This is a genomic window from Halobacillus shinanisalinarum (genome assembly GCF_022919835.1).
Classification (GTDB): domain Bacteria; phylum Bacillota; class Bacilli; order Bacillales; family Halobacillaceae; genus Halobacillus_A; species Halobacillus_A shinanisalinarum.
This window is the reverse complement of the sequence record NZ_CP095074.1, coordinates 115,343-173,013: the sequence shown is the minus strand read 5'-3', so window position 1 is coordinate 173,013 and position 57,671 is coordinate 115,343. Positions and strand designations below refer to the sequence as shown.

Sequence of the window (57,671 nt, the reverse complement as noted above, 5' to 3'; positions counted from 1 at the left end):
TATGGTAAAATAATGCCTTGTCATGATTCGCATAATGAGCACCGAGTCCTGCTTCCTTCATTTGTTCCGGTGTTGCATCTTTCGTGAGCTTATAAATCATTGCCGCTATCATTTCTAGGTGAGCAAATTCTTCTGTACCGATATCAGTAAGTAAACCGATAACATGATCAGGAATAGTGTATCGTTGATTTAAGTAACGAAGGGCAGCGGAAAGTTCTCCATCCGCCCCTCCATATTGTTCAATCAAAAATTTAGCTAATGTTGGGTTACACTCACTTACTTTTACAGGGTACTGCAATTTTTTCTCATAATACCACATAAATTTCCCCCTCCAAATGAATTAAAGCTGCCATGGCCAAGGACCTTCTCCCCAATTCCAAGGGTAGCCGGAATAACTTTCCCCATATTGTCTTAAAGGTCCGAAGTACTGTTCATATTGATGTTTTAACAGTTTGCTTTCATAAGCTAGATGGTTGAATTGTTGGATCTGATTCATGTCATCAGGATGGGTATCTAAATACAAGGTTAATTCAACAAGGGCGAAATCCACTTTTTGAATTTGCTCCATTAACTGATAGCGATTTGGACTTTCAGGTGCTTTTTCGTTCATTCTTTTTCTCCTTTCTCCTTGCTAGGGTAGGCGTCGAATAGGCACGGCCAAAGGGTGCCGCGATATAATGCTTCATTAAGTGGATATTGCTGAAGCCCTGGTGGTTGATAGTTCAAGTAAAGGTTTGGTGGTGTTTGATAACATTTCTGTTTAGTAGGTGGACAAGGATCATATGGACTATGATACGGTTTGTAACATTTTACAGAGGTGTACATTCTTATCACCTTACTTTCATCAAATGTCAATCTCCACACCATATGTACAAACAAAGCGTATTATTCTACGGGACAAGCAGGAAAATGTCCCTGTTTAGCAGAAACCATATAGAGAGTGATAAAAATAAAAGAGGTGAGGTTATGTTTGTAAAAAGCATTATGAAACCTTTGCATAAATCGTTTGTAACCAAGAAGGATGAAGGGCTCGGGGAAGTCTTAGAGCGCTTGAATGCCAATGACTTACATGCTATGCCTGTACTGGACGGTCAAACATTTATCGGAATGATTTCAAAAGAGATTATATATCGTGCTTTTTTTGAAAGTGATCAGGATAAGAATTTATTCTTAAATGGAAATACAGCAGGTGATGTTGCTCTGTATAAAGATCTTTCTATCAATGATGAAGAGGTCTTTGAACATACTTTGCCATCATTTAAAGGATTTCCGGTGCTAGCTATTGTTGATGATGCTCAACATTTTAAAGGCTTAATTACTCGTTACGATGTAATTGAACAATTTGAAAGTGCCTTCGGTGCGAAGAAAAAAGGCATTCGAATTGCATTTACCTCAGAGGAGTCAGAAGGTCGAATTGAGCGCTTAGGTGACATCATTAAGAGCTACCATGAGAATGTTATTTCTTTGGCTACTTTTGATGAGACAGACAAACTGGCAAGGCGCATTGTTTTGAAGGTTGAAAAGAAAGATAATATTGATCAATTCACCAAAAAGCTGGAAAAAATGGGCTTTCGGATATTAAGTGTTAAAGAAGTCTAACAAAAGCCGCTGTGTGTATGCACATAGCGGCTTTTGTTCTGTGGTATGATTAAGTTTACTTTAGAAAGAGGTGGGGATGAACGTGCGTCTGATTGCAAGTGTTATTTTAGTAGTTGTATGGTTGGTAATAAAAATGTTTCGTACGGCCGTTTCCGATAAAGTGAGCGTACACTCCCTTACAGTGCCCATAGAAAAACGTTATACGATCTTTTTTATTTCGGACATTCACAATCGCTTGATCAATCAACAAATACTTGCTACCATCAATGACGATATCGATGCTGTTATAATAGGCGGAGATTTGGCAGATCGCCGTGTTTCCTTAAGAAAGCTTTCAGCTAATATTAAGCTGTTACAGACTTGGGATGCCCCGATTTATTTTATTCCTGGGAACAATGACCACGAATTTAAATCTAAGCCTATATTATCGTATCTTAAATATGAAGGTGTCGAAGTTCTTTCAAATCAATCGGTAAATTTAAATGGTAAAGGACTCACCCTTAGTGGGATTGACCCTTACTTTAGTGAGCCAACCATACCTGCATGTATTCCTGAAAACAGTATAAACATATTAGTTGTTCATGAACCTTCTCTCTTAAATGAGTTTTCGGTGGATACATACGATCCATATGATTTAATCTTAACCGGGCACACCCATGGCGGCCAAATTAGAATTTTTGGCCAGGGGCCTTATTCTCGTGGTTTTTGGGGGAAGTACCATAAAGCTGCTTTCTTAAATAGTGAAGGATATGGAACGTCTTTAATTCCTATGAGATTAGGGACGACACCAGAAGTTCATTTGATTAGGCTCTTGCCTGGCTAACTTTTGAAAAAGATGTTATCTGTTGCCCTAGAACTAAATCATGGATATAATGCTAAAAAAAGTGCCATAATTAAAGCAGGTATCATAAGATATAGATAAAAGGTATCCATAAACAAGGGGGGCGATCACATGCGTGTAGAAAGAATGTCCAATGAGAAGTTCAAAATATTTTTGACCTTTGATGATCTAACGGACAGAGGTTTAACCCGTGATGAGTTATGGGAAGACCTTCCGAGGGTACATCGAGTGTTTAGTGATATGATGTACGACGCTGGCATCGAGCTAGGTGTTGAGCTCAACGGTGTTCTCCTCGTCCAAGTATATTTACTTCAAGCTCAAGGAATGTTAGTGGTCGTTACAAGAGCAGAGAATGAAGATATTGAAGAAGATGAAGATTATATCGAAATGAAAGTTACATTAGATGAAAGTAACGAAATGATATTTGCATTTGATGATTTCGAGGATATCATACAAGCAGGATTGCATTTGTATCGGCTGGGTGTATTTGGTGGGGATGTCTACTCTTATCATACCAATTATTATATGGTGCTGGATGATGAAGTGATCGTTCATCTTGATCCGGAACAAGTGATTGCATTATTGTCTGAATTTGCCTCAGCTTCGGCAGTAACGTCTCACCGGTTAATTGAGTATGGCAAGGTGATTATGAAAAATGACGCCATGCAAAATATATATACCTATTTTTCTAATTGATCTGGTTTTATACGAACGAATGCTGTTCATAGCTTCGTTCTTTTTATTTGTTTTTTTAAATAGAAGCAAGCAGGTGAACATGTTAAGATATTAGAGGATAGTTGATGATTATAGTCATTTTTCAGAAATGGAGTGTACAGAATGAAGATTGCGGTTCTATATGGTGGTACATCTGGAGAACGTGAAGTATCACTTTCTACGGGGAGAGGAATTATTCAAGCATTAAGAAATAAAGGTCATGAAGTCGTTGATATAGACTTCACACCAGCAAAGCTTGATGAGATCTTGTCATTAAAAGTCGATCTTGTTTTTCTTGGATTACACGGAAAACATGGGGAAGATGGCAAGGTACAAGGGTTATTAGATATGCTAGAGATTCCTTATGTAGGGTCTGGGGTTTTAGCTTCAGCATTAGCTATGGATAAGGCAAAATCTAAACAAATATTTGCAAGCAACGGTATTTTAACAGCTAAAAGTAAAACGTACCATAGAGCACATTACAGTGATCACGAAAAAATTGCATCAGATATACGTTCTTCCTTTACACTTCCTTTTGTCATTAAACCGAACCAAGAAGGATCAACACTTGGTTTGACAATTATAAAAGAGGATAAACAAATAGTGTCAGCGATTAAAACAGCTTTACATTCAGATTCAGTCATTTTGGTTGAAGATTATATTGGCGGGAGAGAGGTAACTGTTCCCGTCGTAGGAAGCCAGGGAAAAGAAAGGGCACTGCCTGTCATTGAAATCATCCCTAAAAATGATTACTACGATTTTGACTCCAAATATCAACCTGGTGGAAGCGAGCATATTGTACCAGCAAAAATCGGGGAGACATTAACAGAGAAATTGAGGACTGAAGCGGTGCAGGCACATCAATTATTAGGGTGTGATGTGTATTCCCGTGTTGATTTTATTATTAACGATAAGCAAGAGACTATTATTCTTGAAGTAAACACTCTCCCAGGCATGACACCTACGAGTTTATTTCCTGATTCAGCCCAAGTAATTGGCTGGAGTTATGATGATCTTATTGAACAATTCGTGATGCTTTCTTCAGAAAATAAAAGAAAATGAATGAAATCGCTTACAGTTGGCGATGAATTCTGCTTAAATTGACCTAATTTTGCTTTGCATAATAGTATCTAACGTGTATACTATTGACTGAAAGAGGAGCGTAAAGCGAATGGCTTTGATATAGGAGGTAAACGCATGGTAGCTGATAATGCTGCAAACGAAATGAACGAACAACTTGATGTACTGAAGTCCACACAGACAGTAGTTAAAAAAGCACTTGATAAATTAGGGTATCCAAATGAGGTTTATGATCTCTTAAAAGAACCAGTTCGTATGATGACGGTGAGAATCCCCGTGCGAATGGATGATGACTCAATAGAAATTTTCACAGGGTATAGAGCGCAGCATAATGATGCTGTAGGACCGACCAAAGGCGGCGTTCGTTTTCATCCGGGCGTTTCTGAGAAGGAAGTTAAAGCCCTGTCGATTTGGATGAGCTTAAAAGCAGGAATTGTCGATTTACCATATGGGGGCGGAAAAGGTGGAATTGTATGTGATCCGCGGGAAATGTCCTTTAGAGAGCTTGAGGGAATTAGTCGAGGCTATGTTCGCGCAATCAGCCAAATAGTAGGTCCTACAAAAGATATTCCCGCTCCAGATGTATTTACGAATTCTCAAATCATGGCTTGGATGATGGATGAATACAGCCGCATTGACGAATTTAATAACCCTGGGTTTATTACAGGGAAGCCGATCGTATTGGGTGGATCACATGGAAGGGAAACAGCTACAGCAAAAGGAGTCACCATTTGCATTGATGAAGCGGCAAAGAAAAAAGGGATCGACATTGAAGGAGCTCGTGTTGTCGTCCAAGGTTTCGGTAATGCTGGCAGCTTTCTCGCTAAGTTCATGCATGATAAAGGGGCGAAGGTAATAGGTATTTCTGATGCTCATGGGGGATTACACGATCCGGATGGACTTGATATTGAATACTTACTTGACCGCCGTGATAGTTTTGGTACCGTGACAAACTTGTTTAAAAACACGATCACAAATGAAGAATTGCTTGAACTTGATTGCGATATACTGGTTCCGGCAGCCATTGAGAATCAAATTACTGAAAAAAATGCAAACAGTATTAAAGCATCGATCGTAGTAGAGGCGGCAAATGGACCAACAACACTAGAAGCGACACGTATCCTTTCTGATAGGGGGATTCTACTCGTTCCCGATGTTCTTGCTTCAGCTGGCGGTGTGACTGTTTCATACTTTGAATGGGTTCAAAATAATCAAGGGTATTATTGGACGGAAGAAGAAGTGGAAGAGAAGCTCCACAAAGTTATTGTTAAGGGCTTTGAAAACGTTTATCGAACAGCTGAGAACCGAAAAGTTGACATGAGACTTGCCGCCTATATGGTGGGCGTCCGTAAAATGGCTGAAGCTTCAAGGTTCCGCGGATGGATATAAGTTGATTCCACTTATTAAATCTCCTATCATTCATATGGTAGGAGATTTTCGTTTGCAAGCGAACAAAGAGGAGTGACAGGAGTGCAACAGGAAAAGGTGATTATCATTGGAGCAGGCCCTTGTGGGATGAGTGCTGCCATTGAACTTAAAAAGCAAGGGATTGAGCCATTACTCATTGAAAAAGGAAGCATTGTAAATTCAATCTATCATTACCCTACACATCAAACATTTTTTAGTTCGAGTGAGAAGCTTGAAATCGGTCAGATTCCTTTTATTACTGAGCGGCAAAAACCAGTACGGAATGAGGCACTTGCCTATTATCGGGCGGTGGCTGGACGAGAGCAATTAAGAATTCAGGCTTTTGAAAAAGTAGATGCTGTAGAGGTGCAAGAAAGCGGATATAGGTTAACCACAACTAGTAATACAGGAGAAGAGCATGAATATATCACAGAATATGTCATTGCAGCCACAGGGTATTACGACCAGCCGAACTACATGAGTGTAAAAGGCGAAGAACTGGACAAAGTTATGCATTACTTTAAAGAAGCACATCCTTATTACGATAAAGAAGTTGCGATTATCGGTGGTAAGAATTCCGCAGCAGATGCTGCTCTTGAATTAGTGAAAGCAGGAGCAAAGGTGACGGTCCTTTATCGAGGAGAAGATTATTCTAAAAGTATTAAACCATGGATCCTCCCGCAGTTTGAAGCGCTCGTTAGAAAAGGAATTGTTCACATGGATTTCTGTGCGAATGTAAGGGAGGTTACCCACCACGAAGTAGTGTATGAGTGTAAAGGAAAAGAGAAACGAATCAAAAATGATTTCGTTTTTGCAATGACCGGCTATCGTCCCGACCACCACTTCTTAACAGAGATGGGTATAACCATGGAGGAAGAAACTGGACGTCCATCATTTAATGAGCAAACAATGGAGACAAACGTTTCAGGTATTTATATTGCCGGCGTAATCGCAGCAGGGTACAATAATAATGAAGTTTTCATCGAAAATGGTCGGTTTCATGGTAAGCAAATTGCGGAGGATATTTCTCAAAAATAAAAGCAGGTTCATGGGAGTTTTGTTCCATGAACCTGCTTTTTACTGCATGTGTTGCCACCCAAGTGACCCTACGGCCCCTGCCTTTTTATTAATAACTGAACATCGGTGAGAGCTCCATCGGATTACTAGTCATTTCAAGAGCGATCATCAACTTGATACGTGCTTTAGGTCCAGTAAGTCCATTGGCGAAAATAACGCCAAGTTCTCTAAGTTGACGCCCCCGCCCTTGTAACTGTAGGTGTCCTGAACAGTGCCCTGATAGCACCTTGAGACTAATACAATTGGAATACCCGCTTGAATGGTTGTTTTAATCGATGCGACTGTTTCTGGAGGCAAGTTCCCTTGCCCTAGTGCCTCAATCACCATGCCGTCCACCCCGCTATTTCGAACGGCATCAATAAGAAGTCCGTCCATACCGGCGTAAGCCTTAATCAACGAGACGCTTTTGCTGATTTGTTGAATGGGATAGGAATCATGACTTGTTGTTTTATGATGGAAAAAGACATCCCTTTTTGTTGTAATTCCTATGGGACCGTATTGCGGACTTTGAAAGGTGGCTACATTACTCGTTGACGTTTTGGTAACGTTGCGAGCTGTATGGATCTCGTCATTCATTACGACCAGCACACCTTTGTCCTGAGCCTCGTCACAACTGGCTACGCGAATGGCACTCAATAAATTATATAATCCATCTGAACCTATTTCGTTACTTGAACGCATTGCTCCCGTTACAATGACTGGTTCTTTAGTTTGCAGAAACAGGTCAAGAAAGAATGCAGTTTCTTCCAGAGTATCCGTTCCGTGTGTAATGACTATTCCATCGAAAGAATCTGTTGCGAGTTTTTCATGGATAAACCGACCTAGCTTTAACATATGGTCGGGACGGATATGTGGGGAGGGAAGGTGAAATAAAAATTCATCTTCAATTACAGTCGTCCCCGACAAAAAGGAGGAGATTTCTTCTAACGGATGGTCTTCGTCCGTATTTACCTCTCCTGTTTGTTTGTTTTCTTTCATAGAAATGGTTCCACCTGTATGTATGATTAAAATGCGTTTCATATGTTAGTCACCGCCTATCGTTACTTATTCCTTTTCTTCCTTCTTCATGATACGATGAATTGAGGTGGAAAGAAAGAGAGAGGGCTGATTAAATATGGCCATTTTAACAGTGGCGATAGCTCCTGCTATTGCAATTATGACATTCATTTATCTTAGTAAAAGAATAGAACTTGAGCCCTTACCTTTAATTTTCCGGATGTTTATTTTAGGAGCTCTTTTAGTTTTTCCGCTGATGTTTATTCAATATGCGTTTGAAAGTGAAGGCTTCTTTCAAAGCTCATTATTGAAATCAATATTTTTAGCTGGATTATTAGAAGAGTTTTTTAAGTGGTTCGTTTTTATGTTTATGATTTTTCGACATACATCTTTTGATCATCATTATGATGGAATTATATACGGCGTCGCCATCAGTCTAGGATTCGCTACCTTAGAAAATATTATTTACCTGTTTGCAAACGGCATCGAATTTGCTTTTTTTCGCGCGATCTTCCCGGTTTCTTCACATGGCCTTTTTGGGATTTTGATGGGTTTCTATATGGGGAAAGCAAAGTTTTCTTCCAATCATCGCAAAACTCATATCTTTCTAGCCTTCCTGATTCCATTTATGCTGCATAGCTTTTACGGCTACTTTGTCGTTACAAATGAATGGCTATACTACGTTATTCCATTTATGATCATTTTGTGGATGGTCGGCGTAAGAAAAATCAGAGTAGCCAACCGGCATCATGAACAACTGATAAAAAAGGTTAGTAATGAATAGGTCTCCTTACTATAAAAGGGAGGCTTTTTTTATTTGTCAGTAGGTAAAGGAACTCTATTATTGAATTGATACAAATATCCTTCCTACATTGACATGTATAATGTAGCAACTTTGATAAAAACTAACGCTACAAATATATGTAATGGTCAGGGTGGAAGTTAAGATGATTTGGAAAAAAACGGCTATATTTTGCCTTGCGTTTGTATTATTCATTCAACCTTTTTCAGTGTTGAATGATACTAAACCAGTTCAAGCTTTCTCAAACCAAGTCATTCAACATGGTGCTGTTGGTGATGATGTAATTGAACTGCAATCCCGTCTCCAATATTTAGGTTTCTATAATGGGGAAATAGATGGCGTTTTTGGATGGGGAACATACTGGGCTTTGCGTAACTTTCAATATGAGTTTGGTATGACAATTGACGGACTGGCTGGCCCCAAGGTGAAAGAAAAGTTGGTTGAAGCCAGTGATTACGATAAAGGATATGTAAAAAAACAGATTAGACAGGGCAATGACTTTACTCATTATGGAGGTACGCCGAATGAGCAACAGACTGAGCAACAACAACCTCAGCAGCAACAACAGCAACAACAGCAGCAGTCTTCTCCTCCACCGGAACCTACAGCAGTCAATGTACCTGGCGGTTATTCACAAAATGATATTCAGCTAATGGCTAATGCTGTTCATGGAGAAGCACGCGGGGAACCGTATATCGGAAAAGTCGCCGTAGCAGCTGTTATTTTAAATCGTGTTGAAAGTGCCACATTTCCGAACTCAATTTCGGGAGTTATATTTGAGCCTCGTGCTTTTACAGCCGTTAGTGATGGGCAAATATGGTTAACCCCGGATGAAACAGCTAAACGTGCTGTAATTGATGCGATTAATGGCTGGGATCCTTCAGGTCAAGCACAGTATTATTTCAATCCTAATACCGCAACATCAGATTGGATTTGGTCACGACCGCAAATTAAGAAAATTGGAAAACATATATTCTGTAAATAGGAGGTGGGCAACATGTTTCGCTGGATTACAATTACGGTATTAGCTCTGGCTATTATTGGTCTTGGAGTGTTTGGTTATAAAGAAAATCAAGAAAAGAATGCTATTCTTTTACAAGCTGAGAACAACTATCAACGTGCGTTTCACGAACTTACCTATGACATGGATTTACTGCATGACAAAATTGGAGCAACTTTAGCTATGAATACGAGACAACAGATATCTCCGCAGTTAGCTGAGATTTGGAGACTTACTTCTGAAGCCAAATCCAACGTCGGACAGCTGCCATTAACATTGCTTCCATTTAATAAGACGGAAGAATTTTTATATAATATTGGAGATTTCTCCTACAACACTGCTGTCAGGGATTTGGAAAATAAACCATTAACAGATCAGGAGATTAAAGGTCTTGAGTCTCTCTATAAACAATCAGGAAAAATTAAAGATGAATTACGCCAAGTCCAAAGTATGGTATTAAGTGAAAACCTGCGCTGGATGGATGTTCAGCTCGCTTTGGCTACCAATGAGGAGAACGGTGATAACACGATTATTAATGGTTTTAAAACCGTTGAAAAATCGATGGAAGATTACAAAGAAACAAATATGGAAACAGGAATTGCTACGTCAGGATCGGAAGAAGAGTTAAGTAAAATTAAAGGGGAAGAGATTAACAAAGCACAAGCAAAAGAGATAGCTGCCAAGTGGTTAAAAGGTGCAAATAAATCTAATTTAACAATTACCACTTCAGGAGAAGGTGCAAACATTGAAACAATCACCGCTTCTTATCAAGAGGGGGATACAAATGGCTATATTGATATGAGTAAAAAAGGTGGTCATCCACTAACAGTTATGGTCAGCAGGGCAGTTAAGGAACCTAAGATTAGTTTGTATGAAGGTTCTAATAAGGCGAAGTCCTATTTAGAAGGCATCGATTTGGCTGACGTCGAACTTGTCGAAAGCAGTCAGTATGAACATGTCGGTGTATATCGATTTGTCTATAAGAAAGATGGAATCCGATACTATCCTGACTCTGTACAAATGAAAATCGCGTTGGATAATGGCGACCTACTAGGAATGACTGCAATTGATTATTTCAGTCATCATGATGGTGAAGCTATTAAAGAGGCGTCCATTTCGGAAGAAGAAGCGCGTGAAAAGGTTAATCCTAATCTGGAGATTCAAGAGCAGCATTTGTCAGTTATTGAAAATGAATCGGAAGAACAAGTTCTGTGCTATGAGTTTTTAACAACCATGGATGATGAAACGTATCGAATATTCATAAATGCATGGGACGGAACAGAAGAAAAAGTAGAAATTCTTCATTCTGTAGAAACTAAATATGAGCCTACACTCTAATTATAAAAAGCCGCTTTTAAAAGAGCGGCTTTTTTTGATTTTTACACCTTGTATGGTTGTTTTTTGTAATTCAAAATACCTAACATCTTCCTTTCTGAAGCAATGTTTGTAATAATATAAGTAATAGTAGAAGAGAGGCGGCGATGGGCTTGATAAAAGTAGGAACTCCCATCATATTAGAATTGTATGAGCATAGTCAAAATGAACCAGAATGTTATAAATGTAAACTTGTTGATGATACAGAAGAATATATTTACATTGATTACCCTGTCAAAATGGATTCGGGGAAAACAGCGTTTTTCTTTGAAGGTACTGAGTTTTACGTAAGCTTTGTTGGAGAAGATGAATCCGTTTACCGATTTAAAACGGAAGTGGTAGCAAGAAAGAAAATGAATATCCCTGTTCTCGTTTTAACATTCCCAGGACGTGACGAACTTGTCCGGATTCAAAGGAGGAAATATGTACGTGTAGAGTCGTCGTTGGATGTGGCTGTGAGTGGAGAAGGCTGTTCAATGACGAGTTTTACAAGCGTAACTAAGGATCTTAGCGGAGGAGGAGCGGCTATCCTTTTTCCGCAAAGTCATGGGTTAACACAGAACCAGGAAATTGAAATCGTCTTAGTTTTACCGATGAATTCTGGAGAAAATCGTTATGTTGAGACAAAAGCAAAAATCATTAGGATTGGTACAGTTGATAATAATCATCGTGTAAATGCGTCTGTCGAATTTATCAATATAACTGAAAAGCATCGCCAGTCTATTGTTCAATATTGTTTTGAACAGCAAATGTATATGAGGAAACGTAAACTGAATTAATAATATAATAATGGAATTAACACGAGAATTTTGTTATTCTTTATAGGAATAATTAAAGTGATTTACGTATGTAATACTCGTATTTAAATACGTATGATACAAGCGCGCTTTCTCTGTAGCAGGTGCGCTTTCGTATGTTGCACTGTGAAACTGGAGGAACTTTAATGAAACGAACAAAAGCATTAGCGATAGCCATTGACGGGCCGGCGGCAGCTGGCAAAAGTACAGTAGCTAAACGTGTAGCACACCAATTGTCTTATATTTACATAGATACAGGAGCCATGTACCGATCTCTAACATTAAAAGCATTAACAGAAGAGACTGACCTTGATAATGAAGATCAATTGGCAGATTTGTTACAAAGAACAGCTATTGTGCTATCACAAAGCGAAGATGGTCAGCATGTGTTCCTCGATGGAGAAGATGTATCCCTTGATATCCGTACGAATGAAGTGACAAGCCATGTCTCTTTTGTTGCTAAGCATCGTAAAGTGCGGGAAGAAATGGTGAAAAGACAGCAAGATCTTGTAAAAGAACGTGGTGTGGTCATGGATGGTAGAGATATTGGTACACATGTCATCCCAGATGCGGAAGTGAAGATTTTTATGATTGCTTCTGTGGAGGAAAGAGCAGAACGTCGTCATAAAGAAAACACCGAAAAAGGTTTTGATTCTGATCTTGAGCAGCTTAAAATGGAAATTAGAAAGCGCGACGAAATTGATTCAAAACGTGAAACAGCCCCTTTAGTGAAAGCGAAGGATGCGATTGAAGTGGATACGACTTCTCTTTCTATAGGAGAGGTCGTCAACAAGATTGTTACAATTGTTCACCAGAAAGAAATGAGGGAGGGATAAGTGTGAAGCTATACAAATTGGGGAAGCTGGTCTGTAGTCTTATTTTCTATCCGCTTTACCGGATCAAGGTGACAGGAAAAGAAAATATACCAAAAGATGGTCCCGTCATTATTTGTGCCAATCATATTTCTAATGTTGACCCTCCTGTTGTTGGGATTACTAATAAACGGGATGTCTATTTCTTAGCAAAAGAAGAACTTTTTAAAAATCGCTTTTTAGAGAAATTAATGAAGAGTATTAACGCTTTTCCGATTAAACGAGGCATGCGCGATCGTAATGCGCTGAGAAAAGGGCTTGATATCCTTAAGGAAAACCATGTATTAGGGTTGTTCCCTGAAGGATCACGTCAAAAAAACGGGGAGATCGGAAAAGGGTTAGCCGGAGCTGGTTTCTTTGCACTAAGGTCGGAAGCAACAATTGTGCCTTGCGCAATTATAGGACCTTATGAAAAGCTTAAACCGCTTAAAGTTGTTTATGGGAAACCGATTGATATGACGGACTATCGAGAACAAAAAGCATCGGCTCAGGTCGTTACAGACCGGATTATGGAAGAAATCAGACAATTGCATGAATTTCACAGTGAAAAAAGCGTAATCACTTGACAAACGACTCCAAATATTAGAAGTTAGACAAAAGGGCATTTCTGTATTTTGGTTGTGTCGGAAATTGAAGGAGGTAGCTTTGTATGGATGAAATGAACCATGAAGTATCAGGTATGAAAGAATTTTCTGCAGGGGATACCGTGACTGGTAAAGTCGTGAAGATTGAAGAAAAACAAGTCCTTGTAGATGTGGGATATAAAGTGGAAGGGATCGTACCCATTAGTGAATTATCCAGTCTGCACGTAGAAAAAGCTTCCGATGTCGTACACGAAGGAGACGAATTAACTCTGCAGGTTAAGAAAGTAGAAGATGATGAAATCGTACTATCGAAACGAGCAGTAGACGCAGACCAAGCGTGGCAGGATCTTGAAGCTAAGTTTGATAGCGCGGAAATTTTCGAGGCAGAGGTAAAAGACGTCGTTAAAGGTGGACTAGTCGTTGATATTGGTCTCCGTGGCTTCATCCCTGCTTCCTTAGTAGAAACGTATTACGTAGAAGATTTTGAAGATTATAAAGGAAGAAGTCTCAGCTTGAAAGTCGTTGAACTTGACCGTGAACAAAACCGAGTGATCCTTTCACACCGGGCTGTTGTGGAAGCGGAAGAGTCCACTCAGAAACAAGAAGTGCTCCAGTCCCTTGAGGAAGGACAAGTTATCGAGGGCACGGTTCAAAGATTGACTGATTTTGGTGCTTTTGTGAATTTAGGAGGTATTGATGGTCTTGTCCATATCTCACAACTTTCTCACGAACACGTAGAGAAATCTTCTGATGTCGTAGAGGAAGGACAAACTGTTAATGTGAAAGTTCTTTCAGTCGACCGCGATAATGAAAGAATTTCACTATCTCTTAAAGCAACACAGCCTGGTCCTTGGCAGGATATTGCTAATCGTGTCAATCAAGGTGAGGTTCTTGAAGGCACAGTGAGAAGGCTTGTAAGTTTTGGTGCTTTTGTTGAGGTGTTTCCAGGGGTAGAAGGACTTGTTCATATTTCTCAGATTTCTAATCGTCACATTGGCACACCAGGCGAGGTCCTTGAAGAAGGACAAACGGTCAGCGTGAAGGTTCTGGATGTCGATGAAGAAGCAAAACGTCTTTCATTAAGCATGAAGGAGCTTGAACGTGACCAAAGTCGTGAAGAGATGAAGCAGTATCAAAAAGAAGAGGATAGTTCTGGTTTTTCTCTTAGCGATATGATTGGGGATCAACTAGATAAATACAAAAAATAGGATGTTGGCAGAGTTTGGCTCATCATCCCAATTTGGAGCGAATGAAGGGAGCTTTTGAATTAAGTTCCCTTCTTTATGTTGATAAGCTTATGACAAAGGTGTCATAAGCTTTTTTATATTAAGTTTAAGCTCTTCTTCAAACAGCCATAATAGAAGCTGAGGAGGAGAGGCGACAATGGCAGTCACCTACTATTGGTATGCATGGGTTATGATGATTCTCGTGTGCTTTTTTATAGAAAAAAGTGTGTATAAAAGAGATATCTTCATTGTGTACATTATTTTTCAAATGGTTATTTTCTCTTATTTAATAAACAGACATGATTTATTTACCTACATAGTACTAGGTTTATTCTCCATGTTTGGGCTGTATTTTTGGTTAGAGCAGAAGCGATTTTGGTTTCATGTCTTACCATTTGCTTTTAGTTTATTAAGTGCTGGAGTACAGTTGTTTCTGATTGTAAATCCTGTGTGGTCTGTATTTCCAGCTATTGAGTGGGCGATCGTTGGCATCATTTTCATTGTGCAGAAAATGGGACTTTCATTCTTTAGTCAAATCGGTCTATGGATTTTAGTTAACACCCTGGGTACAGTGTGGTCTACGGTAGCACTTACGTATTACCAAACATCAGAATATATGAGTCTTGTTGAAATGAACATTTGGATAAGTAAAGGAATCATTCTACTGTTTCTCTTTCAAGGAATTTATCGTGTCAATCGATCCTTGCTAAAAATGAAACGGCAGCAACGCAACAAACGAGGTGTCTACGCATGATCGTATCTGTAAGAAGGCGATTGTATAATCAAAAAGAATTTGCTACTATAGTAAAGTTAGGTGATTTCTGCTGTTCTTATGGATTGAAGCTCAGTGCTCTCCATTAAAGAACAGTATTTTTTTGTAATGAATAAATGATCGTATACTAAAATGAGAATAAAAGAAAGGATGACCTTTTCATGAGAAAATCAGTCATCGCAATTGTCGGACGACCTAATGTAGGAAAGTCAACCATATTTAATCGGTTAGTAGGGGATAGAATCTCGATTGTTGAGGACACTCCTGGCGTAACGCGCGATCGCATCTATGCAGAAGCTGAATGGCTTACAACCCGCTTTAATGTGGTTGATACAGGGGGCATTGAGCTGGGGGATGAACCTCTGCTAGTACAAATGCGCGCCCAAGCTCAAGTAGCGATTGATGAAGCAGATGTCATTATTTTTATGGTTAATGGCCGTGACGGGATTACAGGGGCAGATGAAGAAGTGGCTAAACTTTTATTTAAATCGAATAAACCAGTTGTGCTTGCGGTGAATAAGGTTGACAACCCTGAAATGAGGGAAAATATTTATGAATTCTATTCGTTAGGATTTGGTGAACCTTACCCGATTTCGGGTACACATGGCTTAGGGCTTGGTGATTTATTAGATGCTGCCGTTAACCATTTTCCTGAACTAGTCCAGGAAGAGGAAGATGATGAGACGATTCGCTTTAGTTTGATCGGGCGCCCTAATGTAGGTAAATCCTCCCTTGTTAATGCCCTGTTAGGTCAAGAACGAGTCATTGTTAGTGAAATTGCTGGAACGACTCGTGATGCCACTGACACGCCTTTTACAAAGGATGATCAGGACTTTGTTATTATTGATACGGCAGGAATGCGTAAACGCGGGAAAGTTTATGAGTCTACGGAGAAATACAGCATTATGCGAGCGTTAAAAGCGATTGAGAGATCTGATGTCGTACTATCGCTTATTGATGCGGATGCAGGTATTCAGGAGCAGGATAAGAAAATCGCTGGATACGCTCATGAGGCGGGCAAGGCGGTTGTTGTTGTTGTGAATAAATGGGACACCGTTGAAACGGATGAGAAAACGATGAAAGATTTTGAAGATGATATTCGTTCAAATTTCCGTTTTCTAGATTATGCTCCCATTGTTTTCTTGTCGGCTAAGACTAAGAAGCGGACACACACGTTGCTCCCTAAAGTACTTGAAGCAAGTGAGAACCATGCCAAACGAGTCCAATCAAGTATTTTAAATGAAGTCATTATGGATGCACTAGCTATGAATCCGACTCCTTCAATCAAAGGGCAAAAGCTTAAAATATTCTACGCTACCCAAGTGGCTGTTAAACCGCCTAGTTTTGTTGTATTTGTTAATGAACCAGAATTAATGCATTTCACTTATGAACGTTTTTTAGAAAATCGTATTCGTGAAGCGTTCGGCTTTGAAGGAACTCCTATTAAGATCTTTGCTAGGAAAAGAAGTTAATTCGAGAGGAGAGTTAATCATGCAGAAAGTTGCTGTGTTAGGAGCAGGCAGCTGGGGAACAGCGCTTGCTATTGTCTTAGGAGATAATGGTCACAATGTTCACTTGTGGACACACCGTGCCTCTCATGCAGAAGAAATAAACCGCACACACAAAAACGAAAAATATTTAAAGGATATTCTGATTCCAAATAATGTAACTGCACATTCTGAATTATCGACGGTAGTGGCGAATACAGAACACATTATTCTTGTTGTGCCAACGAAAGCGATTCGTGAAGTGTGTCAAGAGCTTATACCTCATTTGCAGCACAAGGTAACAATTACCCATGCTTCAAAAGGGATTGAGCCTGAGACGTATAAGCGTGTATCTGAAATCATCACAGAGGAAATACCAGAAAAACTATATACAGATATTGTTGTTCTGTCCGGGCCAAGCCATGCAGAAGAAGTTAGTCTGAAACACCCGACAACAGTTACCGTATCAGCTAAGGACTTGAGTGTTGCTTCCACTGTACAAGATTTATTTATCAATGAACAGTTTAGAGTTTACACCTCACCAGATCTAGTAGGTGTGGAGCTTGGTGGGGCGTTAAAAAACATTATCGCTCTCGGTGCAGGGATTTCTGATGGGTTAGGATTTGGTGATAACGCAAAGGCTGCGCTCATCACCAGAGGACTTGCAGAAATCGCAAGGCTTGGAACATCGATGGGCGCGAACCCATTGACATTCTCAGGGCTTACGGGGATTGGTGATTTGATCGTAACATGTACGAGCTCTCACAGCCGAAACTGGCGTGCTGGGCATAAACTTGGACAAGGTGCCAAATTAGATGAGGTCCTTGAGGATATGGGGATGGTTGTGGAAGGTGTACGAACAGCAAAAGCAGCCTACCAGCTTTCAAAGACACAGGAAGTGGATATGCCAATTACGGCTGGCATTTATCAAATCCTATTTGAAGAAGCTAATCCAAGAGATGTTGTAACACAGCTGATGACAAGGATCCGTCGTCACGAAATGGAAGACTTAACGAACATTTTAGATGATCAAATGAATAACTAACACATCACCGACCTCGTGCATATACTACCAAGAAACAATTGCACGAGGAGGTCAATACAATGAGCGGTTTTCAGAAGAATATTTTTGATCATCTACAAAAGAATGCGAACATCAATCCAAATGATGTTTATAAAGTGGCTGATTCCGTACAACATGCTGATTTTACAGATGAAAAAACAGTTCGGCAATTAGTCAAGCAGTTAGCATCGATTGCAGGCAAACCTGTATCGAAGCAAAAAGAAGATAAAATCGTAGAGGCAATTGTTAAGCAAAACATGCCTCTTGATATGAATACGCTAGGTAAATTTTTAAAAGGATAGCAATATGTAGGCGCTTTTAGGAGGCGGTCCCTTGCTAAGACGCATACAATAACCCGTAGTATTTATTATGTAAGAGCTGAAAGGGAATTATTTAGTCAACCGGAGCTTAATAAGCTCCGGATTTTTTATCTCCCGCTAGTTGGACAACCTGTGATATAATACGACCGAGTGCTAACGTGTTTAGGAGGAAGAATCATGTCTTTATCTATGTTAAAGATGTACATATCTTTTGCAGGCATCCTTTCGCTATTTGTTGCAATAGGATTAATTTACTTAAGTAGATATAAATTGAAAGGATTATTTTCTATTGTAGTAGGTGTTTTCGCTTATTTATTTATGATATTTGGCGGTATTGTGATTATGTACATTGTATTTAGCGGTCCGACGTCCTAACAGGTGGAAGGGGAAAAACAACATGAAGTTTCTAAAGCTGCTTACCTTGCCTTTTGTCGCTCTGGTGTTAACAGGCTGTTTATACCCAGAAGCGCAGTTAGAAAAGAATAAAATGCCAAACCAGGCTCAATTAGACGCCATACAAAAGGCTGTTGATCAATATAATAAGCAGGAATCAGGATTATTACCTATAAAAACCAAAGGTCAAGATACACCTATTTTTTTAAAGTATCCGATTGATTTCAGTAAACTTAAGCAAAGGGGGCTTATTGGTGAGCCGCCAGGGACATCGTTTATAAATGGAGGCCATTACGAATATACAATTATAACACCTGAAGATAACCCTACAGTGAAGCTGGTTGACTTACGTACAACAGAGGCACTTCGCTCTTTGCAGCTTAAGGTAGAATTTTATCAACAGGAAAATAAATACCCACCTTTTCATGAAAAAGTTGCCAAAGGGGTCTACAGTATTGACTATGAAGCTGTTGGCTTAGAAGAGGCCCCAACGGTAGACAGCCCCTACTCTCAACAGATGCTGCCCATCTATATTAATGAGCAAGGGAAGTTGCTGATTGATTACAGAAAAGATTTATATGAATATATACGTACAAAAGAACATAATTATCAAACAGGGGATGACATTCGTTATTTACTAACAGACTATACGCCATTTTCTCCGGCTTATTCTGTACCCTATACAATAATGGATGGTGAGCCTATCTTTATGTCTGAGCTTCCTTCTTAACCAAAAAGACCACTGCTAAGATTAGTAGTGGTCTTTTGGTTTCATCACCGGATTGTTTTTTCTAATAAATAAATATAACTTCTAATTATCTGGCATAATCCACTAGGAACCAGTCATAGAATGAGAGTGTCCAGGCTTGTATGATGGTGAAATTTTATCTGGGAGGGATCCTTTGGAGAAAGTAGATATCTTTAGCGATATTTCCAAACGGACGAATGGAGATATTTATTTAGGGGTAGTGGGCGCAGTACGGACAGGAAAATCGACGTTTATTAAGAAATTCATGGAACTTGTCGTCATCCCGAATATGAAGGAGGAGTCGGAAAGAGAGCGTGCTCTTGACGAACTGCCACAGAGTGCGGCAGGGAAAACGATTATGACTACAGAGCCAAAATTTGTACCCAATCAAGCAGCCAGTATAAGTATTGACGAGCATTTAGACATTCGAGTAAGAATGGTAGACTGTGTTGGTTATGCTGTTGATGGGGCAGTTGGGTATGAGGATGAGCATGGCCCGAGAATGGTTCATACACCATGGTATGAAGAGGCGATTCCTTTTCATGAAGCCGCAGAGATCGGTACACATAAAGTTATTCAGGAACATTCAACGATCGGAGTTGTTGTGACAACAGATGGTACGATCGGCGAAATCGCCCGTGAAGATTACGTCGCATCTGAAGAAAAAATCGTCAGTGAACTTCGAGAAGTTGGAAAACCATTTATCATGGTCGTAAACTCAGCACAACCGCACAATGAAAACACGGAGAGGCTCAGACAAGAACTTGCTGAGAAATATGACATTCCTGTTCTCGCTTTATCTGTAGAAAGTATGCGCGAACAGGATGTGCAAAACGTGCTGCGTGAGGCATTGTTCGAGTTCCCAGTATTAGAAGTCAATGTTAATCTTCCTAGCTGGGTAATGGTTCTTGACTCTAGACACTGGCTGCGTAATAATTTGCAAAACGCAATTGAAGAAACGGTGCAGGACATTAAACGATTGCGGGATGTAGATGAAGTGATTGGAAATTTTGATCAATATGAACATATTACCGGGGCACACATTTCAGGGATGGATCTTGGTGAAGGGGTCGCCGAGATTGATCTGCAAGCGCCAGAATATCTATATGACCACGTGTTAAAGGAAATTGTGGGTGAAGAAATTAGAGGAAAAGATCATCTCCTTGAAATCATGCAAGACTTTTCCCATGCAAAAAGGGAGTATGATCAAGTCGCTGATGCCCTGCAAATGGTAAAACAAACCGGTTATGGCATTGCGGCCCCTACTTTAGAGGACATGCAACTTGATGAGCCAGAAATCATTAGACAAGGCTCAAGGTTTGGTGTGAGACTGAGAGCAGTAGCTCCATCGATTCATATGGTGAAAGTCGATGTTCAATCAGAGTTTTCCCCAATTATTGGGACAGAGAAGCAAAGTGAAGAGCTTGTACGCTATTTAATGCAGGATTTTGAAGAGGATCCACTTTCCATTTGGAATTCAGATATCTTTGGAAGATCGTTAAGCTCAATTGTGAGAGAAGGCATTCAAGCTAAACTATCTCTAATGCCAGAGAATGCTAGGTATAAATTAAAAGATACGCTGGAGAGAATCATCAATGAAGGCTCTGGCGGAATGATTGCAATTATCTTATAACGGCTCCTAACAGGGCCGTTTTAATTTTTTTGCTAAAAAAATATCTAGTATGATGTATTTATGACGAAAAACTTTTATAAATAGAGGATAAACTAAGTATAAACCTTCTAAAACCTTGATATAATAGGGGTTAGAAGGTTTTTGTTGTTACGAGGGGTTTATTGAAAATGTCTATAAAATCTTGGTAAAGAATTAGGAAAATCGCTTCGCTAAGCGATTTATCGACGATTCTCTATTGAATTATACGGCAAACTCGTTTATTATAAGGCTTGTCATCAAATGATGACTGTTAAATAAGCATTTTGAGTGAAAGTAGTTTCACTTGAAAGAGACCAACCTTCTTGGGAGGAGGTGAATGTCATGAACAAAACTGATCTAATTAATGCTGTATCAGAAAAAGCAGAGCTTTCTAAAAAAGATGCAACTCAGGCAGTTGACTCTGTATTCGAATCTATCATGGGATCACTACAAGATGGTGAGAAAGTACAGCTTATCGGATTCGGTAACTTCGAAGTACGTGAACGTGCGGCACGTAAAGGCCGTAACCCACAGACTGGTGAGGAGATCGAAATCTCTGCAAGTAAAGTTCCAGCTTTCAAACCAGGTAAAGCCCTAAAAGATGCTGTTAAATAAATAGCTACATAGGGCCAAAAAGGGGGTGCTAATTTTAGCACCCTTTTTTAATAGCAAAAAGCTTCTAATTTTGACATAATACGAGTAGTAAGAGATAGTGAGACTAGAAAGGGGAGAGACTGATGGCAGTATCCGAAAATGACTTTTTTGTAATTAAAGCACAAGAAGACGGTGTGAACGTGATAGGTTTGACTAGAGGTACAGACACGCGTTTTCACCATTCTGAAAAGCTCGATCGTGGAGAAGTGATGATTGCCCAGTTCACTGAGCATACATCTGCAGTTAAAGTTCGTGGTAAAGCTGTCATTCAAACACGTCACGGAGAAATGACGACAGAAGCAGAGTAATTTGCTCTGCTCCCGACTTTATAATACATAAAAAAGGCTTCGATCATCGATATATGCTATAATGAATGTGACTTTAATCGTGTTTATGAAAGGGACTAGGTGATAAAAGGTGAACACATCAGAAATGAATATAGAACAACTCAAACAGAAGATAGCCTCCCATGTTCGCCACCCTTTTTTGGCGAAGTTCATTCCAGAGCCAATCATTGATGAAGACAAGCTTGTTATCTTGTCTTCAATAATGGATCACACCACACTATCTCCTGTTAAAAGAGAGCAGTATGTGATTACAACGATGCTCGTTCAAATAGCCCTTGATACTCACGATCTGGTCACGTTGACTGATGAAGACGATGAGAAGGAAACCATTCGCACTCGGCAACTTACTGTGCTCGCCGGAGACTATTACAGTGGTCTGTATTATTATTTACTTTCAAAGCTCGACGATATTCCTATGATACGGACTCTTGCCGGAGCGATTAAGGAAATAAACGAATTGAAAATGGAACTATATTACAAAGATGTGGATTCCTTTCAAGAATTTTTAATTTCGCTCAAAAAAATTGAGTCATTGCTCATTCAACGTGTAGCTACTTACGTTCAGAAGACGACGATCAATGATATGGCTGGAGAATGGCTGCTGGCGAAAAGACTTATTGATGAAAAAACAAGTTATCAAGAAGGTAAATCTTCCCCTGTTATTGATCTTCTGGTGAGACAACCGGGATCGCTTGAAACTAGTACCCAGGTCATGTTGAGCTTAGAGCAAATGTTGCAAAAACATATTACCCGTTTAGAGGCTACTGTTTCTCAGTTGCCAATTCATTTCAAATGGCTGAAGTCTTATATCCATACAGCTATCCATGACAAGTTTTATGAGAAACCTATCGTAGAGGAAGGATAAACGATGCAGCAACAATCGAAAGAGGAACGTGTCCATCACGTGTTTGAGAATATATATAACCGTTATGACCGGATGAATTCTATTATTTCATTTCAACAGCATAGGTTATGGCGGAAAGATGTTATGAAGCGTATGAACGTTTCAAAAGGTGATCACACTCTCGATGTGTGCTGCGGCACGGGAGATTGGACAATGGCTTTGGCAGAGGAAGTCGGGCCTACTGGTAAGGCAGTCGGGCTGGATTTTAGTGACAATATGCTTTCAGTCGGAATAAAAAAGAAAATAGCTGCACGTAAAACGCAAGTGGAATTTGAGCATGGGAATGCAATGGAACTTCCATTTGAAGATAATCAGTTCGATTATGTAACGATTGGGTTTGGTTTAAGAAATGTTCCGGATTACCTACAAGTACTTAAAGAAATGCAGCGGGTAGTTAAGCCGGGAGGGAAAGTTGTTTGTTTAGAAACTTCTCAGCCTACAAACCCAATCTTTAAGCGCCTTTACTATTTTTATTTTAGAAACATTATGCCGTTGTTTGGAAAACTGTTTGCTAAAAGTTATCAAGAGTATAGCTGGCTTCATGAATCGGCAAAGGATTTCCCGGGTAAAAATGAATTAGCAGCGATGTTTTATCGAGCAGGATTAAAAAATGTTGAAGTGAAACCCTACACTGGTGGCGTGGCAGCCATGCATATCGGGAGGAAGCAATTGTAATGACCGGGGATGATGATTAATGAAATTAGCGATGATTTATTCATTTTTAAAGCAGGATCTAGCTAAAATTGAAGATGCAGTAAACGAAACGATTCAGTCAGGAAACCCTGTTCTTCGTGAAGCCTCAGGGCAACTACTGCATGCGGGCGGAAAACGGATCCGTCCAGTTTTTGTTTTGCTTGCAGGGAAATTTGGCGACTACAACCTAGAGCGGATGAAAGCTGTCGCTGTGTCTCTTGAACTAATACATACAGCTTCACTCGTTCATGATGATGTGATTGACGAAGCTGAACTCCGAAGAGGCCAACCTACGATTAAATCAAAATGGGACAACCGAATTGCGATGTACACAGGCGATTACATTTTTGCCCGTTCATTAGAAAATTTATCAACACTTGATAATCCAAGAGCACATCAAATTTTGGCGAGGACTATGGTCGAACTCTGTTTAGGCGAAATTGATCAAATACAAGATAAATATACTGTGGAGCAGAACTTCAGGAACTACTTGCGTCGAATCAAAAGAAAGACGGCTATTCTTATTGCTGCAAGCTGCCGCTTAGGCGCCATTGCTGCAAACGCTCCTAAAGAAAAAGAGCTTGCTTTATATCGCTATGGCTACTACGTAGGGATGTCCTATCAAATCATCGATGACGTATTAGATTTTACAGCATCTGAGAAAGATCTAGGCAAACCAGCAGGAAGTGATTTGCTTCAAGGGAACATTACTTTACCTGTTCTGTTTTCTATGGAGGATAAAGAATTCAAACAACAACTGAAAGACATATTTAAGGGTGAGAAGGAGCTTACATCTGCTGACATTGCTCCATTGCTCGAAAAGATCCAATCCAATGGTTCGATTGAACGCTCTCTAGAGGTGAGTGACCAATATTTAAGCAAAGCCTACCAATCATTAAATGAGCTGCCTAATTTACGAGCAAAGCAAACACTCAAAGGGATTGCTAAATATATTGGAAAAAGAAGAGCGTAAGAGTTTGCCACAATCCGTATTCTTTGGTAGAATCTTTAATGGCACTTGTTAAAAGCGCTTTCAGACTATACATAAAGCTTGAGGTGAGTATTCATGGAAAAGACATTTTTAATGGTTAAACCTGATGGTGTACAAAGAAATCTGATTGGAGATATTACTTCGAGGTTCGAAAAGAAAGGCTACAAACTGGTTGGTGCAAAATTGATGACGATTAAACAAGCGCTTGCTGAAGAACATTACGGAGAGCATAGTGATAAGCCTTTCTTCGGAGAGCTTGTAGGATTCATTACTTCTGGACCTGTATTTGCAATGGTATGGGAAGGGGAAAATGTCATTGCTACAGCACGTCAAATGATGGGAGCTACGAACCCTAAAGATGCTACAACGGGTACAATTCGTGGGGATTACGGTGTCACAGTTGGCAAAAATGTTATTCACGGATCAGACTCTAGTGAAAGCGCTGAACGTGAAATCAATCTATTTTTTGATGAATCGGAGCTAATTCCATATCAAAAAGATAACCTGACATGGGTCTATTAAATAAACGTAACAACCGCCTTTTTATGGAAGGCGGTTTTTTTATTGTCTATAAATATTTACACATCAAGCTCCTTGGAGTAGTCTTAAAAGATAATGGGACGTTAGGAGCATTATTATGAGCCATGATTATGACGAGTTTGTCACAAAAATTAAACAGAAATCTGGCATCGATTTATATCTTTATAAAGAAGCGCAAATGAAGCGTAGATTGACAACCTTACGTGATCGAAGGGGATTTGGTAATTTCCGTGACTATTACCAATCATTACATGGCAATGGAGAATTATTTAATGAACTGCTAGATAGGATGACAATCAACGTATCTGAATTTTATCGTAACCGACAAAGATGGGATGTGCTTGAAAAGAAAGTTCTTCCCCACTTATTGAAGGAAAACAGGAAAATTAAAGTATGGAGTGCAGCTTGTTCAACAGGAGAAGAACCCTACACGTTAGCAATCATTCTTAGTCAATATATCCCACTCGAAAAAATTAAAGTGATTGCAACAGATATCGATGAAAAAGCAATACAACGGGCAGAGCTTGGAGTCTATCCTGAGCGTTCATTAAGAGAAATGCCTAATGAAGTGAAGAAACAGTATTTTACACAGCAAAAGAATTTGTATAAAATAAACAACAATATAAAACAATGTGTCATATTTAAAAAGCAGAATTTACTAGCTGACCGCTATGAAAGCTATTGTGATTTAATCGTATGCAGAAATGTGCTTATCTACTTTACAGAAGAGGCCAAATCAAGAATCTATACCAAATTTAGTGAAGCATTAAACAAAGGTGGAATCTTTTTTGTAGGAAGTACGGAACAAATTTTCACACCCAACCAGTACAGTTTCCGTTCATTTGATACATTTTTTTATAAAAAAGAGTGAGAATCATTACTTGAGAGAACACGAGGCTTCCAAATGCTAGTGATATAAACGCAAATTTATTGATTTTTTAAAACTTTGCAACGTTAAAGCACACAAATATCGATGTGTATGATATAGTAATATTTAAAATTTACTACAGGGGGTCGTCATCTATGCGTTATTTAACAGCTGGAGAATCACATGGGAAGCAATTGACAACAATTATCGAAGGGGTACCATCACATCTTCCTATTGTTGCAGATCAAATTAATGAATCATTGATTCGTCGACAAGGAGGACATGGACGTGGCCGGAGAATGCAAATTGAAAAAGATTTAGTAGAGATCACGAGCGGTGTCCGACACGGGTACACACTTGGCTCACCAATCTCGCTAGTTGTACATAATGATGACTTTAAGCACTGGCGCAATATAATGGGGGATGAGCCACTCGCTGACGATGCTGAGGTGAGAAGGACAATTTCGAGGCCAAGACCTGGTCACGCAGATTTAAATGGTGGTTTGAAATATGGTCACAGGGATATGCGAAATGTGTTAGAACGTTCGTCAGCCCGTGAAACGGCAGCTAGAGTAGGGGCAGGTGCTGTTGCGAAAATTTTGCTGCGTGAACTTGGAATAGAAGTAGCTGGCTATGTTCGTGAGATCGCTGGCATTGTCAGTGATGTTGATGAAAGTCTATCGCTCAAAGAACGTGCAGCTATATCAGAAGCATCTCCAGTCCGTACGTTTGATGAAAAAGCAGCCAATAAAATGATGGAAGCGATTGACCAAGCTAAAAAAGAAGGAGATTCGATTGGTGGGGTTGCAGAAGTATATGTTGAAGGGATGCCGCCGGGATTAGGATCCTATGTCCAGTATGATCGTAAATTAGATGGGAGAATTGCTGGAAGTGTGATGAGTATCAATGCTTTTAAGGGGGTAGAGTTCGGTATTGGCTTCGAAGCGGCTAGAAAGAATGGCAGTGAAGTCCATGATGAAATTTTATGGAGTGAGGAACGTGGCTATTACCGTGGCACAAACCGCCTAGGAGGTTTTGAAGGTGGAATGACGACAGGGATGCCTATTATTGTAAAAGGTGTCATGAAGCCGATCCCTACGTTATATAAACCTTTGCAAAGTGTTGATATCGAAACAAAAGAACCTTTCCAAGCGAGTATAGAACGTTCTGACTCTTGTGCGGTCCCGGCAGCTTCTGTTGTTATGGAACACATCGTTGCATTTGAGCTTGCTAAAGCAATTACGGAAGAATTTCCTTCTGACTATTTTCCGCGTCTTAAGCGTGCAGTAGATGATTATCGCAAGGAGGTTCGCAGCTTCTAAATGACTACATTAACGATTCGATCGTCCTCAAATGACTATCAGGTTAATATAGGGGCTGGATTACGGCATCAACTATCTGATTTATTAAAAAATAACTATTCCAAAGTGTTGGTTATTACAGATTCTAGTGTCGCTCCGTTATATTTGAAAGATGTTGTTGCTGCTTTTGGAAGTGATACAGTGGTTTCTTCGGAGATTGTTCCAGCAGGGGAACAATCGAAAAGTGTCATCTGCTACAGTGGATTACTCGATCGCTGTCTGGAAGATCAACTTGATCGCAGTTCACTGATCATAGCTCTTGGCGGAGGGGTCATCGGTGATTTAGCAGGATTCGTGGCTGCCACCTATCTAAGAGGAATCGACTTTTTGCAAATGCCAACAACGATCTTAGCCCATGACAGCAGTGTAGGTGGCAAAGTAGCAATAAATCATGACAAAGGGAAGAATTTGATCGGAAGTTTTTATAGTCCCGTACAAGTCATCTACGATACAGAAACAATCACTACCTTATCAATACAGGAAGTCAGATCCGGGTATGGCGAGGTTGTTAAGCATGCATTACTAAGTGATTCAAAATGGTTTCAACACTTAATGGATACCTCTCTTGAATCGATAGAAGAGGATGATTTAATTGATCACCTCACATCAGGTATTCGTGTAAAAGCTCAAATTGTCGAATCCGACGAACGAGAGACAGGTGTGCGTAAGCATTTAAATTTGGGCCATACTTTAGCCCACGCCCTTGAGGCGGAATTTGGTTATGGCGAGGTAACACATGGAGAGGCGGTGGCCATCGGAATGTTATTTGCAATGAAGATAAGTCAGGTAAAATTAGCTGCCAAATTACCATACTCCCAATATCAGAAATGGCTTGACGACAACAATTATCCACTACACTTGCTTGCCCGTATTGATGTAGAAGCCACCTTAAAAAGAATGAAATTGGATAAAAAGACGCTTGAAAATTCAATCCACTACGTCTTATTAAATGAAGTAGGATCACCAACTGTCATCAAACTGACTGATCAAGAATTAATCCAGTCACTTAATGATTTTGTTCAAAAAGAAGGGGGACGTATCGTTGATCAGAGGAGTTAGGGGAGCTACAACCGTAGATAAAAATGATGGGGAAGCGATTATTGAAAAAGCGCATGAGTTAATGCTGGCTGTTATAAAGCAAAATGATATAAAGGCGGAAAATGTGACGTCTGTTTTTTTTACTGTCACAGCTGATTTAGATGGAGCATTCCCAGCAAAATCGTTACGAAAGCTTGAAGGTTGGACACATGTACCAGTAATGTGTATGCAGGAAATCCCTGTTCCTAATAGTTTAGCCCGCTGTATTCGTGTGATGGTGACAGTTGAAACCTCTCGAGTACAAGAGCAAATTCAACATGTTTATCATTACAATGCCAAACAGTTGAGACCAGATTTAAGAAGCTAAGGAGGAGTGTTTTTTATGAAGTCAAAAGAAATTCTAAAACAAATGACCCCATATAAACCGGGCAAACAAATTGAAGAAGTCAAGCGTGAGCATAATCTTGACCGGATCGTTAAGCTAGCTTCCAATGAAAATCCTTTTGGCTTTTCCTCAGAAGTAAAGAAGCAGCTACCGGATTTAATTACCCAGCTTGAGAAATATCCTGACGGGTATGCAGCGACATTACGCAAAAAGATGGCCGGCTTTTTAAATGTGGATGAGGAACAACTCATTTTTGGTAATGGCTCTGACGAGATCGTACAAGTCATCTGTCGTACCTTCTTAGAGCCTGGAGCGAATACGGTTATGGCCGCACCTACTTTCCCTCAGTATCGGCACAACGCGTTAATTGAAGGGGCTGAAGTGAGAGAGGTTCCATTGAACAATGGCCATCATGATCTTGACGAAATGCTTCAGCAGGTGGATGCACATACGCGCGTTCTTTGGCTATGTACACCGAATAACCCTACAGGCGCACATATTAATGACAACGTTCTTAGTGAATTTATGAAAAATTGCCCATCTCATGTGTTGGTTGTTATTGATGAAGCGTACTATGAATACATGAAAACGGAAGATTACTTTGATTCCATCGCAGCTTTACAGAACTATGAGAATTTAATCGTGCTCCGCACATTTTCAAAAGCATATGGCTTAGCAGGTCTTAGAATTGGTTATGGTGTTGCAGCAAAACCTTTAATTCACATACTTGAACCATCAAGAGAACCCTTTAACACTTCGACGATTGCACAAGCGGCAGCGATCATCGCCCTCGATGATCAGTCGTTTATAGAAGAAACAACAACCGAAAACGCCAAAAACAAACAATCGCTTATGTCATTCTTAGATGAAAACCAGATTAGTTACTACGAATCAGAAGCCAACTTTGTTCTTATTCATTTACCTATTAGTGGCGATGAGATGTTTGAACACTTGTTAAGTAAAGGATTTATTGTTCGTGCTGGGGAAGCACTTGGTATTCCTCAGTCCATCAGGCTGACAATTGGTGATAAAGAGGATATGGCGATTGTTCAACAGGAAATACAACAAAAGCTTGCAGGCATTCTTAAATGAGCCAAACGATATTTTTTGTCGGGTTGGGGTTAATTGGCGGATCACTGGCAATGAATGTAGCCAAACAAAAAAATGTAAAGATCACCGGGATGGACCCTGATCCCCAAACACTTGCCATCGCCAAGAAACAAGGTGTCATTCATGAGCAGGTGGAAGAGTTCTCAAAGGGTGTTGAAGAAGCTGACGTGTTAGTTCTCGCTACGCCGATATCAACAACGATCGAGTATGTAAAACAGCTGAATGATTTAAGACTAGATAAACCTTTACTCGTCACAGATGTGTCCTCTGTTAAGAGTCAAGTTTTGCAGGCTGCCCAGGAGCTTACAAATCCATTGGTTTCATTCGTAGGCGGCCATCCCATGGCGGGCTCCCATAAACAAGGATATACTGCTGCAAAGCCGCATTTATTCGAAAATGCAATTTTTGTGTTAACGCCGGCTAAGGGGGCGAATTCCGCCGATGCTTCCGTTCTTCAAGAGCTTTTCTCAAAAACAGGAGCCAGATTCTTAACGCTCTCGACAAAAGAGCATGATGAAATGACGGCAGTGATTTCCCACTTCCCACACCTGATCGCGTCATCACTCGTCCATCAGGCTAAAAAATGGCAGAAAACTCATCCGACGCTTGAGCACTTGGCTGCGGGAGGATTTCGAGATATTACTAGAATTTCTTCAAGCAACCCAAAACTATGGCAGGATATCTTTTTTCAAAACAAAAAGCTGTTAATTCATATGCTTGAGGATTGGATCGAAGAAATGAAACATATGAAGCGGTTGCTTGAAAATGGTGAAGCTCAGTCCACCTATCAGTATTTAGTTGAAGCAAAAAATTATCGTGATGGCTTACCTATTCGTGAAAAGGGGGCTATTCCTGCCTTTTACGATGTCTATGTAGATATTCATGACCAACCAGGCGCGATTCATAAGGTTATTAAATTACTAGCTGAAAAAGAGATTAGTATCAAAAATATTCGTATACTTGAAATAAGAGAGGGAATAACAGGTGTGCTTAGAATTAGTTTTCAGACGGGGAAGGAACAACAAGCCAGCTATCAATCACTGCTTAATAAAGGATATGAAGTGATGATTCAGGATTAAGGAGGCCGCTGTATGACGACAATTGAATTACAACCAGCTACCAAGGGTTTACATGGCGCATTGCAAGTACCAGGCGATAAATCTATCTCACACCGTGCTGTTATTTTTTCATCGTTGGCAGAAGGAACATCATATGTGTATAACTTCCTAACTGGAGAAGACTGTCTACGCACTGTAGAGGCTTTTAGAAAACTAGGAGTCCGAATTGATCAAGAGGCGGATAAGTTAACGATCTATGGGCGGGGAATTAAACATTTAACAGAACCCGCAGCACCTATATATTTTGGTAATTCAGGAACTACTGCTCGTTTAATGAGTGGTGTATTAGCGGGTTTACCACTGTTCACTGTTGCTTATGGGGATGAGTCGTTAGCTAAACGTCCAATGGACCGCGTCGTTGTTCCTCTTGAGAAGATGGGCGCACATATATACGGCCGAACGGAAGCCACACAGTTGCCGCTCGCCTTTAAAGGTAGGAAGTTATCAGGTGTAACAATAGAAATGAATGTGAAGAGCGCTCAAGTTAAGTCGGCTTTATTGCTAGCTGGGATGCTGGCAGAAGGGGAAACAAAGGTTTATGAAAGAGGAATCACTCGAAATCATACAGAAATGCTTATGCCACAGTACGGAATTACAATAAACAAAAATGAAAATGTGATCACTGTTCCTGGTAATCAGCAGCCGATGGCCTCAGATTTACATATACCTGGCGACATATCTTCAGCAGCTTTCTTTTTCGTTGCTGGATTACTAACCCAAGATAGTGAGTTGACCATAAAGAACGTAGGTTTAAATCCCACAAGAGATGGAATTATTACTACCTTACAAAGGATGGGGGCCAACCTTGCCATTTCCAACCAAACTTATGTCGGTCATGAACCTGTCGGTGACGTTACAGTAAAATCAGGCCCACTGGAAGCGCTGACAGTTGAAGGCGATATCATTGCTAACTTAATCGATGAAATTCCTATTCTAGCATTAGCAGCGACACAAGCAGAAGGGACAACGGTCATTAAAGATGCTAAGGAACTACGTGTGAAAGAGACAGATCGAATTGCGGCCGTTGCCCAAAATTTAATAGCACTGGGAGCTAACATTGAATCGACGGATGATGGTTTAATCATTCACGGGCCTACACCTTTAACAGGGGCAGTCGTTCATTCTTACGGTGATCATCGTATTGGAATGATGAATGCAATCGCATCACTAATAACAGATTCTAACGTGACTATTGAAGATAAGGATTGTATTAATATCTCTTATCCCAACTTTTTTGAACATTTATCTCGTATTATGAAATAATTTTCATAGAACAGTGATTGCTCTCATACGATATAAAAAGCCTTTTTGGAGGTTATCGTATGGGAGCTTATTGGTTTAATGTTCATACTCTCAAGGGCAATCAAGCCCTTACTCGGCAAATTTCTGTTTATCAGCAACGCTTCTCGAAACGAACATTATGGATCAACGATTTTAAGCAAATGGATGTCACAGGCTTCATTGCAACCCCAGGACATGTTATGCTTGACTTAGACAAGCCGTTAAGCCGCTCGCCTTCACCCATCCTAGACTGTCAACAGTATATTCAAAAGGGATGTACCCTTCTCCTTATTCAATTTCCCATTAAAACAAGTTTTCATTTTAAATCGATGTACCAACAATTTATAGAACAGTTCAGGTATCTGCCCATTGATTATATGATTGTTCCTACCATTTCACCTCTAGCAATAACACAAGAGATGGTTCGCTATTTTTCCCGCCAATCTTGCCCATTTATTCTCATTGATGTAGAGGATGAGCAGGGATTAGATGAGCCAGCATGGGATTGGGTCGTACAAGCCCAAGCTCTTAAAAGAATCCCGCTTGCACTTCTTGTCAGAAATCGCAGAATTAGAAAGATGATTCACGATAAGTTATGGGTAAAAATAAGTGATCGGTATGGTATCATAAGGTTAACAGACCCTCTTACAGAAGCCCCATTATCAAGATCGAATTTAAAGGATAGTGGAATCTTCCCGTATAAAGGTGGATTTATGAATCGCAGCTTTGCGGATTATAACCTTTACTACGACGAAGAAGGCTTGATGGTTGATGATCACGCTGAATTCAGATATCATGATGCTGTTCCGAATATCACAGTTATGCGTGGCAGAGTCGTACAAGTAGACCAGAAAATACAAGATCTTGAACCGGGGATCCACTATAAAGGTTCAATTTATCAACATTTTGTATAAATGCTAGAGAGGGAGTCGTTATGGAAGAGATTCACAAAGCTATTCATCAAATGGAAGCCAAGAAGCCGGAAGAAGCATTGAATACACTACAATCCTATTTACCAGAAGCTGATGAAGAAGAACGCTTCACCATTGCCGAGCTCTATATTCAATGGGGGATGCTTGGAGAAGCGAAATCAATCTTACAGGAACTGATGCAGCGATACCCCAAAGAACAAGAACTTAAAGTAATGATGGCTGAAATTCATATTGATTTAGAAGAAGACGATGAAGCTATTGAGATTCTCAATCAATTTGGTCCAGAAGATGAGGACTATTTGCAATCTCTTATCCAGCTAGCCGACCTCTATCAATCACAAGGGCTGTTTGAAGTAGCTGAACAGAAACTGCTCACGGCTAAACAAGTAGAACCAAACGAAGCGGTCATTGATTTTGCGTTAGGTGAACTCTCTTTTTCAAATGGGGAATATAACAAGAGTATCCCTTTCTATGAAAATGCAATGCATCATCAGCCAGTAATTGGTGATATTGAGGTAGCCGCCAGATTGGCTGAAGCCTATGCAGCAACAGGTGAATTTGAGCAATCCCTTGATTACTTCCAAAAGGTAGAAGAAGATAATCCAGATGTGATGTTCCGTTATGGATTTGTTGCATTCCAAGCTCTAAGAAATGATATTGCGATTAATATATGGGAGCGTCTGATTGAAGAAGATCCTTACTTTCAATCTGTCTATCCTTTATTAGCACAAGCTTATGATGCAGAAGGAATGGCGAAAGAAGCACTTGAAATGGTCAATAAAGGACTGGCGAAGGATGAGTTCAACAAAGAACTGTATCACTTGGCGGGAACACTGTATCACAAAACGGGGGAAAAAGAGGAAGGCTATCGACTAATGAGAGAGGCAGTAGCTTTAGATCCAGGTTATAAAGAAGCTGTACTTTTCTTAATTGAAAATTATAAAAGTGATAAGGATTATGATGCGATCATAGACTTAATTAATCAATTAATAACCCTTGGTGAAGAAGATCCTTATTACCTGTTTGAATTGGCCAAAGCTTATGAGGAAGTCGAGGATTATAAGCAAGCATACATTCATTATGAGAATGCTTATCCTTCTCTTAAAGAAGACGATGTATTTCTTAAGGCATATGGATATTTCTTAGTAGAAGAAGGAAAAATGAATGAAGGACGTAAAGTGTTAGAAGAATATTTAGCCGTCGATCCTACTGATACTGAAATAGAAGACTTTGTCAGCCGATTGAAAGAAGAATAATGTGATCAATTAGCGCAGGAGGGGCGCCGATGCAAACACCTATTTCCGTCAATGAAAAAAAGGACTTTGTTCGCTGGTTTTTAAACCATTACCAATTGAAAAAAAGAGAAAGTGTATGGATTCTTAACTACCTAATTAATCACGAATCACTGCTTTCCGACGTCCATTTTGTTCAAGAGGTTAAACTGTGTCCGAGGGGAATGGAGATTAGTGCCCAGGGGGTGCAAGACCCACCTTTTCGCTTTTATAAAGGTCAGGTGATGACAAATGATGCAGAGAAGTCATTTCATGACCTTAGAATGAATCAAGATGAGCCTGTTTATATACAAATGAACTTCGAAGACGCACATAAAAGTTCAATGTATGCCCTCGTGTTAGAAGATAATCCTTATTTACCTAAAGATTATTATGTAAACGATCGTGATAAAGTTGAAGCGGATGAATTGCTAACTTCCAGCATTCTAACTTTTAGAAAGAAAGAACTTGAAAAGCAAATCGATCTCGCACTGATCAACGGGGATCAATCAGAATTCATTACCTTGAGTAACGAATTGATCAAAGTAAAGAAACAAATTCAAAAGAAAAGCTAAGGGGAAGAATTTCCCCTTAGCTTTTCTTTTTTACACTTTTTTTAGTAAAATAGGGACAAGTAAGAAAGGATAGTGATATAACGTGCAATGGACAAAGCAGGATACAAAGCAATATCTCCCGGAAAAAGAGTATGTGGATACAGTCTTGATACCGATCATTTCTTTTGATCCAGCATCGGATAACAGAATGACGAAAGAAGCATTCCAAAGGGAACTCAATCAGATTTTTACAAATTTAATTGAAAAAGAATACAAAGGCCGTATGTTCTTAGCCCCTGAATATTATTACTTAACAAACTATCATGAAAGTGAAATCTCCCGAATGAACCAATGGGTGGAACATTTTCAACAACAGCCTTTTGAACATGTTTTTTTATTTACCTTTGATGCAAAATGGAAGAAGTATGAATCGGATTTAAATGGGCATTTACTATGGATACCGGGTATAGCTGATGGTGACTTACAATCTACCGAAACGAAGTCCTTTGTGAAAGAGCAAGTGAAACAAGTCAATGAATTAATTCAAGCGTATTGGTAACTAGTAAAAGTTGAGATAACACTAGAGATTTTATTGACCCCGCTTTAAGATTACGCTATCATAGTAATGTCCTAGTAAACTGTATGTAAACGATCCATGTCGCATGGATTACAGCATAGAGGGGGGAAAAGAATGAGCGATAAACAACGAGTATCCCGTCGTCAATTTTTAAACTACACACTGACTGGTGTAGGTGGCTTTATGGCTGCTGGAATGCTTGCGCCAATGGTTCGTTTTGCCATTGATCCTGTATTAACACCGTCAGCTGCCGGTGAATTCCATTCCGTGGCATCAGTTGAAGAAATTACAAATGAACCACAGCGTATTGAATGGCAAGTTGAACAAGTGGATGCATGGTATGAATCCAAAGTACAAAAAACTGCATGGGTGTACAGAAGTGAAAATGACGAGATTGTAGCACTCTCACCAATCTGTACACACTTAGGATGTACAGTAGCATGGGCTTCCAATGAAGAGTTCCCGAATCAATTCTATTGCCCATGTCACGGCGGTCGGTACACAAAAGATGGTGTCAATGTTCCGGGAACACCACCTACAGCACCGCTACCGGTGTATAAGACCAAAGTAGAAGAAAACATGCTTTATCTCGGAGAAACTCAATCAAGATAGGGGGCGTAATTCATGCTACAAAAGATTTATGACTGGGTCGATGAGCGTGTAGACGTCACTCCGCTTTGGCGCGATATCGCCGACCACGAAGTTCCTGAGCATGTCAACCCAGCCCATCATTTTTCAGCATTTGTTTATTGTTTTGGCGGTTTGACATTCTTTATCACGGTTATTCAAATTTTGTCGGGTATGTTTTTAACGATGTATTATGTGCCTGATATCGAAAATGCCTGGAAGTCCGTTTATTATTTACAAAAAGAAGTAGCTTACGGACAAATCGTACGCGGAATGCACCACTGGGGTGCAAGCCTTGTTATTGTAATGTTATTTCTACATACATTACGGGTATTCTTCCAGGGAGCTTATAAGAAGCCCCGTGAACTTAACTGGATTGTTGGTGTGCTATTATTCTTTGTTATGCTTGGACTAGGGTTTACTGGCTACTTGCTTCCATGGGATAACAAAGCTTATTTTGCAACACAGGTAGGTCTAGAAATTGCCGCAGCTACACCGTTTATCGGAGATCAAATTAGAACATTACTTGCGGGAGATCCATCCATTGTAGGTGCACAAACGTTAACACGTTTCTTTGCCATTCACGTGTTTTTCCTGCCTGCAGCACTATTTGGATTAATGGCTGTTCACTTTGTTTTAATCCGTAAACAAGGTATTTCCGGTCCACTATAAAATGTAAGTGACATAAAGGAGGGAACGCTGTGCATAGGGGAAAAGGGATGAAGTTCGTCGGAGATTCACGTATTCCTGCTGAACAAAAAGCCAATTTACCAAAAGATTACTCAGAATACCCTGGACGTACGGAAGCGTTTTGGCCTAACTTTCTTCTTAAAGAATGGCTGGTTGGAGCAGTTTTCTTAATTGGATTTCTAATTTTGACTGCGGCTCATCCGTCACCGCTTGAGCAACAAGCAGATCCAACCAACGCTGGTTACATTCCGTTGCCTGACTGGTATTTCTTATTTTTATATGAATTCTTAAAGTATCAATACGCAGGCGGAGAATTTATTGTCGTCGGTGCGATTATTATACCTACACTCGCTTTTGGTGCACTTCTGTTAGCACCATTTCTTGATCGCGGGCCAGGAAGACGTCCATCGAAGCGTCCAATTGCCGTTAGTCTCATGATGCTTGGTTTCATTGCTACGTTCTGGTTAACCTATGAGGCTGTTGAACATGCCGACTACGCTTCACGTTCAGAAAAATATGCGGTGAACGTGGAAGCGGTTGAAGCAGAAGTAGATACAGAAGCTCCGGGATACGCTATATATGAACAAAACTGTATGAGCTGTCATGGAGATCAGCTACAAGGACAGGGCAACTATCCATCATTACTTGATACGCCTATGTCAGTTGAACAAATAAAAGATATAGCTCAAAATGGTATTGGAGAAATGCCTGCTGGAGTTTTTAAAGGAACGGATGAGGAACTTCAGCAATTAGCTGAATTCATTAAAGCTCAAGGTACCGGCGGAGAAGGTTCAGGTGGAGAAGCTTCTGGGTCTGGTGAATAGTAAAATAATGAAGGTAAAGTGAACCGTGCTCATACGAAAGAGCGCGGTTCATTTATTATAGGAGTGCGTAGATACATGAGAGCGATGATTTCATACATATTAACGAATCGAATTTTTCTTGTATTATTATTCCTTGTTAACTTGTTTGGTACAATATATGGATATATTTGGTACGAAAATCAATTAGCTGTCACTGAACCGATCTTTCTTATCTTTGTTCCAGATAGTCCGACGGCAAGTTTGTTTTTCACCATATTTTTGGGCTTTTTCCTATTAAATAAAAAAGTGCCCTATATCGAAGCGCTAGCTGTCATTACCTTATTGAAATATGGTGTGTGGGCTGTTGTGATGAATGGGCTTACCTTCTTAGAATATGGAGCGCTTCCATGGACAAGTTATATGCTCATCATTTCCCACGGCGCTATGGCTATCCAAGGGATACTTTACAGCCCGTATTATAGAATTCGTATGCGTCATATTGTTGTGGCTGCGATTTGGACGCTTCATAACGATGTAATTGACTATGTGTTTGGGCAAATGCCAGTTTATCCAGCAATAATGGAACATCTCAATGCGGTTGGTTATTTTACATTTTGGTTAAGTATTTTCTCCATAGCTGTTTGTTACGCTCTTACTCAGACAAATCGACGGATCAAATCGGTCTAAATATTGAATCTCTCTCATATACATTTAGTAAGATAGAATTTGAGGGGGACGAGTGTGATGGGACGGGCTATTCTCATATGTTTCGTTGTCAGTTTGAGCCTGTGGATTCCAAACAATGGTCATCATAAGTATATTCATGCTGAGCACAATACATGGAGTTCATTCACTGAACAATACCGTCACTTATATCATGACGAAAAATATGAGTTGGCGAATAGGATGTTGAATAATCGACAAAAGGAAATGGAACAATATATTAGTACTTTATCTAACCAACACCAGGAGATGTTTAATAAACTTATCGATCCGATCATAAGCGTTCAGTCACAGGAACAGAAGGTGGAAGTAGAGAAGTTTTTATCCTTTATAAATGCTATGGGTAGTGACCACCCTCAGAAATATGCTCGTCAAGAACTTCAGACCTTACGTAATCAAATAAATCAAATAGATCAAATAGATCAAGACAGAGCGTCCTTTGTTAATAATTGGAAGGCTTTGCTTCCTACTTTGCAGTTATATTTTGATCAAAAAGAATTATCAGTCGTTACTCAATCTGTGGCTGTATTTGGAAACAGCGAAATGTTAGCTACACAACAGGATGTAGTTAGACGACTGGACAAGCTGCTTGAAGATGAAACACCCGTAATAAACTATGATGCGTTCATTTGGACTGCAGTGATTATAGGGTGTACTATACTTATTACACTCATTTACGTGGGTGCAAGAAAATATGTAGCAGAGAAAAAAGAAAAGAAAACGCACGACAAGCTTAATAGTTGATTTTTTAATGAATTTTGACTAAAATTGGTCTTATAATACAGTACACATCTAAGATGGAGGAGCGAAACATGATCAGTTTTTTACTATATTTTGCGATATTATTAATCGTTCCAATTTGGGCTTCATCACGTGTTAAAAAGACATATAAGAAATATTCAAAGGTACCGACATCTTCATCAATGACTGGTGCAGAAGTTGCTCGTAAAATCCTTGATGATAATGGATTGTTCAATGTTCGTATTGAAGAAGTAAGAGGAATGTTATCCGATCACTATGATCCGCGTTCTAAGGTGATCCGACTCTCGTCAGACAATTATCACGGTCGCTCTATGGCCTCATCTGCCGTTTCCGCCCATGAGGTGGGCCATGCGATTCAGGATGCAGAGGAATATGCGTTTCTTAAATTCCGCAGTGCATTAGTACCTGTTGCAAGCTTTGGATCAAACATCTCTATCTTCTTAATTATTGGTGGATTCCTACTTGGCTTCACAGGTTTAGCGTTAGCTGGAATAATTTTCTTCGCTGCAGCTGTGTTGTTCCAGTTCATCACTTTGCCGGTGGAATTCGATGCTTCGAATAGGGCGATGGGACAGCTAGTATCTACTGGAACCATAAGAAATGATGAGGAACGCAAAACGAAAAAGGTTCTTAATGCAGCCGCTATGACCTATGTAGCAGGTGCTCTTGTTGCCCTGGCTGAATTACTAAGATTTGTGTTTATGTTTGTGGGAATGAATCAAGAGTAATTTGAAATATACAAAACAATAAAACCCCCATTGTTCTTAACCATAGAACAATGGGGGTTTTTGCGTGAAGGTCTATTAGTTCGCCACATTTCTCCTAGTCTTGTAATGGATTTTTGTTCTCGTCTAATGTGAATCCTTCGCCTAATACATCATGAACGTGACTCACAGCAACGAAGGCGTGTGGATCAATTTTGTTAATAATTGTTTTAAGCCGAACGATTTCATTTTTCCCGATTACACAGTAAAGAATATCCCTTTTTGAGCCGGTAAATGAACCTTTTCCCTCTAGTACCGTGACTCCTCGATCCATTTCCTGATTGATTACTATAGAAATTTGATCACTGTGTTCAGAGATGATCGTTGCCCCCCTTGCAGCATAAGCACCCTCTTGAATAAAATCAATCACTTTGGCTCCGATGAACACTGCGACCAAGGTGTACATCCCTTTTATAGGATTTAAATAAGTAACAATTGATGTAAAAATAACGATGGCATCAAATAAAAACATAGCCCGGCCCATACTCCAGCCCAAATATTTATGGATAAGTCTTGCGATGATGTCAACTCCGCCTGTTGTCCCTCCATATCTAAAGATAATCCCTAAGCCCACTCCGGCGAATACACCAGCAAATAAAGAAGCTAACGTTAAGTCTGAGGCAAGGTCAATCTCAATAAGAAATAGTTGTGATAAATAAATGAATACAGACACAGCGACAATCCCTATTAAAGAATAGAAAAAAGTATTGCGTCCAAGTATTCTCCATCCGATAATAAGAACAGGGATGTTAAGTATAATATTCATTAATGATGGATCCCAATTAAATAAATAGAGAAACAGTAGGGTGATCCCTGTAAATCCACCTTCTCCTAATTCATTTTGAATGTTAAAGTGGACAAGCCCAAATGAAAAGATGGCTGCGCCTACTAATATGAACAAAATATTTTTTACCTTTAAACCGAAAAAATTCATATGCCAACCCCCAAATTAAGTTACACACGAATTACATTATAAAGAAATGATTTCCATGCTACAATGGGTTGAAGCTTAATAATTTGTCAAATGCCGCCCTTTTGGCTACCATTTAGTAAGGAAGGTTGGAACATGTAAAGGAGCGTTTTGCTATGACTTATACGACAGAAGACATTCAAAAGCGTGTGGATAATTACATATCACAATTTAAAGAAGGTTATTTTTCTCCACTTGCTTTGCAAGCTCGATTAACAGAGGAAGTCGGAGAGATGGCTAGGGAAATTAATCATCAATATGGTGAGAAGAAAAAGAAGTCTTCAGAGCAGGAGAAGGCTTTAGAAGAAGAACTTGGTGATGTAATATTCGTGCTTACCTGTTTTGCTAATTCTTTAGATATGGATTTATCTAAAGCATTTGAAAGGTCTATGAGTAAAATCGAAACACGTGATAAAGACCGTTGGACACGTAAAGAAGGAGCGACACACAACTATGAATCAAATTAAAATGATCGTTGCTGGACCAAGGGGAAAAATGGGACAGGAAGCCCTTAGGATGATTGAAAAGGAAGATAATTTTAAGCTTGTTGGCTGCATTGACCGGAAATATGATGGTAGCAAGGTTAAAGATGTTGCAGGATTGCCTGCGTTAGATGCTGTGATCTATACAGATGCGGAGCAATGTCTTAGTGAGATAGATGCTGATGTACTTGTTGATTTAACGACCCCTGAATTTGGCTATAAACATACGAAGCTTGCACTTGAAAATGGTGTGCGCCCCGTTGTTGGAACGACAGGTTTTACTGAAGAACAAATGGAGGAACTGACAAATCTTTCTGAAACGAAAAAACTAGGGACTGTCATTGCACCAAACTTTGCAGTAGGTGCTGTCTTAATGATGCAATTTTCTAAATGGGCTGCCAAGCATTTTCAAGATGTAGAAATTATTGAGAAGCATCATGATCAAAAGCTTGATGCTCCTTCAGGTACCGCTGTTAAAACAGCTGAATTAATAAAAGAGGAACGTGAATCGCACCATCAGGGCCACACAGATGAAAAGGAAACATTAGAAGGAGCAAGAGGTGCGGACGTTGATGGAATGAAAATTCATAGTGTCAGACTCCCGGGTCTTGTTGCCCACCAGGAAGTAATATTCGGCGGCCTTGGTCAAACGCTGACAATCAAACATGATTCCCATCATCGTGAATCATTTATGTCTGGCGTAAAACTTGCTGCTACAGAAGTTATGAAGATAGATGTGCTAGTCTATGGGCTTGAACATTTGCTCGACTAATAAGTAGGAGGGGACACCGAATGAATATTGCTTTAATTGCACATGATGAGAAGAAACAAGAGATCATCCATTTTGCCATGGCGTATAAACATATCTTAAAAAAACACCAATTATTTGCTACAGGAACAACCGGGAAAAAGATTTCTGAAGCCTCTGGTTTAGACGTTTTTAGGTTTCAGTCTGGTCCTGTTGGCGGTGATCAGCAAATTGGTGCAAAAATTGCCCAGAATGAAATGGACATGGTCATTTTCTTTCGCGACCCCTTAACGGCTCAACCCCATGAGCCGGATGTAAGTGCGTTGCTCCGTATTTGTGATGTACATCGAATTCCGCTGGCTACAAATTTAGCTAGTGCAGAGATATTTATTCGTGGTTTAGAAAGAGGAGATTTCGAATGGCGTGAGATTATCAAGGAAAAGTTAGCAAAGAAAGATTAGGTGTAATGATATGTCGAAAATTGGAATTACATGTTATCCCACAGTGGGAGGATCAGGTGTTATAGCGACAGAACTCGGAAAAATCTTAGCTGAAAAGGGACATGAAATCCACTTTATTACATCACAAGTCCCTTTTCGATTAAATCGCATTTATCCAAATATTTATTATCATGAAGTAGAAGTAAGTAATTATCCGGTATTTCAACACCCTCCTTATGATCTAGCTCTTGCCAATAAAATGGCTGAGGTAATTAATAGGGAGGAGCTCGACATCCTGCACGTCCATTATGCTATGCCTCATGCTGTCTTAGCGATATTAGCAAAGCAAATGTCTGAACGGAATGTGAAAATTGTCACTACACTTCATGGAACAGATATAACCGTGCTTGCCATAGACTCAAGCTTAAAACAAATGATTAAATTTGGCATCGAAAAATCAGATCGGGTTACAGCTGTTTCCCATAGTTTAGTGAAGCAAACACAAAAAATGTTGGATACACAAAAGGACATGGACGTCATTTACAATTTTGTTGATGAACGGGAGTATTTTCATAGGCCCAATAACGAGTTGAAAGGCCAGTACAATATCCGGGATAGTGAAAAAGTATTGATTCATATTTCGAATTTTAGACAAGTGAAGCGGGTTCCGGATGTCATTCATGCTTTTGCAAATATTCATCGTAGTGTACCTTCCAAACTACTCCTGGTTGGTGACGGACCTGAATATTCGGCTTGTTATCAACTTGTAGAAGATTTAGGGATTGGTGATCACGTCCGTTTTCTTGGAAAGCAAGAAAATGTCAGCGAGCTGCTCTCCATTTCTGACTTGAAACTTTTGCTATCTGAAAAGGAAAGCTTTGGACTCGTGTTACTTGAAGCAATGGCGTGCGGTGTCCCATGTATTGGCACCAATATTGGCGGGATACCAGAAGTCATTGACCATGGTGAAACAGGATTTATTACAGAACTTGGCAACATAGAACAAGTGGTTTATTTCGCAAAACAGCTGTTGACAGATTCCATAATGCACGAAAGTTTTTCCGAACGAGCACAACATTTTGTAAATCAAAAATTTTCTTCTTCTGAGATCGTTAAACAATATGAGGAACTTTATAGTCAGGTGTTAGATGATGAATAAACATAAACCGTCTCTTCATTCTGCCTTCAATCTCTTATCATGTCTTGAAGAAGCTGGTTATGAATCTCACATTGTAGGTGGTGCTGTACGAGATATTGTTTTAGGCCGTCCAATGGGAGACATAGACATTGCCACTTCAGCAACTCCTCAACAGGTAATGAGCGTTTTTAGCCACGTCATTCCTATTGGCATAGACCATGGTACTGTAATGGTCCGTTATCAATCTCATTCCTTTGAGGTGACCACTTATAGGACTGAGGAAGGTTATACCGATTTTCGACACCCCGATGAGGTGGCATTTGTTAACTCTATACGAAAAGACCTATCGAGACGGGACTTTACGATTAATGCGATGGCTATGAATCAGAATGGCGATGTTATCGATCCTTTCCATGGAAAAAAGGATCTTTCCAAACGGGTTATTCGGGCAGTAGGTGATGCCCATACACGCTTCAATGAGGACCCATTGCGAATGATGCGTGCGATACGATTTGCCAGTCAGCTTCAATTTGAGGTTACGGAAGAAGTGAAACAAGCCATCTATAATCAAGCAAGTTTGCTTAACCATATTGCTGTTGAACGCATTGCCGTTGAATTTGAAAAGTTAGTCGCAGGGAAAGGTTATCAAAACGGAATACATCTCTGTGATACATTAGGTGTATTTTCGTACCTCCCGATTTTTTCTGCGCATAGATCCTTACAGGTAGCCGTACCTAGACAAAAATTATTTGGGTTTGCCCAATTAATAACTTATTATCGCGAGCAAACTCCCACCATCAGTCTACAAAAATGGGTGAAAGACTGGAAGCTATCAAATCGAGTGAAAAGAGAAGCACTCTCTCTTCATTCTGCACTTACAGAATACAAACAGCATGATGAAATGACTTTATGGCTTGCTTATCAGCTGCCAGAGCATCTTGCTGCCTCTTTCATACAAGTCTTAAAAGCGTTAGGGTACCCTGTTAAAAAGGAAGCGTTTACTGAAGTATCAACTCTCTTACCTATACATTCAATTGATGAGCTAGCTTTTCAGGCGAGAGACTTGATTAAAGCTTTCCCCAATTTAGAAAAGGGTTCTTGGATTAGTTCAGGGATAGAAAGTATTGAATACGCAGTCGTAACCAAACAATTAAATAACAAATATGAACATATAAAGGAGTGGGTCGATCAATGGAATCCACCCGCAAGCAATTAATTGAACTGCTAGATAGTCAACAAGGATATATTTCTGGGCAAGATTTATCTAAACGTCTCAATATTTCAAGAACTGCTGTGTGGAAACATATGAAGGAACTTGAAAAAGATGGATATGAGATTGAAGCTGTTCAACGAAAAGGGTACAGAATTGTTTCTTCACCAAATAAAGTGAGTGAAAACACACTGCAATGGGGATTGAATACTGATTGGCTAGGGCACAATCTTCAGCACTTTAAGGAAGTAACATCTACACAGGAAGTGGTTCATCAGCTGGCTAAACAAGGTAAGCCTCATGGTACGGTTGTAATTGCTGACAAGCAGGTACAAGGGAAAGGCCGGATGTCTCGAAACTGGGATTCTCCTAAAGGGAAAGGGATTTGGATGAGTATCTTATTACGCCCTGAACTACTGCCTTATCAAGCCCCACAACTTACTTTGCTGGCGGCTACTGTTTTAGCAGAAGTCATTGCTGAACAATCATCGATTATGCCACAGATTAAGTGGCCAAATGATTTATTGATAAACCACAAGAAGGTGTCGGGGATTCTAACTGAAATGCAGGCCGAACAAGATCAAATTCAATATGTTGTTCTTGGTATAGGGATTAATGTGAATCAAACCGAATCAGACATTCCAGAAGAGTTGCAGCATAAAGCTTCTTCCCTTCAGGTTGAGTCACAACAACATTGGTCAATTCAAGATACCATACAGCGGATACTGCAACAATTTGAGCGTACATATGACCAATTTATGACTGACGGCTTTAAAGCTGTAAAGTTAAAGTGGGAACAATTCGGCTATAGAATTGGCGAGGAAGTAACGATTTCTACAATGAAAAAGTCGTGGCAGGCAAGGTTAGTGGGCATTGAGCCAGATGGCGCCCTTTTAGCCCGTGATGAAAAGGGAAAAGAAGAAAAGTTGTATTCAGCTGAAATCCATTGGGGAGAGGATGGTTATCATGCTAAACAAAAATAGTATGATCAAGATGAAGCAAACGAATGATAAAATGACGATGATCACAGCGTATGATTACCCATCATCTAAATTGGCTGAACAAGCAGAAACAGATATGATTTTAGTAGGGGACAGCCTGGGTATGGTTGTGTTGGGGTATGATTCAACAATTCCTGTAACGTTACACGATATGATGCATCATGCCAAGGCAGTTAGAAGGGGCGCAGAAAATACGTTTGTAGTGGTTGATATGCCGTTCATGTCTTATCATATCTCTTTAGAAGACACTCTGAAAAATGCCACAAAGCTGTTTCAGGAAACGAAGGCACAAGCACTGAAGCTTGAAGGAGCTGGAGGAGTGCTTGAAGCCATTCGGCGTTTAACAGAAGGGGGGATCCCTGTAGTCGGCCATTTAGGGTTAACCCCTCAATCAGTCCATGTACTAGGGGGCTATAAAGTCCAAGGCAAAGACAAGAAGGCTGCTAAAAAATTGTTAGATGAAGCAAAAGAAGTAGAGGAAGCTGGTGCAATGGCATTAGTTTTAGAGTGTGTCCCAAGGCAGCTGGCTAAATTGATTTCAGAACAGCTCACTATTCCTACGATCGGGATCGGAGCGGGTGCCGACTGCGATGGTCAGGTTCTCGTTTATCATGATCTCTTAAAATATGGAGTTGAACGCTTGCCAAAGTTTGTTAAACCATATCTAAATAGCAGCGAACAAATGGCAGGAGCAGTTCGTCAATACGTAGCAGAAGTAAAGGATGGGGTGTTTCCAGAAGAACAGCACACATTCACAATGGATCCGGAGTTGCTTCCAAAAGAATAAGGAGATTGTTATGGAAATCATCACTAGCATAAAACAATTGCAGCATAAATCAATAAGCTGGATTCGGCAGGGGAAAAGTATTGGTTTTGTACCTACCATGGGATACTTACATGAAGGGCATGAAGCCCTTATGAAAAAGGCCCGTCAAGAAAACGATATCGTTATTTTAAGTATTTTTGTGAATCCGTTGCAATTTGGTGAAAATGAAGATCTGGACTCTTACCCTCGTGATGAAGAACATGATCGAAAAGTAGCGGAGGAAAATGAAGTGGATGTCATTTTCTTTCCTTCCGTGGATTCGATGTATCCAAAACGTCTTTCTTTAGAATTATCTGTTGTTAGAAGAGCTGACGTGTTGTGCGGGAAGAGCCGGCCGGGCCACTTTGATGGAGTCGTAACCGTTCTTGCGAAATTATTCAATATTATCCATCCAACGAGAGTTTACTTCGGTATGAAAGATGCCCAGCAAATTGCTGTGGTAGATGCTTTAATAGAGGATTTTAATTACCCTATTGATCTGGTTGCGGTACCTACAGTACGTGAGGAGGACGGATTAGCAAAAAGCAGTCGAAACGTGAACCTATTTGATCAGGAGCGAGTTGGAGCTCCTTCTATTCATCAGGCATTGCAATATGGCAGGCAGCTTGTAGAAAATGGTGAGAAGAGCAAAAGTGAATTGATCAAAAAAGTTCGACAGTTTCTTGAAAATAAATCTCATGGTAATATAGATTATATCGAATTATTAGCTTATCCTAAACTAGAATTAATTGAGTTCATAGATCAACAAGTTATTCTTGCTGTAGCGGTGTATTATCAAAAAGCGAGATTAATTGATAATGTTGTTTTTAATGAAAAAGGGGATAAGACGTTAGGGTAAGGAACAAGGAGGGCACATCATGTTTCGTACAATGATGAAGGCAAAAATCCATCGCGTACGGGTTACAGAAGCCAATTTGAATTACGTGGGCAGTATCACGATTGATCAAAACTTATTGGACAGTGTTGGGATCCTGCCACACGAGAAAGTTCAAATCGTTAATAACAATAACGGCGCACGATTAGAGACATATGTGATTGCTGGGGAAAGAGGAAGCGGTGTTATTTGCTTAAATGGAGCTGCAGCCAGACTAGTCCAGCCAGATGATATCGTCATTATCGTTTCTTATGCCATGCTGAGCGAGGAAGAATTAGCCGATTTCAAACCTAAAATTGCGATTATGGGTGAAAGAAACAAGGTGGTCGAAATCTTAGAGGAGGAGCCGCCATTAACTGCTCTTCCCCTTTAATGTGGAAACAAGAGTTAAACTATGGAAAGGATCTTGGCCACGTATAATAGGACAGGATCCTTACTTTTATGGCCACACTGGAGGGATTTCATGTCGACCTTTGCTATAGTAGATTTAGAAACAACAGGTAACTCATCATCAAAACAGGACCGTATTCTTGAAATTGGTATTGTGATTATCAAGCAAGGCCAAGTGATTGAGGAGTTTTCAAGCCTTGTTTATCCAGAACGAGAAATTCCTCCGTTCATTACCGCTTTGACTGGGATACAAGAAGAGGATATTATTCATGCCCCGCTATTTTCAGAAATAGCCGAGGACGTGTACCAATTAGTAGAGGATTGTTATATAGTCGCACATAATATCGAATTCGATCTCGGTTTTCTTAATGAAGAATTTATTCGGTGCGGCTACGAAGCTCTGCATAACCCTATCATTGATACAGTGGAGCTTGCCCGAATTTTTCTGCCTGGTTCACCAAGCTTTAAATTAGGACAGTTGGCTGATCATTTAAACATTGGACACGCCCATCCGCACAGGGCTCTTTCCGATGCTCAAGTGACTGCAGATTTATTAACCTTACTGTTAGAAGAGATACATACATTACCTGAACGTACCTTAACACACATCCTAAAAATTGTGGGTAAACTTAAAAGTGATGTAAGACCTTTTATTGAAACTGCCGTTGAAAAGGCACGGTATAACCAATCAAGTCATGACCAATATGAGGTTCATTATGGATTACCGATAAAGAAGCAGCCAGAGGAACTTTATGAAACGAAAGATGTTGAGCTGCCGTTTAATCAATGGATAATGGAAGCATATGAAGGTAAAGAAAGCTTAAAAAAGATAGTGGATCATTATGAGGAAAGATCAGGACAGAGACAAATGTCAGAGGCTGTGTATCAATCCTTAGACGAGGGAAGACATGCCTTACTTGAAGCTGGCGCAGGCACGGGAAAGTCACTAGCCTACTTACTTTCTACTTTATATTATTCGGTCACACATAATGAAAGACTGGTTATTGCAACGCATACAACCGCATTGCAAAATCAGTTGTTAGAAGAGGAAATCCCCAGAATGGAAGAGTTGTTTGGCCGCCCCATAAAAGTAGCTTTGTATAAGGGGAAGAGGCATTATATCAGTCTCCTTCATTTTAGTTATGAGTTGGACAGATCGTATTATGATAATTATGATATCGTTTTAACCAAGGCAATGATTTTAGTTTGGCTGACAAAAACAAGTACAGGCGACATTGATGAAATTCAACTGCCATCAAGCGGACAGCAGTTTTGGCATAAAATTTCCGCCGAACAATCAGGTGGGGCGATGTCATTTAATAACAAACATGCCTCCTATTTTCAATGGGCTGAAGAAAGGGCTGAGCGTGCAGATCTTCTTATTACGAATCATTCGCTTCTATGTTTAGATTTGATTAGTAATGAGCAGCGTCTCCCTGCCTATGATAGGGTGCTTATAGATGAAGCTCATCATTTAGAAGCCATAGCCAGCCGCTACTTTGGTATTCGTTTGAATTATAAAGAATTACAGCGGCAATTAACCCAATTCAATGATCTGTTTCACCCTGCTGTGTTCAAACAGATCGATGCCGATGTGAAAAAACAAATTCAGCAGGGAAGCCGCAAGGTCGAACAAGCTAAAGAGGAACTTAATCAATTGTCCAGATACTTATTTCAGAAGGTTAAGGCGACTCGCAAAAGATCTCAATCAAGAAGCGATATTGGACGAGCGCAATATTTATTGAAAGAAACAGACAGTGTGTTCGCTAATACCAGTGATGAAATGACACAAAGATTTTTATCTAATATTCAGGCTGTTAAAAGGGAAGCAATAGCGCTAATGGAGCTTATTGGACCGCTATTATCCATTGAGCAAAATGGGGATGTCCGGGTACTATACTCAAGACTAGAAACCAATGCAAGCGTCTGTGAGACAATTATCGACCAACTCGTCCATTATTTTGTTCTGGATGATAATGTTGTGAAGTGGATTGAAATTGATGTAGATGGTGCCTCCAATTCAGTTTATTTATATAGTGAGCCTTTAAATGTAGCTGGCCTTCTGCAGGAAAGGTTATTTCTGACGAAGAAAAGTGTTGTATTGACGAGTGCGACACTTACTACAAATGGCTCTTTTGACTATATGAAGCGTCTAATAGGTGTAGCCAAATGGAAGGATCTTTATGAACTGTCCATTCCATCCCCTTATGATTATAAGCAGCGGGTCAGGCTGATGGTTCCAAATGATTTTCCCAATATCAAAGAGGATCCTGAGGAGTTTATTTATTCGATTAGTGAAGCGATTTACTCGATTGCTCATGCCACTAAAGGTCGAATGCTCGTTTTGTTTACCTCATATGATATGCTTAGAAAAACGTATTATTTGCTGAAGGATGTCATTAATCCTGAGGAATTCATGGTTTTTGCGCAAGGGATCTCAACCGGAAGCAGGGATCGTCTGAGGAAGAATTTCCAAACTTTTGATCAATCTATTTTGCTAGGAACAAGTTCTTTCTGGGAAGGAGTAGATATTCCTGGAGATGATCTTTCATGCCTTGTAATTGTTCGCCTTCCTTTCCAACCACCAGATCAACCTTTACAGGTCATGCGAGATTACAGACTTAAACAACAAGGCCAAAGCCCATTTATGAACCACTCGCTTCCTCAGGCTATTATTCGTTTTAAACAAGGATTCGGACGTTTGATTCGGTCTACGACTGACCGGGGTGTGGTGTTTGTTTGTGACCACCGTCTAATAGAAGCGAAGTATGGAAGGCACTTTCTCGCATCTATTCCAGATGTACCGCTTATGTATAAATCAACTTCAACACTTGTACAAGAGATGGAAAAATGGTTGTAAAAGTCTTTGAATTGTATCTAATTAAGTTCATAACCTGTTATACTATTTTACGTATAAACCGATGAAGAAGGAATAAGACGGATGGGGGACAGAAATAATGGAAAATAAGGTAGAAACAATGTCAACCGTACGGATTCAAAAATCAAATGATCTTTATAAGGTTGTTGACACACTTAATCGTACGTTGAAGGATCAAAATTTAATGTTTGGACTTGCTTTAGATGAAGATGATAATGAAACAGCAGTCTTCACGATTTACCGTACCTAGCTGGCTGCGGTGGGTTCTCCTCATCATCGGAATTGTAATTATTATTTCAGGAAGCACCCTGACCTGGATGTATGTGCAAATAGAGGATAAACAGACAGAGGGATTTACAACTGCCAAAAATTTGGCGGTTTCAGAAACGAAAATGACAAAGGTAACAGATGTTTTAAGCTACAATGGTGAAAATCCCATTCATATTGTTCGCGGTCAAAATGCTAATGATGAAGAATTAGTTACCTTTTTAAATCTTGGGAAGAAAGAAGTGCTGACGACGATCAAAGCTAGTTCAATGATTCCTACAGGCGATTTAAAGGCGGGGCTGCAAGCTGACTGTTCAGCCTGTTCATTTATTGATGTACAGCTTGCGTATGAAGAAAATAGTCCAGCATGGGAACTTACCTATATAGATGAAAATCAACGATATGTATTAGAATATGTAAGAGTTACAAATGGCGATCCTATTCAAAGGTTTGCCTTTCGTCAACCATAATCTTAAGTGAAGGATGAGTGAAATGGAATTAGCTAAACGAGTACAAACACTTACACCGTCATCAACATTAGCAATTACGGCTAAAGCTAAAGCTTTAAAAGCAGAAGGGCACGATGTCATCGGTCTTGGAGCTGGTGAGCCTGATTTTAACACACCTTCGTATATTATAGAGGCGGCTATGAAGGCCATGCAGGAAGGACATACGAAATATACACCTTCCGGAGGCATCCCTGATTTAAAAGATGCGATTCTGTCAAAAATGAATAGAGATCAAAATTTGACCTATTTACCTAGCGAGGTTATTGTTACGACTGGGGCAAAGCATGCTTTATTTACGTTATTTCAAGTTTTACTAAACAAAGGGGATGAAGTCATCGTTCCGGCCCCTTATTGGGTCAGTTACCCTGAGCAAATTAAATTGGCTGAAGGTACTCCTGTTATAGTTAAAGCAAAAGAAGAACACCAATTTAAAATGACACCCGAGCAACTCGAGGAGACAATAACAGAGAAGACAAAGGCTGTTATCATAAACTCACCAAGTAATCCTACAGGGATGATGTATTCTGAAGATGAGCTTCGCGCAATTGGTGAAGTTTGCTTAAAGCATGACATTCTTATCGTCTCAGATGAGATATATGAAAAACTGATTTATTCCAATGACCAGCATGTGTCAATGGCTCAGCTGTCTGACGAACTTTATAAACAAACCATCATTATCAATGGTGTTTCTAAGTCCCATTCTATGACAGGCTGGAGAATTGGCTATGCTCTAGGCCGTACAGAGATCATCCAAGCGATGACAAATATGGCTTCACATTCTACATCAAACCCGACTTCAGTAGCTCAATATGCCGCGTTAGCCGCTTATAAGGGGTCAGATGAGGAGATAAATGAAATGCGTAAAGCATTCCACAAAAGGTTAGATGCTCTACATAGCTGGCTGCTTGCGATCCCTGGCGTATCGTGTGAGAAGCCAATGGGGGCTTTTTACCTTTTTCCTAATGTGATTCGTACGGCGAATAGTTGTGGCTTTAAAACAGTAGATGAGTGGGTAACTGCACTCTTAGAAGAAGAGAAGGTTGCTCTCGTGCCGGGGTCTGGTTTTGGTTCACCTGATAATGTAAGACTTTCTTATGCAACATCCATTGAGCAATTAGAAGAAGCGGCGAAGCGTATTCAACGTTTTGTAGATAAACACCAATCATAAAGTGAAGCATGGAGGTAGACTCATGAAAACAACAATTGCAGAAGTTTCAAAGTATGTAGGAGAAGAAGTTACCATCGGTGTATGGTTGCAAAATAAGCGATCAAGCGGAAAAATAGCTTTTCTCCAGCTTCGTGACGGAACAGGATTTATGCAAGGGATCGTTGTGAAGGCGGATATTGGCGAAGATAAGTTTCAACAGGCAAAAGCACTGACGCAGGAAACATCCCTTTACGTTTCAGGTGTGGTTGTGGAAGACACACGCTCTTCCTTCGGGTACGAGCTGCAAGTGAACAACTTCGAAATTATTCACGAAGCTGTTGATTATCCGATAACACCGAAAGAACACGGAACAGAGTTCTTGATGGATCATCGTCATCTCTGGCTGCGTTCTAAAAAGCAGCATGCAGTTATGAAAATTAGAAATGAAATTATTCGAGCTACGTATGAATTTTTTAATACTAATGGATACACGAAAATTGATTCGCCAATCTTAACAGGATCTTCAGCAGAAGGTACAACCGAATTATTCCATACAAAATATTTTGATGAAGAAGCCTACTTATCCCAGAGTGGACAGCTTTACTTAGAAGCGGCAGCAATGGCTTTTGGTAAAGTATTCAGTTTCGGGCCTACTTTCCGTGCTGAAAAGTCAAAAACCCGTCGTCATCTCATTGAATTCTGGATGATTGAACCTGAAATGGCCTTTATGGATCATAACGACAGCCTTGAAGTTCAAGAGCAGTATGTCACACATGTTGTTGAAGCCGTGCTTCAAAATTGTACACTTGAGCTTGAAGCTCTTGGTCGTGATAAAGCTGTTCTTGAAAAGATAAAAGCCCCTTTCCCGAGAATCAGCTATGATGAGGCGATTGATTTATTGAAGGAAAAAGGTTTTGATGACATTGAGTGGGGAGAAGATTTCGGTGCGCCACATGAAACTGCGATTGCTGAAAGCTACGATAAACCAGTATTCATTGTAAACTATCCTGCTGAAATTAAAGCTTTTTACATGAAGCCGGACCCAGAACGACCTGAAGTGGTTTTATGTGCAGATTTAATCGCCCCAGAAGGCTATGGTGAGATTATTGGCGGTTCACAGCGGATTGACGACCTTGAACTGATGCAAAAACGTTATAAAGAACATGATCTTACAGGGGATGCCTACCAGTGGTACTTGCAGCTTCGTGAATATGGAAGTGTCCCGCATTCAGGTTTCGGTTTAGGACTTGAACGCACAGTAGCCTGGATTTCCGGCGTCGAACACGTTCGTGAAACGATTCCATTTCCACGTTTATTGAATCGTTTATATCCTTAATATATAGGTAATCACACCGATAGAAGAACGCTTATACTATCGGTGTTTTTTCCTTTTTAATCATCATAGATTGAGGTGGACATCTTGTCGAAGTATCAAAGCTTTCAGGAGATCATGAATCATCAACTAATGATCCCAAAGCAACTATTAACAGAATATCGCCGATTAGGATTGGATGAGAAGGAACTCGCTGTACTGCTACAGATTCACCGTTTTTATTTAGATGGGAATCCTTTTCCCACACCAGAAGAACTGGCCGGCTATCTTTCCTTCTCAAGCCAGGACTGTTCAAAAGTCTTGAGAAGTCTTATTCAAAAACAGCTGATAACCATTGAACAGAAGCATAGTGAACAACTAGTTAGAAATGAATCATATTCTCTCGAACCGCTTTGGGAGAAATTATTTGCCCAACACAAGCACTCGTACACTACTGAAGAGGAGCAAGCAGGGAGTTTGTTTTCTTTATTCGAGCAGGAGTTTGGCCGGCCGCTATCCCCATTTGAGATCGAGAATATCAATATATGGCTAGATCAGGAGGAGCAGGAACCTTCCCTTATAAAAGCTGCATTAAGGGAAGCAGTGTTAATGGGTAAGCTCAACTTTAAATATATCGACCGTATTTTACGTGAGTGGAAAAGAAAAGGTATCCAAACAGTGGATCAAGCCCGGCAGCATGGCAAGCAATTTAGACAAGGGCAGGCCAAAAATTCTTCCTCTCAAGCAAAACCAAAACGTGATGTCTCGCTGTATTATAACTGGTTAGAAGAGGACTCATAGGAGAAACGTTATTATGCTAAATAAAAAACAAATCAGAGAATGTTTAGACGTATTTGAGGATATGTTTCCTGATGCAGAATGTGAGCTCACTCATAAGAATCCATTTGAACTTCTAGTTGCGGTTGTCCTATCGGCACAAGCTACTGATGCATTAGTAAATAAAGTGACCCCTCAATTATTTAAAAAATATAAGAGCCCGGAAGATTATCTTGCTGTGCCGCTTGAGGAACTACAACATGATATTAAATCGATTGGGTTATATAGAAACAAAGCAAAAAACATCCAAAAGCTCTCCCATACGTTAATTGATAAATTTAATGGGAAAGTTCCTTCAACGAAGCAAGAGCTTGAAAGCTTAGCGGGAGTTGGAAGGAAAACGGCGAATGTCGTGGCCTCCGTGGCCTTTGACGAGCCAGCAATCGCCGTAGACACTCATGTTGAGCGTGTCTCTAAACGATTAGCTATATGTCGCTATAAAGACTCCGTGCTTGAAGTTGAAAAAACGCTGATGCGTCAACTCCCTAAAGAAGAATGGAGTGATACACATCATCGTATGATTTTTTTTGGACGTTATCACTGTAAAGCACAGCGTCCGAACTGCGAGGAATGTCAATTGCTTCATTTGTGCAGAGAAGGGCAGAAGCGGATGAGAAAAAAAGAGAGAAAATAAACCAGATGTTTATCTTCTAATAAATAAAGCACACTGTCCTAGACAGTGTGCTTTATTGTGGGGTTTAGGCTGCATTTTCCTGTGGTTGATCTGGCTGTTCATTCTCAGGATTAGGTGGCTCGGCACCATCAGAGCCGCCTCCGTCACCAGAGCCACTTCCGTCACCAGAGCCACTTCCGTCACCAGAGCTGCCTCCGTCACCAGAGCTGCCTCCGTCACCAGAGCTGCCTCCGTCACCAGAGCTGCCTCCGTCACCAGAGCCGCCTCCGTCACCAGAGCCGCTTCCGTCACCAGAGCCACCTCCGTCGCCAGAGCCACCTCCACCTTCTGAAGGCGGGGTAGCACCGTCCCCGTTGTTACTACCTGCTCCGCCGTCACCATTTTCACCGGCACCATCACCGGCTCCTCCTTCAGTGTTGTCGGAGCCTTCATTTCCATTATTCCCATTATTGTTTTCATCCTGGTTCCCGTTGTTGCTATTTTCATTATTTTGCTCATCTTCAGGGTTGTTTTCTTGAGGGTTCTCCTCATCAGGATTTTCCTCGGATTCTTCTGCTGGCACTTCTACACTGGCAGATGAAGAATCACTATCCTCTGCATCCTCATTATCACTTACCGCTGTTACTGTAAATTCGTAGGATGATCCTGGCTGAGCATTAGTAATTTCAACGGTTGTATCTTTCGTTCTTGTAAGCTGCCTTGCTTCACCGCCATCAATAGCGACGGTCACCTCATAGGAAACACCTTCTGGTTCGTCATATCCCCATTCAAGATTAATGGCTTGCGCCTCTTGATCGTAGGAAGCTGATAGATCTTGAACTGGATCTAGCTTCTGGAATACTTGAGACACTTGGGATGGTGTATTATCTACATGGAACAATTCAGTTACGATTCGGCTTTCCGGTGTATATGGACTCGGTAATTTAGCTGGGCGTGATCCTTTTTCGACCTCTACCTGTTCCACAGAGCCGGGTTTTTGAAAGTCGCTTGTTTCTTTGCCTTCTGATACATGGCCCATGATTGACTTAAACAACTGTTTAGGAATATCTTGTGCTGATTCTGATAAACCTTGGTTCCCTTTGGAATACCCAGTCCATATTGATATGGAGTAGTTTGTTGTGTATCCGCTAAACCAAGAATCGGGTACAATATCAGTCCCATCTGCTTCACGGTTTGTAGTACCTGTCTTACCGGCTTCTGGAAGACCAGGAATATTTGCTGATGTACCCGTACCTTCAGACATGACAGTCTGCAGCATCGACGTAATCATATAAGCCGTATAACTGTTCATGGCTGATTTAGGTTCTGGCTTCATGTCAATGGTTCCTTCCCCAGGAACTTCAACTTTTCGAACAGTGTACGGTTCATTATAGACTCCTTCATTACCAAACGCTGCGTAAGCACCGCTTAGCTGGAGAGGATTGACAAGTGCATTACCGCCACCAATGGCATCACTTAAATACATCTGGTCATTTTTAAAATCAATACCCAAGCCTGTTGCAAACTCCTGGGCCTTTTCAATCCCTGTATCATTCAACGTTTTAACAGCAGGAATATTTAAGGATCGGCTTAATGCATAACGCGTGCTCACCCAGCCACGAAATCTGTCATCAAAGTTGTTTGGCGAATATCCGTCTATGTCGATTGGTTCGTCATTAATTTGATGATAGGTGGACATTTTATTGTATTGAATAGCTGGACCATAAGCTGTGATCGGTTTTAGAGTTGAACCTGGCTGCCTTTGGGTATCGGTAGCATAGTTATAATTGCCTTCTTTATAATTCCGTCCGCCTCCGATAGCTCGAATGGCCCCTGTTTGGGTCTCAGTGACGGCAACACCTGATTGAAGTTGCTCATCTGGCCAAGCAATCGGGCTGTCTTCACTAAGCATTTGCTCGACATATTGTTGTGCTTTAGGGTCAAGAGTCGTGTAGATTTTTAAACCGTCCTTATAAATATCGGCTCCGTCCATTTTAGCTTCTACTTCTTCACGAACGTGGTCGACAAAAGCTTTATAGGGAGAGTCTTTCTCTTTTTGTTCTGCAAGTAAATCTTCAACATTCGTATCTCTAGCTTCCTCAGCCTCTTCTTTAGTGATCTTGCCATGCTGTACCATTAAGCTGAGGACGACATTCATCCGCTGCTGGGCAAGCTCCGGATTCTCATGGGGATTGTAACCGGACGGACGCTGCGGCAAGCCTGCTAGCATGGC

At 40.2% G+C, this 57,671-nt stretch carries 64 protein-coding genes and 1 pseudogene (2 of these 65 running past the window's edge); 59 read left to right on the top strand and 6 right to left on the bottom strand.

Translation table 11 applies throughout. From position 1 onward, the window contains the following. The 3 genes in view from MUO14_RS00950 to MUO14_RS00940 are tightly spaced (at most 21 nt apart) and all read right to left on the bottom strand, a layout consistent with a single transcriptional unit that may run on beyond the window. Window positions 1-319, bottom strand: partial view of a manganese catalase family protein gene (locus MUO14_RS00950; protein ID WP_244753224.1) — the 5' portion only. The gene continues 251 nt to the left of window position 1, outside the view; the window shows 319 of its 570 coding nt (coding positions 1-319); its start codon is at window positions 317-319; its stop codon lies off the left edge, out of view. 21 nt (window positions 320-340) lie between these two features. Beyond that, window positions 341-610, bottom strand: coding sequence for a spore coat protein CotJB (locus MUO14_RS00945; RefSeq protein WP_244753223.1), 270 nt, complete (start codon window positions 608-610; stop codon window positions 341-343). After that, on the bottom strand, window positions 607-825 hold the full coding sequence (locus MUO14_RS00940; protein WP_244753222.1) for a spore coat associated protein CotJA: 219 nt from the start codon (window positions 823-825) through the stop codon (window positions 607-609). Before MUO14_RS00940 ends, MUO14_RS00945 begins: the two co-directional genes overlap by 4 nt. Before the next feature lie 141 nt (window positions 826-966). Here MUO14_RS00940 and MUO14_RS00935 point away from each other — a divergent pair, with 141 nt between their 5' ends. The 6 genes from MUO14_RS00935 to MUO14_RS00910 all read left to right on the top strand — a co-directional run bounded on the left by MUO14_RS00935 (window position 967) and on the right by MUO14_RS00910 (window position 6,679). Further along, window positions 967-1,599: a CBS domain-containing protein gene (locus MUO14_RS00935; protein WP_244753221.1), complete on the top strand. Its 633-nt coding sequence runs from the start codon at window positions 967-969 to the stop codon at window positions 1,597-1,599. Window positions 1,600-1,681: 82 nt separating this feature from the next. Further along, the gene (locus MUO14_RS00930; protein ID WP_244753220.1) at window positions 1,682-2,422 is read left to right on the top strand and encodes a metallophosphoesterase; all 741 of its coding nucleotides are present in this window, start codon (window positions 1,682-1,684) and stop codon (window positions 2,420-2,422) included. A 129-nt stretch (window positions 2,423-2,551) separates the two neighbouring features. Then, on the top strand, window positions 2,552-3,136 hold the full coding sequence (locus tag MUO14_RS00925) for a genetic competence negative regulator (protein ID WP_244753219.1): 585 nt from the start codon (window positions 2,552-2,554) through the stop codon (window positions 3,134-3,136). A 141-nt stretch (window positions 3,137-3,277) separates the two neighbouring features. Next, a complete protein-coding gene (locus MUO14_RS00920; RefSeq protein ID WP_244753218.1) occupies window positions 3,278-4,216 on the top strand; it encodes a D-alanine--D-alanine ligase in 939 nt (312 codons plus the stop codon). 135 nt (window positions 4,217-4,351) lie between these two features. Next, on the top strand, window positions 4,352-5,623 hold the full coding sequence (locus MUO14_RS00915) for a Glu/Leu/Phe/Val family dehydrogenase (protein ID WP_244753217.1): 1,272 nt from the start codon (window positions 4,352-4,354) through the stop codon (window positions 5,621-5,623). A gap of 81 nt (window positions 5,624-5,704) precedes the next feature. Then, entirely contained in the window at window positions 5,705-6,679 is a 975-nt protein-coding gene (locus tag MUO14_RS00910; RefSeq protein ID WP_244753216.1) for a YpdA family putative bacillithiol disulfide reductase, read from the top strand. 88 nt (window positions 6,680-6,767) lie between these two features. On the opposite strand, the pseudogene MUO14_RS00905 reads toward MUO14_RS00910, so the two are convergent. Continuing rightward, window positions 6,768-7,738 (bottom strand): annotated as a pseudogene (locus tag MUO14_RS00905) (asparaginase). A gap of 94 nt (window positions 7,739-7,832) precedes the next feature. Here MUO14_RS00905 and prsW point away from each other — a divergent pair. The 37 genes from prsW to MUO14_RS00720 all read left to right on the top strand — a co-directional run bounded on the left by prsW (window position 7,833) and on the right by MUO14_RS00720 (window position 39,760). Further along, window positions 7,833-8,498, top strand: a complete 666-nt coding sequence (gene prsW / locus MUO14_RS00900; RefSeq protein ID WP_244753215.1) for a glutamic-type intramembrane protease PrsW — start codon at window positions 7,833-7,835, stop codon at window positions 8,496-8,498. Between the two features lie 163 nt (window positions 8,499-8,661). Further along, entirely contained in the window at window positions 8,662-9,501 is an 840-nt protein-coding gene (gene sleB / locus MUO14_RS00895; RefSeq protein WP_244753214.1) for a spore cortex-lytic enzyme, read from the top strand. Between the two features lie 12 nt (window positions 9,502-9,513). Next, entirely contained in the window at window positions 9,514-10,854 is a 1,341-nt protein-coding gene (ypeB, locus tag MUO14_RS00890; RefSeq protein WP_244753213.1) for a germination protein YpeB, read from the top strand. Window positions 10,855-10,997: 143 nt separating this feature from the next. Beyond that, the gene (locus MUO14_RS00885; RefSeq protein WP_244753212.1) at window positions 10,998-11,669 is read left to right on the top strand and encodes a flagellar brake protein; all 672 of its coding nucleotides are present in this window, start codon (window positions 10,998-11,000) and stop codon (window positions 11,667-11,669) included. A gap of 164 nt (window positions 11,670-11,833) precedes the next feature. After that, window positions 11,834-12,523 (top strand): (d)CMP kinase, encoded by a 690-nt coding sequence (gene cmk, locus MUO14_RS00880; protein ID WP_244753211.1) that lies wholly within the window; start codon window positions 11,834-11,836, stop codon window positions 12,521-12,523. 2 nt (window positions 12,524-12,525) lie between these two features. Further along, window positions 12,526-13,125: a lysophospholipid acyltransferase family protein gene (locus MUO14_RS00875; protein WP_244753210.1), complete on the top strand. Its 600-nt coding sequence runs from the start codon at window positions 12,526-12,528 to the stop codon at window positions 13,123-13,125. 83 nt (window positions 13,126-13,208) lie between these two features. Then, a complete protein-coding gene (gene rpsA / locus MUO14_RS00870; RefSeq protein WP_244753209.1) occupies window positions 13,209-14,351 on the top strand; it encodes a 30S ribosomal protein S1 in 1,143 nt (380 codons plus the stop codon). Between the two features lie 175 nt (window positions 14,352-14,526). After that, entirely contained in the window at window positions 14,527-15,123 is a 597-nt protein-coding gene (locus MUO14_RS00865; protein WP_244753208.1) for a YphA family membrane protein, read from the top strand. Between the two features lie 179 nt (window positions 15,124-15,302). Beyond that, window positions 15,303-16,613 carry a ribosome biogenesis GTPase Der gene (gene der, locus MUO14_RS00860; protein WP_244753207.1) on the top strand — a complete coding sequence of 437 codons (1,311 nt, stop codon included), beginning with the start codon at window positions 15,303-15,305 and terminating at the stop codon, window positions 16,611-16,613. 19 nt (window positions 16,614-16,632) lie between these two features. Further along, a complete protein-coding gene (locus MUO14_RS00855; protein WP_244753206.1) occupies window positions 16,633-17,673 on the top strand; it encodes an NAD(P)H-dependent glycerol-3-phosphate dehydrogenase in 1,041 nt (346 codons plus the stop codon). 59 nt (window positions 17,674-17,732) lie between these two features. Next, window positions 17,733-17,993 carry a stage VI sporulation protein F gene (locus tag MUO14_RS00850; RefSeq protein ID WP_244753205.1) on the top strand — a complete coding sequence of 87 codons (261 nt, stop codon included), beginning with the start codon at window positions 17,733-17,735 and terminating at the stop codon, window positions 17,991-17,993. 195 nt (window positions 17,994-18,188) lie between these two features. After that, window positions 18,189-18,386 carry a DUF2768 domain-containing protein gene (locus tag MUO14_RS00845; RefSeq protein WP_244753204.1) on the top strand — a complete coding sequence of 66 codons (198 nt, stop codon included), beginning with the start codon at window positions 18,189-18,191 and terminating at the stop codon, window positions 18,384-18,386. 22 nt (window positions 18,387-18,408) lie between these two features. After that, window positions 18,409-19,134, top strand: coding sequence for a hypothetical protein (locus MUO14_RS00840; RefSeq protein ID WP_244753203.1), 726 nt, complete (start codon window positions 18,409-18,411; stop codon window positions 19,132-19,134). A gap of 172 nt (window positions 19,135-19,306) precedes the next feature. After that, window positions 19,307-20,785, top strand: coding sequence for a stage IV sporulation protein A (spoIVA, locus tag MUO14_RS00835; RefSeq protein ID WP_244753202.1), 1,479 nt, complete (start codon window positions 19,307-19,309; stop codon window positions 20,783-20,785). 360 nt (window positions 20,786-21,145) lie between these two features. Continuing rightward, complete coding sequence (locus tag MUO14_RS00830; protein ID WP_244753201.1) at window positions 21,146-21,418, top strand: HU family DNA-binding protein; 273 nt, start codon at window positions 21,146-21,148, stop codon at window positions 21,416-21,418. Window positions 21,419-21,540: 122 nt separating this feature from the next. Beyond that, window positions 21,541-21,765: a trp RNA-binding attenuation protein MtrB gene (mtrB, locus tag MUO14_RS00825; protein WP_244753200.1), complete on the top strand. Its 225-nt coding sequence runs from the start codon at window positions 21,541-21,543 to the stop codon at window positions 21,763-21,765. Window positions 21,766-21,874: 109 nt separating this feature from the next. Further along, window positions 21,875-22,669 (top strand): heptaprenyl diphosphate synthase component 1, encoded by a 795-nt coding sequence (locus MUO14_RS00820; protein ID WP_244753199.1) that lies wholly within the window; start codon window positions 21,875-21,877, stop codon window positions 22,667-22,669. Window positions 22,670-22,672: 3 nt separating this feature from the next. Continuing rightward, complete coding sequence (locus MUO14_RS00815) at window positions 22,673-23,383, top strand: demethylmenaquinone methyltransferase (protein WP_244753198.1); 711 nt, start codon at window positions 22,673-22,675, stop codon at window positions 23,381-23,383. A gap of 19 nt (window positions 23,384-23,402) precedes the next feature. Beyond that, window positions 23,403-24,374 (top strand): heptaprenyl diphosphate synthase component II, encoded by a 972-nt coding sequence (gene hepT, locus MUO14_RS00810; RefSeq protein ID WP_244753197.1) that lies wholly within the window; start codon window positions 23,403-23,405, stop codon window positions 24,372-24,374. A gap of 93 nt (window positions 24,375-24,467) precedes the next feature. After that, window positions 24,468-24,914 (top strand): nucleoside-diphosphate kinase, encoded by a 447-nt coding sequence (gene ndk, locus MUO14_RS00805; RefSeq protein WP_244753196.1) that lies wholly within the window; start codon window positions 24,468-24,470, stop codon window positions 24,912-24,914. A gap of 115 nt (window positions 24,915-25,029) precedes the next feature. Further along, window positions 25,030-25,803, top strand: a complete 774-nt coding sequence (locus MUO14_RS00800; protein WP_244753195.1) for a CheR family methyltransferase — start codon at window positions 25,030-25,032, stop codon at window positions 25,801-25,803. Between the two features lie 152 nt (window positions 25,804-25,955). Continuing rightward, window positions 25,956-27,122, top strand: coding sequence for a chorismate synthase (gene aroC, locus MUO14_RS00795; protein WP_244753194.1), 1,167 nt, complete (start codon window positions 25,956-25,958; stop codon window positions 27,120-27,122). Then, the gene (gene aroB / locus MUO14_RS00790) at window positions 27,123-28,220 is read left to right on the top strand and encodes a 3-dehydroquinate synthase (RefSeq protein WP_244753193.1); all 1,098 of its coding nucleotides are present in this window, start codon (window positions 27,123-27,125) and stop codon (window positions 28,218-28,220) included. After that, window positions 28,204-28,566: a chorismate mutase gene (gene aroH / locus MUO14_RS00785; RefSeq protein WP_244753192.1), complete on the top strand. Its 363-nt coding sequence runs from the start codon at window positions 28,204-28,206 to the stop codon at window positions 28,564-28,566. Before aroB ends, aroH begins: the two co-directional genes overlap by 17 nt. A 15-nt stretch (window positions 28,567-28,581) precedes the next feature. Then, a complete protein-coding gene (gene hisC, locus MUO14_RS00780) occupies window positions 28,582-29,676 on the top strand; it encodes a histidinol-phosphate transaminase (RefSeq protein ID WP_244753191.1) in 1,095 nt (364 codons plus the stop codon). Further along, the gene (locus MUO14_RS00775; protein ID WP_244753190.1) at window positions 29,673-30,773 is read left to right on the top strand and encodes a prephenate dehydrogenase; all 1,101 of its coding nucleotides are present in this window, start codon (window positions 29,673-29,675) and stop codon (window positions 30,771-30,773) included. Before hisC ends, MUO14_RS00775 begins: the two co-directional genes overlap by 4 nt. Window positions 30,774-30,785: 12 nt before the next feature. Continuing rightward, on the top strand, window positions 30,786-32,075 hold the full coding sequence (gene aroA / locus MUO14_RS00770; protein WP_244753189.1) for a 3-phosphoshikimate 1-carboxyvinyltransferase: 1,290 nt from the start codon (window positions 30,786-30,788) through the stop codon (window positions 32,073-32,075). A gap of 59 nt (window positions 32,076-32,134) precedes the next feature. Next, window positions 32,135-33,007, top strand: a complete 873-nt coding sequence (locus MUO14_RS00765; RefSeq protein ID WP_244753188.1) for a hypothetical protein — start codon at window positions 32,135-32,137, stop codon at window positions 33,005-33,007. Window positions 33,008-33,027: 20 nt separating this feature from the next. Then, entirely contained in the window at window positions 33,028-34,281 is a 1,254-nt protein-coding gene (locus MUO14_RS00760; RefSeq protein ID WP_244753187.1) for a tetratricopeptide repeat protein, read from the top strand. A 29-nt stretch (window positions 34,282-34,310) separates the two neighbouring features. Continuing rightward, entirely contained in the window at window positions 34,311-34,871 is a 561-nt protein-coding gene (locus tag MUO14_RS00755; protein WP_244753186.1) for a ReoY family proteolytic degradation factor, read from the top strand. A gap of 82 nt (window positions 34,872-34,953) precedes the next feature. Beyond that, a complete protein-coding gene (locus MUO14_RS00750) occupies window positions 34,954-35,409 on the top strand; it encodes a DUF2487 family protein (RefSeq protein WP_244753185.1) in 456 nt (151 codons plus the stop codon). Between the two features lie 132 nt (window positions 35,410-35,541). Continuing rightward, the gene (locus tag MUO14_RS00745) at window positions 35,542-36,039 is read left to right on the top strand and encodes a QcrA and Rieske domain-containing protein (RefSeq protein WP_244753184.1); all 498 of its coding nucleotides are present in this window, start codon (window positions 35,542-35,544) and stop codon (window positions 36,037-36,039) included. A gap of 12 nt (window positions 36,040-36,051) precedes the next feature. After that, window positions 36,052-36,726, top strand: coding sequence for a menaquinol-cytochrome c reductase cytochrome b subunit (qcrB, locus tag MUO14_RS00740; RefSeq protein ID WP_244753183.1), 675 nt, complete (start codon window positions 36,052-36,054; stop codon window positions 36,724-36,726). A gap of 29 nt (window positions 36,727-36,755) precedes the next feature. Beyond that, window positions 36,756-37,568 carry a menaquinol-cytochrome c reductase cytochrome b/c subunit gene (locus MUO14_RS00735; protein WP_244753182.1) on the top strand — a complete coding sequence of 271 codons (813 nt, stop codon included), beginning with the start codon at window positions 36,756-36,758 and terminating at the stop codon, window positions 37,566-37,568. A gap of 75 nt (window positions 37,569-37,643) precedes the next feature. After that, complete coding sequence (locus MUO14_RS00730) at window positions 37,644-38,234, top strand: lipoprotein heptaprenylglyceryl N-acetyltransferase LhaT (protein WP_244753181.1); 591 nt, start codon at window positions 37,644-37,646, stop codon at window positions 38,232-38,234. Between the two features lie 57 nt (window positions 38,235-38,291). Next, window positions 38,292-39,014: a sporulation protein YpjB gene (locus MUO14_RS00725; RefSeq protein WP_244753180.1), complete on the top strand. Its 723-nt coding sequence runs from the start codon at window positions 38,292-38,294 to the stop codon at window positions 39,012-39,014. A gap of 68 nt (window positions 39,015-39,082) precedes the next feature. After that, complete coding sequence (locus tag MUO14_RS00720; RefSeq protein WP_244753179.1) at window positions 39,083-39,760, top strand: zinc metallopeptidase; 678 nt, start codon at window positions 39,083-39,085, stop codon at window positions 39,758-39,760. Window positions 39,761-39,854: 94 nt separating this feature from the next. On the opposite strand, the gene MUO14_RS00715 is transcribed toward MUO14_RS00720, so the two are convergent. Then, window positions 39,855-40,730, bottom strand: a complete 876-nt coding sequence (locus MUO14_RS00715) for a YitT family protein (protein WP_244753178.1) — start codon at window positions 40,728-40,730, stop codon at window positions 39,855-39,857. Between the two features lie 152 nt (window positions 40,731-40,882). On the opposite strand from MUO14_RS00715, the gene MUO14_RS00710 reads away from it, so the two are divergent. The 16 genes from MUO14_RS00710 (at window position 40,883) to nth (ending at window position 55,459) form a co-directional block, all read left to right on the top strand. Further along, entirely contained in the window at window positions 40,883-41,233 is a 351-nt protein-coding gene (locus MUO14_RS00710) for a nucleotide pyrophosphohydrolase (protein WP_244753177.1), read from the top strand. After that, window positions 41,220-42,020: a 4-hydroxy-tetrahydrodipicolinate reductase gene (gene dapB, locus MUO14_RS00705; RefSeq protein ID WP_244753176.1), complete on the top strand. Its 801-nt coding sequence runs from the start codon at window positions 41,220-41,222 to the stop codon at window positions 42,018-42,020. Before MUO14_RS00710 ends, dapB begins: the two co-directional genes overlap by 14 nt. A 20-nt stretch (window positions 42,021-42,040) precedes the next feature. After that, entirely contained in the window at window positions 42,041-42,457 is a 417-nt protein-coding gene (mgsA, locus tag MUO14_RS00700; protein ID WP_244753175.1) for a methylglyoxal synthase, read from the top strand. Between the two features lie 10 nt (window positions 42,458-42,467). After that, on the top strand, window positions 42,468-43,595 hold the full coding sequence (bshA, locus tag MUO14_RS00695) for an N-acetyl-alpha-D-glucosaminyl L-malate synthase BshA (RefSeq protein ID WP_244753174.1): 1,128 nt from the start codon (window positions 42,468-42,470) through the stop codon (window positions 43,593-43,595). Next, complete coding sequence (locus MUO14_RS00690; RefSeq protein ID WP_244753173.1) at window positions 43,588-44,790, top strand: CCA tRNA nucleotidyltransferase; 1,203 nt, start codon at window positions 43,588-43,590, stop codon at window positions 44,788-44,790. The genes bshA and MUO14_RS00690 overlap by 8 nt, the downstream gene beginning before the upstream one ends. Beyond that, window positions 44,766-45,767, top strand: coding sequence for a biotin--[acetyl-CoA-carboxylase] ligase (locus MUO14_RS00685; protein ID WP_244753172.1), 1,002 nt, complete (start codon window positions 44,766-44,768; stop codon window positions 45,765-45,767). Before MUO14_RS00690 ends, MUO14_RS00685 begins: the two co-directional genes overlap by 25 nt. Beyond that, the gene (panB, locus tag MUO14_RS00680) at window positions 45,751-46,572 is read left to right on the top strand and encodes a 3-methyl-2-oxobutanoate hydroxymethyltransferase (RefSeq protein ID WP_244753171.1); all 822 of its coding nucleotides are present in this window, start codon (window positions 45,751-45,753) and stop codon (window positions 46,570-46,572) included. Before MUO14_RS00685 ends, panB begins: the two co-directional genes overlap by 17 nt. Window positions 46,573-46,582: 10 nt before the next feature. Further along, window positions 46,583-47,449: a pantoate--beta-alanine ligase gene (gene panC, locus MUO14_RS00675; protein ID WP_244753170.1), complete on the top strand. Its 867-nt coding sequence runs from the start codon at window positions 46,583-46,585 to the stop codon at window positions 47,447-47,449. Window positions 47,450-47,468: 19 nt separating this feature from the next. Beyond that, window positions 47,469-47,858 (top strand): aspartate 1-decarboxylase, encoded by a 390-nt coding sequence (panD, locus tag MUO14_RS00670; RefSeq protein ID WP_244753169.1) that lies wholly within the window; start codon window positions 47,469-47,471, stop codon window positions 47,856-47,858. A 90-nt stretch (window positions 47,859-47,948) separates the two neighbouring features. Further along, window positions 47,949-50,735: an ATP-dependent DNA helicase DinG gene (dinG, locus tag MUO14_RS00665; protein ID WP_244753168.1), complete on the top strand. Its 2,787-nt coding sequence runs from the start codon at window positions 47,949-47,951 to the stop codon at window positions 50,733-50,735. A 97-nt stretch (window positions 50,736-50,832) separates the two neighbouring features. Further along, window positions 50,833-51,003 (top strand): YpmA family protein, encoded by a 171-nt coding sequence (locus MUO14_RS00660; RefSeq protein WP_244753167.1) that lies wholly within the window; start codon window positions 50,833-50,835, stop codon window positions 51,001-51,003. Further along, window positions 50,969-51,490 carry a cell wall elongation regulator TseB-like domain-containing protein gene (locus MUO14_RS00655; RefSeq protein ID WP_244753166.1) on the top strand — a complete coding sequence of 174 codons (522 nt, stop codon included), beginning with the start codon at window positions 50,969-50,971 and terminating at the stop codon, window positions 51,488-51,490. The genes MUO14_RS00660 and MUO14_RS00655 overlap by 35 nt, the downstream gene beginning before the upstream one ends. A 22-nt stretch (window positions 51,491-51,512) precedes the next feature. Continuing rightward, entirely contained in the window at window positions 51,513-52,697 is a 1,185-nt protein-coding gene (locus MUO14_RS00650; protein ID WP_244753165.1) for a pyridoxal phosphate-dependent aminotransferase, read from the top strand. Between the two features lie 22 nt (window positions 52,698-52,719). Then, a complete protein-coding gene (gene asnS, locus MUO14_RS00645; protein ID WP_244753163.1) occupies window positions 52,720-54,012 on the top strand; it encodes an asparagine--tRNA ligase in 1,293 nt (430 codons plus the stop codon). Between the two features lie 84 nt (window positions 54,013-54,096). Further along, window positions 54,097-54,789, top strand: a complete 693-nt coding sequence (locus tag MUO14_RS00640) for a DnaD domain-containing protein (protein ID WP_244753162.1) — start codon at window positions 54,097-54,099, stop codon at window positions 54,787-54,789. A gap of 13 nt (window positions 54,790-54,802) precedes the next feature. After that, window positions 54,803-55,459, top strand: coding sequence for an endonuclease III (nth, locus tag MUO14_RS00635; protein WP_244753160.1), 657 nt, complete (start codon window positions 54,803-54,805; stop codon window positions 55,457-55,459). A 64-nt stretch (window positions 55,460-55,523) separates the two neighbouring features. Here nth and MUO14_RS00630 read toward each other — a convergent pair whose 3' ends face one another. Beyond that, on the bottom strand, window positions 55,524-57,671 hold the 3' portion of the coding sequence (locus MUO14_RS00630; protein ID WP_244753159.1) for a penicillin-binding protein 1A. 660 nt of this gene lie beyond the right edge of the window; the window shows 2,148 of its 2,808 coding nt (coding positions 661-2,808); its start codon lies beyond the right edge, outside the window; it ends in the stop codon at window positions 55,524-55,526.

Excerpts from the sequence above, each read along its gene's own strand:
- cmk (WP_244753211.1), top strand. The coding sequence starts at position 11,834 with ATGAAACGAACAAAAGCATTAGCGATAGCCATTGACGGGCCGGCGGCA.
- MUO14_RS00940 (WP_244753222.1), bottom strand. The coding sequence starts at position 825 with ATGTACACCTCTGTAAAATGTTACAAACCGTATCATAGTCCATATGAT.
- sleB (WP_244753214.1), top strand. The coding sequence starts at position 8,662 with ATGATTTGGAAAAAAACGGCTATATTTTGCCTTGCGTTTGTATTATTC.
- MUO14_RS00935 (WP_244753221.1), top strand. The coding sequence starts at position 967 with ATGTTTGTAAAAAGCATTATGAAACCTTTGCATAAATCGTTTGTAACC.
- MUO14_RS00840 (WP_244753203.1), top strand. The coding sequence starts at position 18,409 with ATGAAGTTTCTAAAGCTGCTTACCTTGCCTTTTGTCGCTCTGGTGTTA.
- MUO14_RS00685 (WP_244753172.1), top strand. The coding sequence starts at position 44,766 with ATGGAATCCACCCGCAAGCAATTAATTGAACTGCTAGATAGTCAACAA.
- MUO14_RS00920 (WP_244753218.1), top strand. The coding sequence starts at position 3,278 with ATGAAGATTGCGGTTCTATATGGTGGTACATCTGGAGAACGTGAAGTA.
- mtrB (WP_244753200.1), top strand. The coding sequence starts at position 21,541 with ATGGCAGTATCCGAAAATGACTTTTTTGTAATTAAAGCACAAGAAGAC.
- aroB (WP_244753193.1), top strand. The coding sequence starts at position 27,123 with ATGACTACATTAACGATTCGATCGTCCTCAAATGACTATCAGGTTAAT.
- MUO14_RS00755 (WP_244753186.1), top strand. The coding sequence starts at position 34,311 with ATGCAAACACCTATTTCCGTCAATGAAAAAAAGGACTTTGTTCGCTGG.
- bshA (WP_244753174.1), top strand. The coding sequence starts at position 42,468 with ATGTCGAAAATTGGAATTACATGTTATCCCACAGTGGGAGGATCAGGT.
- MUO14_RS00830 (WP_244753201.1), top strand. The coding sequence starts at position 21,146 with ATGAACAAAACTGATCTAATTAATGCTGTATCAGAAAAAGCAGAGCTT.
- MUO14_RS00715 (WP_244753178.1), bottom strand. The coding sequence starts at position 40,730 with ATGAATTTTTTCGGTTTAAAGGTAAAAAATATTTTGTTCATATTAGTA.
- MUO14_RS00730 (WP_244753181.1), top strand. The coding sequence starts at position 37,644 with ATGAGAGCGATGATTTCATACATATTAACGAATCGAATTTTTCTTGTA.
- aroA (WP_244753189.1), top strand. The coding sequence starts at position 30,786 with ATGACGACAATTGAATTACAACCAGCTACCAAGGGTTTACATGGCGCA.
- der (WP_244753207.1), top strand. The coding sequence starts at position 15,303 with ATGAGAAAATCAGTCATCGCAATTGTCGGACGACCTAATGTAGGAAAG.
- ypeB (WP_244753213.1), top strand. The coding sequence starts at position 9,514 with ATGTTTCGCTGGATTACAATTACGGTATTAGCTCTGGCTATTATTGGT.
- mgsA (WP_244753175.1), top strand. The coding sequence starts at position 42,041 with ATGAATATTGCTTTAATTGCACATGATGAGAAGAAACAAGAGATCATC.
- MUO14_RS00850 (WP_244753205.1), top strand. The coding sequence starts at position 17,733 with ATGAGCGGTTTTCAGAAGAATATTTTTGATCATCTACAAAAGAATGCG.
- MUO14_RS00925 (WP_244753219.1), top strand. The coding sequence starts at position 2,552 with ATGCGTGTAGAAAGAATGTCCAATGAGAAGTTCAAAATATTTTTGACC.
- MUO14_RS00815 (WP_244753198.1), top strand. The coding sequence starts at position 22,673 with ATGCAGCAACAATCGAAAGAGGAACGTGTCCATCACGTGTTTGAGAAT.
- MUO14_RS00915 (WP_244753217.1), top strand. The coding sequence starts at position 4,352 with ATGGTAGCTGATAATGCTGCAAACGAAATGAACGAACAACTTGATGTA.
- MUO14_RS00760 (WP_244753187.1), top strand. The coding sequence starts at position 33,028 with ATGGAAGAGATTCACAAAGCTATTCATCAAATGGAAGCCAAGAAGCCG.
- MUO14_RS00765 (WP_244753188.1), top strand. The coding sequence starts at position 32,135 with ATGGGAGCTTATTGGTTTAATGTTCATACTCTCAAGGGCAATCAAGCC.
- hepT (WP_244753197.1), top strand. The coding sequence starts at position 23,403 with ATGAAATTAGCGATGATTTATTCATTTTTAAAGCAGGATCTAGCTAAA.
- MUO14_RS00800 (WP_244753195.1), top strand. The coding sequence starts at position 25,030 with ATGAGCCATGATTATGACGAGTTTGTCACAAAAATTAAACAGAAATCT.
- asnS (WP_244753163.1), top strand. The coding sequence starts at position 52,720 with ATGAAAACAACAATTGCAGAAGTTTCAAAGTATGTAGGAGAAGAAGTT.
- MUO14_RS00865 (WP_244753208.1), top strand. The coding sequence starts at position 14,527 with ATGGCAGTCACCTACTATTGGTATGCATGGGTTATGATGATTCTCGTG.
- MUO14_RS00655 (WP_244753166.1), top strand. The coding sequence starts at position 50,969 with ATGAAACAGCAGTCTTCACGATTTACCGTACCTAGCTGGCTGCGGTGG.
- MUO14_RS00775 (WP_244753190.1), top strand. The coding sequence starts at position 29,673 with ATGAGCCAAACGATATTTTTTGTCGGGTTGGGGTTAATTGGCGGATCA.
- dapB (WP_244753176.1), top strand. The coding sequence starts at position 41,220 with ATGAATCAAATTAAAATGATCGTTGCTGGACCAAGGGGAAAAATGGGA.
- prsW (WP_244753215.1), top strand. The coding sequence starts at position 7,833 with ATGGCCATTTTAACAGTGGCGATAGCTCCTGCTATTGCAATTATGACA.
- nth (WP_244753160.1), top strand. The coding sequence starts at position 54,803 with ATGCTAAATAAAAAACAAATCAGAGAATGTTTAGACGTATTTGAGGAT.
- qcrB (WP_244753183.1), top strand. The coding sequence starts at position 36,052 with ATGCTACAAAAGATTTATGACTGGGTCGATGAGCGTGTAGACGTCACT.
- dinG (WP_244753168.1), top strand. The coding sequence starts at position 47,949 with ATGTCGACCTTTGCTATAGTAGATTTAGAAACAACAGGTAACTCATCA.
- hisC (WP_244753191.1), top strand. The coding sequence starts at position 28,582 with ATGAAGTCAAAAGAAATTCTAAAACAAATGACCCCATATAAACCGGGC.
- MUO14_RS00650 (WP_244753165.1), top strand. The coding sequence starts at position 51,513 with ATGGAATTAGCTAAACGAGTACAAACACTTACACCGTCATCAACATTA.
- panB (WP_244753171.1), top strand. The coding sequence starts at position 45,751 with ATGCTAAACAAAAATAGTATGATCAAGATGAAGCAAACGAATGATAAA.
- MUO14_RS00690 (WP_244753173.1), top strand. The coding sequence starts at position 43,588 with ATGAATAAACATAAACCGTCTCTTCATTCTGCCTTCAATCTCTTATCA.
- MUO14_RS00855 (WP_244753206.1), top strand. The coding sequence starts at position 16,633 with ATGCAGAAAGTTGCTGTGTTAGGAGCAGGCAGCTGGGGAACAGCGCTT.
- MUO14_RS00945 (WP_244753223.1), bottom strand. The coding sequence starts at position 610 with ATGAACGAAAAAGCACCTGAAAGTCCAAATCGCTATCAGTTAATGGAG.
- MUO14_RS00660 (WP_244753167.1), top strand. The coding sequence starts at position 50,833 with ATGGAAAATAAGGTAGAAACAATGTCAACCGTACGGATTCAAAAATCA.
- MUO14_RS00745 (WP_244753184.1), top strand. The coding sequence starts at position 35,542 with ATGAGCGATAAACAACGAGTATCCCGTCGTCAATTTTTAAACTACACA.
- MUO14_RS00720 (WP_244753179.1), top strand. The coding sequence starts at position 39,083 with ATGATCAGTTTTTTACTATATTTTGCGATATTATTAATCGTTCCAATT.
- rpsA (WP_244753209.1), top strand. The coding sequence starts at position 13,209 with ATGGATGAAATGAACCATGAAGTATCAGGTATGAAAGAATTTTCTGCA.
- ndk (WP_244753196.1), top strand. The coding sequence starts at position 24,468 with ATGGAAAAGACATTTTTAATGGTTAAACCTGATGGTGTACAAAGAAAT.
- MUO14_RS00710 (WP_244753177.1), top strand. The coding sequence starts at position 40,883 with ATGACTTATACGACAGAAGACATTCAAAAGCGTGTGGATAATTACATA.
- MUO14_RS00845 (WP_244753204.1), top strand. The coding sequence starts at position 18,189 with ATGTCTTTATCTATGTTAAAGATGTACATATCTTTTGCAGGCATCCTT.
- MUO14_RS00885 (WP_244753212.1), top strand. The coding sequence starts at position 10,998 with ATGGGCTTGATAAAAGTAGGAACTCCCATCATATTAGAATTGTATGAG.
- aroC (WP_244753194.1), top strand. The coding sequence starts at position 25,956 with ATGCGTTATTTAACAGCTGGAGAATCACATGGGAAGCAATTGACAACA.
- panC (WP_244753170.1), top strand. The coding sequence starts at position 46,583 with ATGGAAATCATCACTAGCATAAAACAATTGCAGCATAAATCAATAAGC.
- MUO14_RS00725 (WP_244753180.1), top strand. The coding sequence starts at position 38,292 with ATGGGACGGGCTATTCTCATATGTTTCGTTGTCAGTTTGAGCCTGTGG.
- panD (WP_244753169.1), top strand. The coding sequence starts at position 47,469 with ATGTTTCGTACAATGATGAAGGCAAAAATCCATCGCGTACGGGTTACA.